Source organism: Microbacterium kunmingense, from assembly GCF_023155745.1.
In the GTDB taxonomy this organism is placed as follows: Bacteria; Actinomycetota; Actinomycetes; order Actinomycetales; family Microbacteriaceae; genus Microbacterium; species Microbacterium kunmingense.
Map to the genome: position 1 here is coordinate 1 of NZ_JAKNUS010000001.1, position 53198 is coordinate 53198.

Here is a 53198-nt window from a genome sequence, read left to right on the forward strand (position 1 = left end):
GACAACACGATGCGGATCTTCTTTTCCGCCGGGATCGTCGGTGGACGACTCATAATTCTCAGACCTTCCAATAGGGGCGCTGCCTCAGCAACTAACTACCCCTGCCACATAGTCTGACGCGCGACAAATGGGTGCTGATCCTCGACGACTGGCTCGACGGCGTCACCGCCACCCCGGACCAGGTCCTCACCGACCTCTCGAAGGGCATGGGAGACATGGGCGGGATGGGCGACATGTTCATGCGGATGGGGAACCTGCTGATGGGCGCCACCTCCGACCTGCTCGGCGGCGACGCCGGCGACGTCTACTACCCGCACTACCTCATCAACGGCAAACCCAAAGCCGACCCCGCCCAATTCACCGGCACTCCTGGTGCCCGGGTGCGGATCCGTGTCATCAACGCCGGCAGCGACACCGCGTTCCGGTTCGCGATCGGCGGCCACACCCTGACGATCACCCACACCGACGGGTTCCCGGTGGATCCTGTCGAGGTCGACAGTGTCCTGATCGGGATGGGCGAACGCTACGACCTGCAGGTCACCCTGGACGATGGGGTGTTCCCTGTCGTCGCCGACGCGGAAGGCAAGCAGGATCGCGCGTTCGCGCTCGTTCGCACCGCCGCTGGCACGGCTCCGGCCAGCGACGTCCCCGTCGCCGAGCTCGGCACCGGCAGGGTCGGCACCGCTGCCGGACTGAGCGCGACCGCCTCCGTCACCCTGCACCAGGCATCCCCCGACCGGGTCGTGCACCTCGCGCTGACCGGGGGGATGGAGGCGTACGACTGGGGGATCAATGGGCGCCGGTTCGACATGAACGACCCGTTGCGGGACGCGCACGCGATCAGTATGGGGGAGCGGGTGCAGTTGCGGATCCGCAATGACACCGAGATGTGGCATCCGTTCCACCTGCACGGCCACACCTACCAGCACGCGAACGGCGGCCCCCGGAAGGACACCTCCATCATCCTCCCGGGCCAGACCCTGACAGTCGACTTCGACGCCGACAACCCCGGCCAGTGGGTCGCGCACTGCCACAACATCTACCACGCCGAGACCGGCATGACCACGGTGCTCGGATACCAGTCATGAACCGCGCGTTCATCCCCAGCACGGGAGGATGATCGCGCGGGCGATCGGACGGCGGCGGATGTCAAGTCTAAGTGGACTTCCTACTCTTATGTAGGGATCTGCCATTTCGCGCGGAATCCTGCTGACGAAACTGCTGCCAATTAGCGTGGAATCCCCGAGTTCTCCGCCACCTTGACCGGGAACCTACAGCAGCTTCCCCCTCACGTCGTCCATTTCGCGCGACCTGATGCTGCAGCGGACCGATCCCACAGCGCATCAGCCGATTCGTGGCTGTGGCTCCGGCACTGTCGACCGGCCGCGTGAGCGCGCGGGGCGAAGGACGAGCGCGGCGATCGCGCCCCCGATCGCACCGAAGAGGTGCGCCTGCCAGGAGACGCCGCTTGCGGCGTTGAAGATACCGGCGAGCATGCTGCCGCCGTAGATGGCGACCACCGTCAGGGCTATCAACGCATAGAGGATGCCATGGCCCAGCGACTTCGCCACGAAAGCCCGGACCACCAGGTAGCCGAAATACCCGAAGACCAGGCCGGACGCTCCCACGGTGATGGTGCCCGGAGCGTTGAAAATCCACGTTCCCGAACCAGCGATCACCCCGACAATGGCGGTCACCGCCCAGAACCGCCCGACGCCGTCGAGGGCGACGAGCACCCCGAGAACGAGGAACGGGATCGTGTTCGCGAGCAGGTGCGGCCAGCCGCTGTGCAGGCCGTGAGCCAGAAGGATGCCGTCGAGGCCATCGGGTGCCCACGACTCGATGCCGAAGGCCTGAATCCACGTTCCGGGAAGCACCGCATCCAAGACCCTGATGATCCACATGATGACCAGCAGGATCACCGGCTGAAGGACGCGTGTCGTCCAGCGGCTGGTTGATCGCGGGGCGGTCGTGTCAGCGGTCATTGACACATCGTCGCATCCGCTCTTCCTTTCGGCCCGACCGGCACCGCAGACCCACGAGGATTTAGGTATGGGAGTGGACGTGACGGTGGTCGGCGGCGGTATCTCCGGGCTTGCCTGCGCCAGAGCGGTGCAGGCCGGCGGCTTGTCGGTTCGTGTTCTCGATCGCGGCCGTCGCGTCGGCGGGCGCCTCGCGAGCCGAACCCTCTGGGGACGCCCGGTCGATCTCGGTGCGTCCTATTTCGTCTCGGACGATTCGGACTTCGATGACGTTGTCGCCGGATGGGCGGATCGGGGCCTCGCCCGCCCGTGGACGGATACTTTCGCCGTCATCGACGCCGACGGTGAACAGACGATCAAGAAGGGACCGGTGCGCTGGGCCGCACCGCGGGGATTGCGATCACTCGCTGTCGATCTCGCGGAAGGTCTCGAGGTGCGCACCGAGCACACCGTCGAGCGCGTCGATCCGTATCGCGTGGACGGCCACGACGCAGGCGAGGTCGTTCTCGCCATGCCGGGCCCGCAGGCTGCGCGACTCCTCACCGCTGCTCCGGGAGGCGACATCGAGTGGGAGCCCGTCATCGCTCTGGCCCTGCGGTGGGACAGCCGGCACTGGCCGAGCGATCTGCACGGCGCGTTCGTCGACGCGGACCCGGACGTGTCGTTCATCGCCGATGATGGCGACCGTCGGGGCGACGGCGCGGCCGTGCTCGTCGTACACACGACAGCCGAGCGTGCCCGGAGGCACCTCGACGACCCCGCGACCGCGATCCCGCCCGTGCTGGACGCCGTGCGGCGACTGCTGCGGATCGACACCGACCCCGCTGAAACGTTCGCTCATCGCTGGACGTTCGCCCGCCCCGTGGGCACGACCGGTGCGCCGTTCCTCCGGACTCCGGGACTTTCAGCCTGCGGCGACGCGTGGGGTGATCGGGCCGCCGTCCGCACCGCGTGGGGGTCGGGACACGCACTCGGAAGAGCCCTCGCCGGCGCCTGAGAATGTGGGTCTCCATGCTCGTCGAGCGATGGATCAGCCGACGAACGCCCTGACAGGTCGAACGCGCTGAAACGAGGACCTGACACGATGAAGGCATGACGGCGACGATTCGAGCACCGCACCCGGGGGACGCGTCAGCGATCGCCGAGGTGCATGTCCAAGCCTGGCGGGAAACCTACTCTCATCTGCTCCCGGCGGACTTCTTCTCCGCCTCCTACATCGCCAGTCGACAGCGTCTCTGGAGACAGGTTCTCGCGGACCCACGGGACGACATGACGGTGCGGGTCGCGGAGGTCGACGGCGAGATCATCGGTTTCGCCTGGATGGGGCCGGGCGAAGGGCAGGGCGGAGAGTCACCGCCGCGCGACCGGCTCCTCTACGCGATCTACGTCCTCGCGCACCACCACGGAACCGGCACGGGGCAGGCGCTGCTCGATCAGACCGTCGGGGAGGGCCCGGCGATGCTGTGGGTGGCGAAGGAGAATCCCCGCGCGGTCGCCTTCTACCTGCGCAACGGGTTCCGCTTCGACGGCGTCGAGCAGACCGATCCCCACGCCGCGCTGATCACCGACGCGCGGATGGTGCGGTGAAGGTAGCCGCGCGGTCATCGGATCGTCCCGCTCGGCGCGGTTCGTTCGTCGAAAATGCACGTGTCCGATGGGCGCAGGCGTACATCTGCGACGAATGAGCTCGCGCCGGAGCGCGCATCCACCCCGCGGCCCGGGACGCGGCGCCTCTCCCGACGACGCCTGACGACAACCAGACGACGAAACCCCCGCCCAATGACATCGGGCGGGGGTTCGTTTTGGTACTTCAGCGTACGTAGGCTCTCATGATCGACATCCTTCCGTCGGGGAAGAACGACGGTACGCCGCCCGGTGCGTCAAGGCAAGGGTCATCCGACGCGGTCATCCTCTTGCTCGTCCGTCGCAGATGCACGCGCTGCGCCTCTCGAGGCGGGCATCTGTGACGGACGAAACGGCGTCGATGCCCCTCGGCCGGGCCTCATCCCGCGACCGGACGGGCGCGCCGGCGTGAAAAGGCGCGCCCCCCGCCGCCGGCGGATGATGAGCTCGGCGACGCCGAGGTTGATCAGCCATGCGCCGGTCATCCCGACGACCCGCACGACCTGATCATCGATGTCGACCACCACGCTCATCGCCGTGAGCAGGATCGCCTGCGTGCCGGCGGCCAGGCCGAGCGCGTAGGCCCGAGTCATCCATGCGCCATGGCTCCGGTGGTCCCGCCGCATGATCGCGCGGACCGCCAGCACGATGCTCGCGACCATGAGCGCGCCGAACACCAGCCGCACGTACACGAGTGCGACGCCGTCGTGGTCGGGGAGGTCGTAGGCGACAGCCATCCACATTCCGGAGAGCGCGGCGGCGATGCCCATCGGAACGAGCACGACGCCGGCCACCCGGTGCCAGCGGTTTCGTCGGCGCAACGACGGGACGAACTGGAACGCTCCGAGCAGACAGAACACGATCGACGCGACGATGTGGATGACCACGGGTGCGGGAGATGCGAAGAATCGGGCATTCCCCGACGTGACCGCGGCTCCTCCGGCCAGTTCGCTGAGCCGCAGCGCTCCGGCCAGCATCGGCACGAGCGCGAGCAGTATCAATCCGGTCGGCACGAGCCAGGCTGCGCGCGCCACGCGACGCGGTCGAGAGCGGGGTGGGCGAGGCGTGGTCTTGGCCATCATTCGGGTCTTCCATGCGGCGAGAAGGGCGAGGGGTGTACGGCGTATACCTTCGTGCCGAATCTAGGTGTACGCCGTAGACTTGTCAACACCGAGTGCCCGACCTTCAGAGGGGACGACCCATGACGCGCAACGCGCCGCCGCGACCACGCCTGAATCGCGACCGCGTGCTGCGGACGGCCGTGTCGTTCGCGGACGAGGTCGACATCGACGCGCTGAGCATGCGCCGGCTCGCACAGGAACTGGATGTCACACCGATGGCGCTCTACAAGCACGTCGCCGACAAGGAAGCGCTGCTGGACGGCATGATCGAGGTCATCGTGGGCGAGATCGACCCGCCCTTGACGGGCGCCGACTGGAGGGACACCGTCCGGCATCGCGTACTCTCCGCCCGGCGCGCTCTGCAGCGTCATCCCTGGGCGCGCGAGGTCATCGAGTCCCGCTCCCGGATGACCCCGCCGGTTCTGGGCTATCTCGACTCGGTCGCCCGCGGCTTCCTCGACGGCGGCTTCTCTCCGGATCTCACGCACCACGTCATGCATGCCCTCGGGGGGCGGGTGTGGGGATTCACGCAGGAACTGTTCGACGGCTCGCGTGCGTCGGCGTCGGCGCCGGCTCCGTCGCCCGAGCAGCAGGCGGCGATGTACGACCAGATGGCGGCGGCGTTCCCCAGCCTCGCCGTCGTCGCGTCGAGCGCAGCCCACTCGGGCGACGTCGTCGGACGGGGATGCGACGACGATTTCGAGTTCACAGTGACGCTCGACCTGATGCTCGACGGGTTCGAGCGCATGCGCGCGCACGGCTGGACCTCGGTCGCCGCCCTGTCATCCGTGGCGGCCGGCCGCCCCGCCGTCGGCGCAGCACTCTGAAGCCCGACCCTCAGCTCCCCGCGCGACGCCACTCGTCGGACGTCAGGTGCGACCCGGCCTGCGGGCCCATCTGCAGCATCCCGCCGTCGACGACCCAGCTCGCGCCTGTGACATAAGACGCCGCCGGAGAGGCGAGGAACGCCGCCACTGCCGCGATCTCCTCGGGCCGGCCCGGGCGACCGAGCGGGATGCCGGGGCGATGCGTCTTCTCGGCCTCGTCGGCGTCCATGTCGTTGAGCGGGGTCGCGATCTCCCCGGGACCGAGGGCGTTCACCGTGATGCCGTACTCGCCGAGCTCCTGCGCCATCGTCTTCACGAGGCCGCCCAGGCCGTGCTTGGAGGCGACGTAGGCGGCACTCCCGACCCGCGGCTGGTGCTCGTGCACACTCGTGATGGCGACGATCCGCCCACCTCGACCCGCCGCCACCATCCGTCGCGCCGCGGCCTGCATTCCGACGAACGCGCCGTCGAGGTTGAGCAGCACATCCTTCCGCCAGGCGTCGACGTCGAGATCGAGGAACGGACCTCCCGATCCACCGCCGGCGTTGTTGACGAACACGTCCACCCCGCCGAGCTCATCGGCGAGGGCGTCGATCACCTTCGCGGCGCCTTCGAGATCGGTGGCGTCGAACTGCGTCACCACCGCTCGCCCGCCGCGCGCCCGCACCGCTTCGGCGGTCTTCTGGGCCCCCTCCTCGTCGGAGTGCCAGGTGATTCCGACATCCAGCTCCGCCTCGGCGAGGGCGATGGCGGTTGCCGCGCCGATGCCGGAATCGGAGGCGGTGACGATGGCGTGCCGGGGAGCGAAGGTGTCGGTCATGCTCCGACGCTAGGCGCCGCACGCCTGAGCCGGAGGGGCCTTGCGCCCGGCGTGACCCCTCGCTACGAGGCCGTCACGCCGGGCTCTCGGCTCACTCCTTCGTCGAGCCCGACGAGTCGGATGCGTCGGCGCCGGACTTCCGAGACGCGGGCTTCCGCTCCCTCGTGGCGACCGGAGCCGCAGCGGGGGCACCCGCCCCGGCCATCCCCGCCCCGATGCCGCGCCCGACGGCCTGACCCTGGATGATGCCGGCGAGGTCGAGCCCGGTGGCCGACTCGACGCTGTCGAAGACCGAGCGCAGCGCCTTGGCGCTGTCGCCGCCGACCACGTCGGAAGCGCCGTCGTTGCCCGAGCTGCCGATGATCGACACGTTCCCGATCGTGGAGTAGCCCTTGGCGAACTCGGCCATGATCGAGGGCAGAATCTCGAGCGTGCGCTGCGACAGCAGGGCCTCCTGGTTCGAGGCGATGGCCTCGGCTTCGGCCTGCACGGCCGCGGCGCGCGCCTCACCCTCGGCTCGGATGGCGTCGGCCTCGGCCTGCGAGCGCAGGCGACGCGCGGTCGCCTCGGCGTCGGCCTGGGCGCGCAGCGCGTTGGCCTCACCGTTGGCCTTCGCCTCGGCGGCGGCGGCCTCACCGGCGGCGCGGGCGCGGTCGGCCTGCGCCTGCTGCTCGGCGATACGCGTGCGCGCCTCGGCCTGCTTGACCTGCTCGATGGCCGCCGCTTCGGCCGCCCGCTCGCGGGTGTACAGCTCGGCCTGCGCGCGGGTCTCGGCCTCGTACCGCTGCGCGTCGGCGACGCGCTTGACGTCGGCGTCGAGCTGGGCCTGCTTGTTCTCGGCCTGCTGCTGCAGAACGGCCTGCTCGGCCTGGGCGCGCGCGAGCTGCTCGGCCTGCTCGGCCTCGGCGCGCGCACGACCGACGCCGGCGGCGGCGTTCGCGGTGTTCGTGTCGAGCGCGGTCTGCTCGACGAGGTTCGCCTCCTGGTTGGTGATGATCTTCTGGTTGATCGCGCGGTCGGCGTTGGTCTGCGCGATCTCGGCCGCCTGGCGCTTGGCCTGGATCTCGGGGGCACCGAGCGACTGGATGTATCCGACGGAGTCGGTGATGCCCTTGATCTGGAACGAGTCAAGGATGAGTCCCTGCTCGGCGAGCTCGTGCGAGACGTCGGCGGCGATCTGGTCGGAGAACTTCTTGCGCTCGCGCATGAGCTCCACCACCGACAGGGTCGCGACGATGCCTCGCAGGGCACCCTCGAGCTGCTCGGTGGTGAACTGCTCGATCGCGGCGTCCTGCGACGCGAAGCGCTCCGCGGCGCGGCGGACGAACAGCGGGTCGGAGCCGATCTTCACGATCGCCACCCCGTCGACGTTCAGCGTGACGTTGTCGAGCGACTGCGCCTCGGCGTTCAGCGACACCTGGCGCGAGCGCAGCGAGATGATCTCGTGGCGCTGGGTGATCGGGTTCACCAGCGACTTGCCGTTGACGATCACCGTGACCGGCGACTCCGACATCTCCGACGAGCTGGTGCCGTCGGCGGCGAGCACCGTGCTCTGCACCTTCTGCTTGCGACCCGAGATGACCAGCGCCTCGTCTGCGCGAGCCACCTTGATCCAGCTGCGTGCGAACAGCAGCGCGATCAGGCCGATGACGATCGCGGCGACGACCGCGATGCCGACGATGATCAGGATGCCGACGACTCCGGCGATCTCCATGAATGATTCCCCTTGCGTGTATGAGTTCTGTCGTGCCGAGCGTCGGTCCCCCCGCGCCCCGCCCCAGCCTGCCAGAAAGCCATCAATCCTGGTTCTCGCCTGTGAAGACCGGCACGATGGCGGAAGGGTCGGCCGTCGTCATCCCTCGCCGCGAGCACCGCGCACCGACGGCGACGCGAGGAGGACGCACGTGCTGCACCGCCGGGCAACGCTTCGCGATGAACTGCTGGATGAGATCTTCGCTTCCCCGTACGCCGCGAGCACCCTGCCGGAGTACCGCATCCCCGACGACGAGCATCTGCCCGACCGCACGCACCAGCTCGTCGTCGACGAGCTGGTGCTCGACGGCAACTCGCGCCAGAACCTCGCGACCTTCTGCCAGACGTGGCTGGAGCCCCAGATCCAGGACATCATCGCGCGCTCGATCGACAAGAACATGGTCGATAAGGACGAGTACCCGCAGACGGCCGCGATCGAAGAGCGCTGCGTGCACATCATCGCCGACCTGTGGAACTCGCCCGAGGCGGCCGACACGATGGGCACCTCGACGACCGGGCCGAGTGAGGCGGCGATGCTCGGTGGGATGGCGCTGCTGTGGAAGTGGCGCGAGCGCCGGCGCGGGCGTCGTGCCGACGCTCGGGGTGATCGCCCACTTCGGCAGCCACCCGATCACCGTCCCGATGTCGGAGGAGGAGGCGGGGGGCTTCCACCACTAGGGGCGCCGCACGAGGGCGACCGAGCGCTCCTCGGCCACGAAGCCGAGGCCCTCGTAGAGCGTGTTCGCTCCGGTCGAGCTCGCCGTGTCGACGTCGAGGATCGCCTCGTCGATGTCGGCGTCGGCGATCGCCTGGAGCGCCTGGGCGATGACGAGCGGCGCGAGACCCTGCCGGCGCCGATCGCGCACGACGCCGATGAGGTCGATGTAGGCGTTGCTCCGCCCGCGGGCCTCCCAGTCGTCGTGGTTCACGGTGACGAGGCAGAAGGCGAGGATCCGCCCCTCGCCGTCGACCACGAGCCGGGAGAGGTCGCCCCTGAAGAACTCGCTGCCGACGAATTTCGCCCATCCTTCGGTCGTGGACGGCAGGCTTCCCCAATGGTCGCGGAACGCGTCGTTGCGCGCCTTGCGCGCATCCTCCTGCCGGTCGCTCGCGTACGCGACGACCTCGACGTCCTCGGGCGCCGCGACCGCGGGCACCTCGGATCCCGCGCGCACCATCGTCGCGAACCACCGCTCGGCCGTGAATCCGAACGCCGCGGCGAGCGCCTGATGCCCGACGTTCACGGCCTCGGCGTAGGTCTTCAGTTCGACCGGGAGCGTCTCGGCGCCGGCCGCGGCCTCCGCGACCTGCCGTTCGGCCCGGGCGTTCTGCCACGCGAACAGTTCCCGGCCGATGCCGCGCCGCCGCCAGGCGGGGTGGACCGATCCCGCCAGGTGAACGCTGAGCTTCTCGCTGCGCGACGGATGGAGGAACGAGCTGCCGGCAGCGGATGGCGCGGCCGTCCTCGGAGAACCCGATGAGGGTGTCGCGCGCATGGTCGATGTGGGGGAGGTCGAAGGTGTCGGCCACCTCCTCGCGCGGGGTGATCCAGGAGGGATGGTCGACGGCGTCCGCGGCGGCGAAGACGCCATGAATGGCATGGATGTCCTCGCGGGTGGCCGTCCGCCCCAGGGCGACATCCGGATGCTGCGGCAACGCCGGCTCGCCGTCGGCACCGGATCGGGGTCCGGCCGTGCTGTCCTCGCTCACGGGCCCACCCTACTCAGGGCCGCAGGAGCGGACCTGCCCGCGGCCGCGCGCCGCCGCGCGCGCCGCGCGCGCCGCGCGACAGAGCGCCTAGCGGTGCCCGCCCTCGTCGGTGTCGGTGTACTCGCCGGGGGCCTCGTCCGGATGCCGCGTGTGCGAGCCGCCGCGTCCCTCGGCGTCCTCGTACTCGCCGGGCACCTCGTCGGCACCGCCGGTCCGCGCGCCGCTGCGCGTCTCGGCGTCCTCGTACCGTCCCGGCACCTCGCCGTCGCGGTGCGTGAAGCGGCCGTCGCGCGTCTCTTCGTCGGTGTACTCGCCCTGATCGGAGTGCTTGTCGGTCACGATCGTCTCCTTCGTCGTCGTACCCTCACGCTACGCCCGGCGGGCGTGCCGCGGCATCCCGATTGACACGAATCCTCACCCGAGCTCCAGGCTGGTGATGCCGAACAGGCCGTCGGTGTCGATCCGCGGTGGCTCTCCCGTGTACATCCGGGCCGTCTCGAAGGACCGCGTCCATTTGTGCGCCTGTGCCCACGACACGGCGCGGGAGTTGACTCCGGGCACATCGACGGCGACCGAGGGCGCGCCGCGGTCCTCCGCGAGCGCGCTGACGAGCGCCGACGCGATCGCCTCGTCGTCGGCGAAGACCGGACCGAGCCGCGAGGCGGCAGCGGCGTCTCGGAGCACGGCGAACCCGACGATGTCCTCACCGCGCAGCGCCACCCGCGCGCTCCGCGCGGGGAGGCTCACCCACGCCGCGAGGAAGGCGTCGCGGGGAGCACCGAAGAAGCGCCGGTCGTACGCCGCGAGGCGATCGAAGGGGATGCCGCGGGCGTCGACGATCCGCACACCGGCGGGCGCGGGCGCCGGTCGCGGTGCCCCCTCGTACCGGGTGTTGGTCCACGCCGGGTGGAACCCCGAGCGCCGGTAGTTGTCCTGCTGCGCGACGACGCCGTCGAGGGCGACGACGCGTCCCGCCATCCGCTCCATCCCGGCCTGCCAGGTCTGAAGGCCGAACCCTCGCCCCCGTACGTCGGGCCGGGCGATGTACATGCCGAGGAACCCGAAGTCCTCGCCGTATCGGATGACCGAGATGGATGTCACGGGCTCGCCATCGAGCCGGCCGATGAGGAATCCGCGGGGATCGGCGACGGCGAAGGCCTGCGCGTCGGTGACACCGGGGTTCCACCCCTCGGCCACGGCCCACTCGGCCATCATGGTCACCTCGGCGGCGCTCGCCGTACCGATCTCGAAGGTCATGCTCAGACCGTAGCGCCGCACGTACCGGCGGTCACGGCCGCGCAGTCCGCGCTAGTGCCCGTGGCCCGGTCCTCAGTCGTTCTCGCCGAAGCCGTCCCGCACCAGCTCTCGCAGTGCCGCGACCGCCTGCTCCGCGTCGGGCCCCTCGGCCTCGATCCGGAGGACGTCGCCCTTCCCCGCTCCCAGGGAGAGGAGGCCGACCATGCTGTTGGCCTTCACCGGCCCCGCTCCCGAGGTGGCGTTGGAGATCCGGATGTCGGCGGTGAACGTCCTCACGGTGCGCACGAGCGTCGCCGCGGGCCGGGAGTGCAGGCCGACCTCGTTCACGAGCGGCTCCTCGGCCGCGACACTGCCGGTCGGCGACGCCGGCGAGTCTGCGGGAACCGGCGCCGGCGCCGCGCCCTCCGCCTCATCGGCGTCGTCGCGCCGCTTCGCGGCCAGTGCGCCCCGCGCCTCGGTCGCGACCTCATCGAGCGTGCCGCCCGACAGCGCGCGCACGATGCCCGCGGTCATGCCCTCGACGAACGGCCCGTCGCTGATGCGCACGGGCTGGGTCGACTCCCGCAGGTCGAGTGCGAGCTCGGCGCTCAGCACCGCCGACCCCAGGTCGGTCATGACGAGCACGCCGTCGGCGCCGGCGAGCTCGTCGATCGCCTCCGCGATCGCGGCCGCGTCGGTGCCGAACCCGCCCTGAGCGCCCGACGCGATCCGCACCGGAGGCGGCTCGTCGTGCACCATCTGCATCGCCAGGTCGAGCGCAGCCTCGGCGAGCGGTCGGCTGTGCGAGACGATGACGAAGCCGATCACCCCGCCGACTCCGTCAGCGCCTCACCGAGTGTCCGCAGGAGGATGGTCGCCGACACCGAACCGGGGTCGATGTGCCCGGCGCTGCGCTCGCCGAGGTACGACGCGCGGCCCTTGCGTGCGACGAGCGGCTCCGTGGCATCCGATCCCTTCTTCGCGGCCTCCGCGGCCGCGGTCACGGCCTCGGCCGCCGACCCGCCGGAGGCGACCGCCGCTGACAGCGCCTCGAGGGCAGGCTCGAAGGCGTCGATCATGGTCTTGTCGCCGGCCTCGGCGTGCCCGCGGGCGACGACCCCGGCGACACCCGCGCGCAGCGCCTTCTCGAGGTCGGCCGCGTTCATCTCCCCGTCTGCGGGGGAGTTCTTGCCCATCTCGAGGAACAGGGTGCCGTAGAGCGGCCCGCTCGCGCCGCCGACCGACGAGATCAGCGTCATCCCGACGGTCTTGAAGAGAGCAGGGATGTCGGCGGGCGCGCTCGCATCGAGCTTCGCCGTTACTGCGGTGAACCCCCGGTTCATGTTGGTGCCGTGGTCGGCGTCGCCGATCGCCGAGTCGAGCTGAGTGAGGTAGTCGGCGTTCTCGCTGAGCGCCTGGGCGGCGCGACGGAGCCAGTTCTGCAGCGTGGCGGTGGTGACGGCATCCGTCATCTCAGGCCCCCCACCGCAGGCCGCTGGTGTTCACGGGAGCGTCCCAGAGGCGCAGCGTCTCGTCGTCCGCCTGCGTGAGGGTCAGGGAGCACCCGGCCATGTCGAGGCTCGTGATGTAGTCGCCGACGAGCGAGCGGGCGACCTCGATGCCGCGCTGCTTCAGCGCCTCGGCGACCTCGGCGTAGACGACGTAGAGCTCGATGAGCGGCGTGCCGCCGAGGCCGGTGAGCAGGGCGATCACCGGACCGCCGGTGAAGTCGAGGTCGGCGGTGATCGAGGAGACGAGTTCCTCGGCGATGTCGTGCGCGCTTGCGAGCGGCACGCGCGTGCGACCGGGCTCGCCGTGGATTCCGACGCCCATCTCGATCTGGTCCTCCGGCAGGTCGAAGCTGGGCTTCCCGGCCGAGGGCACGGTGCAGCTGGTCAGCGCGACGCCCATCGACCGGCTCGCTTTGGAGACCTTCTCGGCCACGGCGGCCACCTCGGCGAGGGGCCGGCCTTCGGCGGCGGCGGCCCCGGCGACCTTCTCGACGATCACCGTGCCGCCGATGCCGCGGCGCCCGGCCGTCCAGGTCGAGTCCTCCACCGCGACGTCGTCGGCCACCAGAACCGACGCGGTCTCGATCCCCTCGTCCTTGGCGAGATCGGCGGCCATCTCGAAGTTCAGCACGTCGCCGGTGTAGTTCTTCACGATGAAGAGCACGCCGGCGCCGGTGTTCACCTTCTGGGCGGCGGCGAGCATCTGGTCGGGTGTGGGGGAGGTGAAGATCTCGCCCGCGCAGGCGGCGGCGAGCATGCCCGGGCCGACGAAGCCGCTGTGGAGCGGCTCGTGTCCCGAACCGCCGCCGGAGACGAGCGCGACCTGACCTTCTGCGCCGGCCGTCGGCCGCAGCACCAGACGGTTCGCATGGTCGACCTCGAGTTCAGGATGGGCGGCCTCCACCCCTCGCAGCGCGTCAGCGAGCACCGTTGCGGGGGCATTGATGAGCTTCTTCATGCGGGTCTCCTCTTCATTGAGCGCCTCGGTGGGCGGTGCGCGACCGGGACCTGCGCACCTGAGACGACAGTAGACACATCGGGTGGGGTTTCGGTATGGGTTTATTGCTGTCCGCCCCAGGAATACCGCTCCCCGCGCGGGGGTTGATGACCACATGGATGCTGCGGGCCCGACCTCTTCCCACCTCGCCGACGACACGGCGATGGGCCCGGTGACCCTCCTCGTCGGCGATCTCGACGGCATGACCCGCTTCTATCGCGATGTCGTCACCCTCGAGGTGCTGACGGCCGAGCGCGACACCGTCACCCTCGGGCGCGCGGGCCGGCCCATCGTCATCCTCGTCCACTCGCCCGAGCTTCGTCACGCGCCGCAGGGCGCTGCCGGGCTCTACCACACCGCCATCCTGTTCGAGTCGCAGGCGGCGCTCGCCGCCGCGGTGTACTCGGTGGCGCGGCAGGCTCCGCAGACTTTCACCGGGAGCGCCGATCACCTGGTCAGCCAGGCGTTCTACTTCACCGACCCCGAGGGCAACGGCATCGAGCTGTATTGGGACCGGGCCCGCACCGAGTGGTCGTGGACGCACGGGCGGGTCGAGATGGCCACCCTGTTCCTCGATCCGAACGCGTTCCTCCGCGAGCACCTGACCGAGGAGGCCGCGGCCGGCGCCACCGCTCATGACGCCGCGGGTGTGGGTCACGTGCACCTGTCGGTGGGTGACATCGCCACCGCCCGGGCGTTCTACGTCGACGGCCTCGGCTTCGATGTCACCGCCGACCTGCACGGGACGGCTCTCTTCGTCAGTGCGGGCGGCTACCACCATCACATGGCGATGAACGTCTGGAACTCCCGCGGCGCGGGGCCCCGCATGCCGGCGCTGGGGCTAGGCCGGGTCGATCTCGTGCTGCCCGACGCCGACGATCTCGGCGAGCTCGGCGAGCGGCTGCGCCACCACGGCGTCGCCGTGCGCGACGACGGCCGCGGGCTCGCGTTCGACGACCCCTGGCGGAACGCGGTCTTCGCGACGGCGGGGTGATCTCCACCCCCGCTTGACCTTGACACTGTCTTGACCTTGACCCTGGCTTGACCTTGACCCTGGCTTGACCTTGACACAGTGACAAGGTGTCGACTGGGGTGTGGAGGTCACACATGACACACACGACGTCACAGCAGAACGCTGCCGCACTGCGCGCGGCCCTCGAGACTCCCGATGCGTCGCATCGGCTGCAGGCGGCCCTCTCGGCGGGAACTCGCCCCGACCCGGAATTCATCGACGTGCTGGTCGCGCGCTGCGCGGTCGAGCCCGACTTCTTCGTCCGCGACATGCTGACCTGGGCTCTCGTGCGACAGGACCGCGCACCAACCCCGAGGCGCTCCTTCCGCGGCTCGCATCCGACGCGGCCCAGGCGCGCAGCCAGGCCCTGCACACCCTGTCGAAGATCGCCGACCCCGCCATCTGGGGCGCCATCACCCCGGCGCTGATCAGCGACGCCGACGACGAGGTCGCTGCGGCCGCCTGGCGGACCGCGGCAGCACTGGTTCCGCCGGGACGGGAGGCGGCACTGGCGGCGGCCCTCGCCGCAGAGCTGGGTCGTGGAGATCGCGAAACGCAACGCAGGCTCAGTCGCGCGTTCGCCGCGCTCGGGGCACCCGCCCGGGCGGCGGTTGAAAACGGGGCTCTGTCTCCGAATGAGGCGGTGAGCGCCCACGCTCTGGCAACCTTGGCCGTCATGGACAACCCCGACGAGTCTTTCGAATCCGCCGTCCACGAGGCCACGCGGATCGTGGCGCTCCGCGCCGTGCCCTCGACGGAGTAGACGTGCTGATCGGCGAGGTGGCGCGGCAGTCGGGGCTCAGCACCCGGATGCTGCGCCACTACGACCGCGTCGGGCTTCTGACTCCGACCGGCCGGACGACGGGCAACTACCGCGAGTACACCGAGGCCGACATCCAACGTCTGCTCCATATCGAGGCGCTGCGCTCGCTCGGGCTGACACTCGCGCAGGTCGCGGAGGTGCTCGACGATGCGTCGTTCGACCCGGCCGCGGTGATCGCGGAGGTGATCGCGCAGGCAGAGGAGAACATCGTGCGCACCCGCGAGCTCGTGGCACGACTGGAAGCGGTGCACGATACGCAGCCGCGGTCGTGGGCCGACGTCCTGCACACCGTCGGACTGCTCCGGGCGCTGGAGAGTCCGACACCGTCTCAGCGGCAGCGCAGCGCGCTGACCGGGGCGGCGACCGATCAGGATGCTGCGGTCCTGGTCGCCGCACTCCTGCGCGAACCGCACGCCGATGCGGCAGGAGCGCTGCAGTGGGCGCTCTCACGCACCGGTGACGCGGCGCTCCCCGCTCTCGTCGAAGCGCTGGACGCGCCGGATGAGCTTCCCCGACGACGCGCCCTTGATGCCCTGGAGAAGATCGGCAGCCCCGCCGCGCGGGAGGCGATCGCTGCCGCGGTGGACAGCGGCGACCCCCGAGTGCGCGCACGGGCCACCCTGACCCGCGGACAGCTCGGAGACGCGGCGGCCCTCCCGGGCCTGGTCGGCCTCATCCGCGGCGGGACGGAGGATGTCGCGGCCGCGGACGTCCTCGCCCGTCTCGTTCGGGACTCAGACCTCGCGGGGCCGGCCGTCGAGGCGCTCGTCGCCGCGCTCCACGACGCGGATGCCCACGCTCGGCGGCGGCTGGCGGCCGCGCTGGGCGAGGTCTCCGGACCGGAGGCGGCCGACGCGCTGGCATCCCTTCTCGACGACGACGACCCGGGAACAGCCCTGACAGCGCGTGCTCTGCTGTCCAGACGCCCGCCGCACCGGATGGACTGACACCCCCCGCTCGGCTCGGCTACTGTCGCGTGATGGAGGACGTCCTCGAGCTGGCCTACCCCTTCCGCGGTCTCTGGCGTGTCGGGAACAGCCCCGCCGATCGGGTGCCGAGTCATGGGACGCGCGCATTCGCGTCATCCTTCGCCTACGACTTCGTCCCGGTCGATGCTCGCGGTCGTTCAGCGCCGTTCACCCTCCGATCGCTTTTCCGAGACGAGGCCGCCGAGGTGTTCGCCGGATTCGGCCGCCCGATCCTCGCGCCGGTCGCCGGTACCGTCGTCGGCGTGCACGACGAGGAGCCGGATCATCCCGCCTACCGCGGTTTCCGGTCGATCGGGTATGCGATGACGCAGCGGCGACGCGTGGCCGGTGGGTGGCAGGGGCTGGCAGGCAACCACCTCCTGATTCGGGCGGGCGAGACGGTGGTCGCCCTCTGTCACCTGCGGGAGTCGAGCATCGTGGTCGCAGCGGGCTCCGAGGTGAGCGCCGGTGACACGGTGGCCGGCTGCGGTAATTCGGGCAACAGCACCGAGCCGCACCTGCACATCCAGGCGATGGACGACCCCGATCCTGCGCGGGCTCGCCCGCTCCCGATCAGGTTCGCGGGGTCGATGCCGCGGAGCGGCGAGATCGTCCGAGCCGGCGAGTAGGGTGGGCGCGTCCTCGGCCTGAAACGGCGGGCGATGTCACGTGAGGGGAGAAGACGACGTGGATGACAGGAGCGAACCGCCAGCCACCATCACTCCGGCGGCTTTCCACGCAAGGCCGGGTGTCGCGGATTGGCGGGTGACGAGCACCGGGCCACAGGCCGCATGGCGGTCCACGTCTCTACGGAGTGCCGCCTCGCTCGTCGACGACATCCTGTCCGCGGCCGAGACCTTCGGGATCCTGCCCGATGTCGACCTCCGGCCTGAGGCGGTCGTGGTTCGCGTGCCCTACCGCGATCTGGACGGCATCCCGGCGCGAACCCCGGCGTTCGCCGAGGCGGTTTCCGCGGCGGCGGTAGCGCGGGGTCTCATCGCCGACCCGTCCCTCGTGCAGACCGTGGGGATGTACGTGGCTCAGCACTCGAGCGTGGATGCCCGCCCGTTCTTCCTGGCGGCCCTCGGATACGAGCCGGTGGGCGACACCGACGCCGTCGATCCCCTCCGGACGGGGCCACCGCTGGCGTTCAACCCGATCACCGGCGACGCGCGAGGTCGCGGGCGAACGCATTTCGACGTGTTCGTGCCCGCCGATCAGGCGCGGGCGCGAGTGGATGCCGCGCTCGCGGCCGGCGGGCGACTGGCCGACGACTCTTACGCGCCGAAGTGGTGGTCGCTCGCGTCGCCCGACAATCACGGCGTCGACATCGCGTCCTGGACCGACACGTTCGACTGACGCGATATCTGGCTCGGCCAGGCGGGGTGTCGGCGGATCATGGCGGCCAACGCAACCCCCAGGACGGCGCCCAGCCCGTTCGCGACGAGGTCGCGCGGGTGGGAGATGCGGTCGAGAGGAATCTGAGCGAGCTCGATCCCGAGGGTGAGCAGCAGTGGGGGAGCCAGCGCCAGCACGCCGCGGAGCAGCAACCCGGTGGCGACCCCGATGGGCACGAACATGAGCACGTTCAGCAGGATCTCCAGGCTTCGCCCGTCGGTCCACGCCGCCTCATCCGTCCAGGCGGCGGGGTTGAGGATGCCCCAGCGCGCCTCCGAGCCCTCGGTCGCCCACGGCAGCGGGCGGAGGGTCACCCAGAGGACGAGGCTCGTGTAGAGCAGCCCCAGCACGAAGACGATGGCCCCGACGGTTCGTCGGGCGGCGGATGACGCAGGGCTGCCCATGAACCGATCGAACCCGTCGGCGCGGGCGCCGTCAACGCGATTCGGCAACCCCAGCGGCTCTGCTCCGCCGTTTCCCAGCCTCGCGTCGCCGCCGGCGCGCTCACCGGCGGGCGAGAGCCTCCCAGTCGGCGTCGATCATGCGGGGTTTCCGCCGCGAGATGCGTGCGCGCAGCGCCGTGCCGACCTCGGGCCAGTAGCGCTTGTCGAGCACCACTTCGGTCTGAAGGGTCTCGCCCTCGAGCTCGGGCGCTTCGAGAGCCACCTCCATCGTGCAGACCTGGTAGCGCCGGCGCTGCGTGGAAGGGGTGAGCGAGAGGATCCGGATGGCACCGACGTACGCATCCGCCATGCGCGAGCCGCTCAGCCGTTCGAGCGTCGCGGCGGCATCGTCCTCCCACTCCTCCATGGCTTGAGCGTACTGCGCGCGTCCGTGCTGTGATTCGATGAGCGGGTGAGACCAGAGTCGATCGTCACCGAGTACCTCAGCTCCCTCGAGGCCGGCGACACCACCCGCATCCTCCGACTTTTCGCGACGGACGCGATCATCCACTCGCCGCTGTACGGGGAGCGGTCGGCGGCGGACTTCTACCCTGCCCTGTTCGCCGACACGGAGCAGTCGCGGCTCACGCTCCGCAGCGTCATGACGGGGAAACGCGACGGCCGCGACATCCTCAGCTTCTGGTTCGACTTCGACTGGGTGCTCGCCAGCGGTGAGCCGGCACCGTTCACCGTCGTCGATGTCGCCGAACTCGACGATGCCGGGCTGATCGAGCGTCTTCACATCGTCTACGACACCGCACCCATCCGCGGTGCCTTCGACGCGCTCCGCTGAGCGATATCCACCGAGGGGAACACCATGAAGGCCACGATCATGTACGGCGCCGGTGACGTGCGCGTCGAAGAGGTCGCCGATCCAGTCATCCAGCAGCCGACCGACGCGATCGTCCGGACGGTCCGCACGTGCATCTGCGGATCCGATCTGCACCCGTACCACTCGATGAAGCCGTCCTCGCGGGGGCAGAGCATGGGCCACGAGCTGCTCGGCGTCGTCGAGGAGACCGGCGCCGCCGTCACGACGGTGAAGAAGGGCGACCTCGTCATCGCCCCGTTCGCCTGGTCGGACAACACCTGCCCGACGTGCCGCGACGGCTTCCAGACGGCGTGCCCGCACGGCGGGTTCTACGCCACACGTCAGACCGCGGGGCTGCAGGCCGAGTTCTCCCGCATCCCCCTCGCCGACGGCAGTCTCGTCGCGGTGCCGGGTGTGACCGAGGGGGACACGGCGCTGCTCCCCTCGCTCCTCACCCTGTCAGACGTCTACCTCACCGGGTATCACGCGGCCTTCATGGCGCGGGTGCGCCCCGGTCAGTCGGTCACGGTCGTCGGCGACGGGGCCGTCGGCCTCTCCGCCGTGCTCGCGGCCGCGCAGATGGGCGCCGAGACCATCATCCTGATGGGCCGCCATCGCGCCCGCACCGACCTCGGTGTGGAGTGGGGCGCGACCCACGTCGTGGCCGAGCGCGGCGACGAGGGCGTGCAGCGCGTTCTCGACATCACCGACGGCCTCGGCACCCACGCCGTGCTTGAGGCGGTCGGGCACATGCCCGCCTACGAGCAGTCCTTCCGGGTCGCCCGCACGGGCGGGGTGATCTCGCGGGTGGGCGTGCCGCAGTACGAGGAGGCCGGCGTCGGCTTCCGCTCCCTCTTCGGCCGGAACCTCACACTCACCGGTGGCCCCGCGCCCGTCCGCGCCTACATCGAGCAGACGATCCCCCAGGTGCTCGACGGGACGATCGAGCCCGGTCGCGTCTTCGACGTCACGATGCCGATCGACGATGTGCCCGCCGGCTACGCCGCGATGGATGCCCGCGAGGCGCTCAAAGTCCTCGTCACCGTGTGAGCGCGGTGCCCTCCACCGCCGCGCCCGCAGCCGCCCCCGCCGTCGGCACCCCCGCGGTGATGGCGGTGATCGAGCGGCGGATGGCCAGACCCGCGCCGCCGATCACATGGTCGAGCTGAAGTACAGCAGCCCGATCGGCACGAGCATCATGAGTCCGAGCACGATGCCTGCGATCGAGAGGCCGAAGCGGCGCTTGCGGGTGATCCCGACGATGAGCCCGATGATCGCCAGAAGCAGCACGAGCGCCCCGCCGATGCCCAGCATCGGGATGAGGGCGACGAGGAGCCACCAGATCGCGTTCATCTCGGGGATGAGTCCGATGAGGAAGACGAAGAGCGTCGGCATCAGGCCGATCATCGCGATGATGACGGCGATGAGTCCGAGGATGTCGAAGCCCTTCTTGCGCACCGGCTCCGGAGCCGGCATCGCGGCGTACCCCGGTCCATAGCCCTGGCCGTACCCCGGTCCGTACCCTGCCGTCATCGGCGTCCCCCTCCGTCGGAGCGATCCTAGGGGAGGGCGAGGTGCGGGTCGATCATCGTCATCCCCGCGGGCGCGGCGGTGTCGAAGCGGGGGAGGAGAGCGGATGCCTCGTCGAGGCCGATCACGCGCTCGATGAGCTCGTCGGGGCGCAGGCGTCCGGTGGCGACGAGGTCCATCATCGCCGGGTAGTCCGCCGCCGCCATCCCGTGGCTGCCGAGGATGTCGAGCTCCCATGCGATCGCGCGCGCCATGGGGACGGGGGAGCGCCCGTCGTCGGTCGGCAGAAGCCCGACCTGCACGTGCCGTCCGCGACGGCGAAGGCTCAGCACCGCGTCCGCAGCCGTCTGTGCGCTCCCGACGGCGTCGACCGAGACGTGCGCACCCCCGCCGGTCAGCTCATGGACGACGTCGGGAACAGCCGGGCGGTCCGGCCCCGCCACGACGACGTGGGTGGCGCCGAGGCGCTCGGCGACCTCGAGTGCACGCGGGTTGGTGTCGATGGCGATCACCCGCGCCCCGAGGGCCACGGCGATCATCACCGCGCTCAGACCCACCCCGCCGGCTCCGACGACGGCGACCCCCTCGTCGGGGGCGGTGCGGGCACGGGCGGTCAGCGCCCGGAAGGCGGTCGCGAATCGACAGCCCAGGGCCGCGGCAGCCTCGAACGACACCGCGTCGGGGAGGGCGACGAGGTTGGTGTCGGCGGCGTGGAGGGAGACCCTCTCGGCGAACGACCCCCAGTGGGTGAATCCGGGCTGCTGCTGCCGCGGGCAGACCTGGGCATCGCCGGTGCGGCACCACTCGCAGGTCCCGCACCCGCAGACGAAGGGCACGGTCACGCGGTCGCCGACGCGGAACCGACGGACACCCTTCCCGACCTCGGCGACGACGCCGGCTAGTTCGTGTCCGGGCACGTGCGGAAAGGCGATGTCATCGTGACCCGCCCACCCGTGCCAGTCGCTTCGGCACATGCCGGTGGCGCGCACCTCGACGACGACGCCCCCGTCCGGTGCCACGGGCTCGGGAACGTCGACCACGGTCGGCATGCCGCGGACAGCATGGAGGAGAACGGCGCGCACAGGGCGAATCTACCCGCGCGCTCGCCGTCTAGGGTGGGCTCGTGCCCGAGCCCGATGACACCCTCTCCACCCCCACAGGCCTGCCGGACGTCGACACCGTCGTGACCTACCCACCGGGCGCGACCTCGAGCGCGGGGCGGGTGCTGCACGTCGAAGACCTCGGCGACGGGCGCTCGGCCGTCCTCCTCGACGTCACCTGCGTCCACCCTGTGACCGCGGCCTGGCCCGACCAGCCGGCCGATCGCGCGGTTCTCCAGGGGGCGGGAATGACGTTCCCCGTCGTCGATGCGGTGGTCGGTGGCATCCAGGACGGACGACTGCTCCTCGGCTCCGACCTCCCCGTCCGGATCGGCACGGAGGGCTGGGTCTTCGTCGTGGCGCACATCGTCGAAGGCGACGGCCCCGCGGCGGGGACCGAGGTCCGCGCGATCGTCGACGCCGACCATCGCGCCGCTCTCTCGGCCGGGCACACCGTCTGCCATCTCGCCTCCCTCGCCCTGAACGCCGCGCTCGCGGGGGCGTGGAGCAAGGACGTCCTACCCGACGCCCTGGCGAACCCGAACTTCGATGCGCTGGCGATCGAGACGAGCCGCATCCATCCCGGCGGCTCGGTCGACGTCTACCGGATCGGAAAGTCGCTCCGGCGGAAGGGATTCGTCGCGACCGCGCTCGACGATCTCGACGCCGTCGCCTCGCGGGCGAACATGCTTCTCGCGGAATGGGTCGCCGCCGGCGCGGCGGTCCGCATCGAGCGGGAGGGCGACGGGCTCTCGTCCCGCCGCGCCTGGGTGTGCGAACTCCCGGCGGGGACCGTCCACATCCCGTGCGGCGGAACCCACGCCTCGCACCTCGGCGAGTTCTCGTCGGTGACGGTCGCCCTGGAGGCCCGCGATGTGGAGGGTGCCCGCGAGATCACGATGACGACGACGGGTCGACCGGCCCGCTGACCCTCTGATCCGCGGCACCATGGAGGTATGGGTCGCACACGGGGTCGGACGGATGCCGCCGAGCCGCGGCATCCGAAGACCTGCGCCTCCTGCGGACGCACCATGGAGTATCGGGCCAAGTGGGCGTCGAACTGGGATGCGGTGAAGTACTGCTCCGACGCCTGCCGGCGGCGGGGCGTGACTCCGGTCGATCGTGAACTGGAGGCGTCGATCCGGCAGACGCTCGCCGCGCGCGCCGCGACCGCGTCGATGTGCCCTTCCGAGGCGGCCAAGGCCGTCGGCGGCGAGGAGTGGCGCGAGCTGATGGAACCGGCCCGGCGGGCGGCGCGCCGCCTCGTGGCCGAGGGCGAGGTGGAGATCACCCAGGGCGGGCGGGTCGTCGATCCGTCCACGGCGAAGGGGCCGATCCGGATCCGTCGCCGTCGCGGACCCAGCGCCGGTCACAGCCACAGTGTCACGATGGAGCCATGAGCACCTCCATCTCCCCTCGCCGCATCGACTGGACCGAAGGGCGCTGGACGCACGATCCGGCGGCCGTCGCGCATCGCGGCGACGACCTCGTCGTCACCGCCGTCGAAGGCAGTGACGCGTGGCTCCGGACCGCCTACGGTTTCGAGCACGCCTCCGAGCACGGACTCATCGCCCCCCTCCCCGTCGGCGCGGCCATGGAGGTCGAATTCACCGCCGACTTCACCGAGCAGTTCGATCAGGCCGGCATCTACGTGCGGGTCGACGACGAGCGGTGGGTCAAGGGCGGCGTCGAGTACTGCGACGGCGAACTCGGCGCGGGCGCCGTCGTCACCGACCGACGCTCCGACTGGTCGGTCGGCGCGGTGCCCAAGTGGGGCGGCCAGCGGGTGGTCATCCGGGTCAGCCGCGGCGAGGACGCCATCACCGTGCGCGGCGGGGTGGTGGGTGAGCCGATGCGACTGCTGCGCCTCGCCCCGTTCGACGGTGCCGCCGAGGCGGCGGCGGGCCCGCTCGTCGCGGCGCCGTCGCGTGCCGGTCTCACCGTGGTGTTCCACGAGTGGCGCCTGAGCGCAGGGGACACGTCGATCCACTGATCCGGCCCGTGGGCGCGCGGGCGGGCGTACGCTCTCAGCATGGTCGAGCTGCTTGCACTCGGGGGCGTCGCCGCCGGTGTCGCCGCGGTGACCCTGTGGGTCACGCGGCCCCGGCGTCCGGCCGAGCCGGCTCCCCACGATGACACGCTCCGGGCCGGCAAGCAGGGTGTCGCCTCATCGTACGAGGCGGCCCGCCGCGCCGAGGGCAAGGCGTCGTGGACCCGCATCTCGGGTTCGTGACCGCACCGGGCTCGTGACGCGCGGGCCGTCAGACCGAGGCAGGTCGGATGTCGCAGGCGCCGGCGACGCGCAGCACCGCGCCGCGGTCGTCGCGCATGAGCGTCCACAGGGTGTGCGTGCACGCTCGGCATCGCACGATGAACGCGTCGCGGTCGGCCTCGACGCGCCATTCTGCGAGGGGCGCTGTGACGTGGCATCCGCCGCATTCCACCATCAGCATGCTGAGATCTCCGGCGAGGAGATCGGTGAGGGCGCCCACCACCGCGTTGCCGTCGACGACGTGCGCCGTATGGGGATTCTCCCGGCCGGGATGCGTGGCGCGAGGGACGGGAGCGGGGTCGTCGGACATCGTCATCCTCCGAATCGTTCGGTGCGGACGCGTGCCGGGTCGTGCCCGGCGGCGACCATGGCGTCGGCGGCGGCTTCGACGAAGCGCGTCGGTCCGCAGATGAAGGTGAGCGGATGCTGCGCGGGCGACCATGTCGCGGCCGCGACCCGTTCCGGTGTCAGGCGTCCGACGGGATCGGGCCACCCCTCCGGTGCGGACCGGGTGTAAGCCCACGTGAGATCGAGGGAGCGGCGTCCGAGGTCGAGGATCTCGTCGCGGTAGAGGGCGTCCGCCGCAGAGCGCACCGAGTAGAGGAGGCGGAACGGTGTGGTGCTTCCGGAACGGTCGTGCGCCCGCGCCATGGCCAGCAGCGGCACGATGCCCGAGCCGCCCGCGATCAGCTGGACGGGGTCGGGGTCGGTCTCATGCCAGACGAAGTATGCACCGAGCGGGCCCTTGACCTCGAGGGCGTCGCCGACCTCGGCGATCTCGACGAGAAAGGGCGAGACCTCTCCGTCGGGAACGGTGTCGACGGCGAGCTCGACCCTCTCGCCCGGACCCGAGGACGCGATGGAGTACGACCGCTCCGCCTGGTACCCGTCCTCGGCGGTGAGGCGGATGTCCAGGTGCTGGCCGGGGTCGTTGCCGGGCCAGCCGGGGACGTCGAGAGTGAGGATCCGCGCGTGGCTCGCGGTCGGTCGGACCGCGGCGATCCTCGCCGGCAGCCACCCCGTGGTCCTCACCAGTACCGCTCCTCCAGCCACGGGTCGCCGCGCAGGTGGTAGCCGTTCTGCTCCCAGAAGCCGGGATCGTCGTGCTGCTGCATCACCAGCCCGCGCACCCATTTCGCGCTCTTCCAGAAGTACAGGTGCGGCACGAGGAGCCGGGCCGGACCCCCGTGCTCGGGATCGAGCGGCTCACCGTCGAACTCGTAGGCGATCCACGCCTTGCCGTCGAGCAGATCGTTGAGCGGCACGTTCGTGGTGTAGCCGCCGTAGGAGTGGGCCATGACGTAGTCCACACTCGTCTCGACGTTCTCGAGGAGGGTGTCGAGGGCGACGCCCCGCCAGGAGGTGCCGAGCTTCGACCAGCGCGTCACGCAGTGGATGTCGGTCGTCACGTCCTCCGACGGCAGGGCGGTGAACTCCTCCCAATTCCACCGGGCGGTCTCCCCCGTCTCGGTGCGGATCGAGAACGACCATTCCGTCAGCGGTATGCGCGGCGTGGGACCGGCGGAGAGGACTGGGAAATCGGTGGTGAGGTACTGGCCGGGCGGAAGGTCCGGGTCGGCGTCACGCCGACGCGAGCCGAATCCGCGGGTGAAGGAGGCCATCGGAACCTGCTTTCGCGAGGGTGGTGCCGAACCGGGACGTCACGCTCTGCCGTGAGCCTAGAGCGCGCGCGGACGCCGCTCAACCGCTCCGTCTGCACAACTCCTCAGATTCGAGCCTTGACGCGGCGCGAAACCGATTCAGCACGCCGCTCGGGCGCACGTCTGAGGAGTTATGCAGACGAGCCCCCGAGCGCGGCCGCCTTCGCGCGCAGCACGCCGGCCTCGCGCTCATTGCCCGTCAGCGCCGCCGCGGCCAAGAGCTCCGCACGCGCCTCTTCGGCGCGGCCGACCTGTGCGAGCAGCTCGCCGCGCACACTCGGGATGAGGTGCGACCCGCGCAGCGCCCCGCCCGCGGCGATCCGGTCGACCATCGCCAGCGCCGTCCCCGGCCCCACGGCCATCGACACCGCGACGGCGTGATTGAGAGCGACGACGGGGCTCGGTGCGAGGCGCCCCAGCGCCTCGTAGAGCACGACGATCTCGTCCCAATCGGTGTCGGCGAACCGCGCGGCGATCGCGTGTTGCTCGGCGATGGCCGCCTGCAGTGCGTAGGCACCGCGCCCGTGCCCCACGGCATCGGCGCGCGCCAGCGCCGCGCGCCCCCGCTCGATCTGCGATCTGTCCCACCGCGCCCGGTCCTGGTCCGCGAGCAGCACCGGCGCACCCGTGTCGTCCGCGCGCGCCCCGAACCGCGACGCCTGCAGCTCCATCAGCGCGAGCAGTGCCCACGCGTCCGCCTCGCGCGGCAGCAGCGCGGCGATCATGCGCCCGAGCCGCAGGGCCTCCTCGGCCAGGTCGGCACGCACCCACCGGTCACCGCTCGTCGCGGCGTACCCCTCGGTGAAGATCAGGTAGACCACGCTCAGCACCGTCTGCAGCCGCGCCGGCCACTCGCCGGGATCGGGCGTCTCGAACGGCACCTTCGCCGCCTGCAGGGTCTTCTTGGCCCGGGTGATGCGGGCCTGCACCGTCGGCACGGGCGCCAGCAGCATCCGCCCGATCTCCACCGTCGTGAGCCCGCCGACGACCCGCAGGGTGAGGGCGACCTGCGACTCCCTCGACAGCGCCGGGTGGCACGCCGTGAACACCAGGCGCAGCACGTCGTCGTCGATCGGCTCCCACACGTCCTCCGTCGTCTCCGACAGGTCGCGAGCCATCGCCCGGTGCCGGTCGTCGAGCGCCGCGCGGCGGCGCCACGCGTCCACCGCCCGTCGTTTGGCGACGGCGGTGAGCCACGCGCCCGGGTTCTCGGGCACCCCGTGCTCGCGCCACGAGCCCAGAGCCTCGACCACGGCCTCCTGGGCGACATCCTCGGCGAGGACGATGTCGCTCGTGGCCCGCGCCACCGCCCCGACGATGCGCGCACCCTCCATACGCCACACGGCATCGAGGACGCGGCGCGGGTCTGCACTCATACGGTGCCGAGCTCCTCGCGCCAGCCCTTCTCCTTCTGCACGTACTCGTTGTCCGAGAAGTCCTCGAAGTCGGACTCGTCGGTCATCCGACGCACCTCGATCTTGTTGCCGGGGCCGAGCGGAGCCTTCTTCGCCCACTCGACCGCTTCCTCCTGCGAGCCGACCTGGATCGTCCAGAAACCGTTGAACAGCTCGTGCACCTCGCCGTAGGGGCCGTCGGTGACGATCGGCGCCTCGGCGGTGAACTCCACGACCGACCCCTGGGCGGCATCAGTCAGCCCGTCACCGCCGAGGAGGATCCCAGCCTTCATCATCGACTCGTTGTAGGCGCCCATCGCATTGATGATCGCCTCGAAGTCCATGTCCTCGTAGTTCTCGACCGACCCGCTGTTGCGCATGATGAGCATGTACTTGGGCATCTGATTCTCCGTTTCGTTCGGGGAGGAAGGGCCCTCCCACTATCGCGTCGAACCGGCGCGGACGAAATCGACATCGCCGCGAAAAAAGATTCCGGATGCCGCGACGCGGCGAGCCGCGGCATCCATTTCCCTTCCCCGGACCCGCCTGCGGGCACAATGCCATTCATGTGGCTCTACCAGCTGCCGGTCGGGGTCGCGTTGCCCGGTTTCGTCATCCTCTTCGTCGCCGCGTCGATGCTGATCGTCATCGCGCTGCGCCGCTGGGTACCGGGCGAGAAGAAGCAGATGCGCGAGTGGGACCGGATCCTCGCCTACGTGATGGCGACCTTTGGCGTGCTCTACGGCGTGACCCTCGCACTCATCGCGGCCGCCTCGGCCGCGCCGACTGATCGCCGGCGTCGGTCCTGCTCATCGCGGACTGTCGCGACCGCGCCGATCTGCGCCATGCTGACGTGATGAGCGACGATGCCCGGGAGCTGATCGACCGAGTCCGCTCCGCGCGCCATACCCTGCAGCGTCGCGCCAACGCCGAGGTGATCGGGCTGTACTGGCAGATCGGGGCGGCGATCCTCGAGCGGGAAGACTCCGGAACGGACGAGGATGCTGCGCTCGACGCGCTCGCGACCGAACTCCGTGCCGCCTACCCGACCATGACGAGCCTCACGGTGGAGAACCTTCGACGGATGCGGGATTTCGCGCGCTCGTGGCCTGCGCGCAGCGGCATCGTCCAGCAGCCGGTCGGTCAGCTGCCGTGGGGTCACGTCGTCGAGCTGCTCACCCGCCTCGACGACCAGGCGCTGCGCGAGTGGTACGCCGGCAAGGCGGTGCAGCACACCTGGAGCCACAGCGAGCTGGTGCGCCACATCGACGCCCACCGCCACGAGCACGACACCGAACCGGCGCAGAACTTCGCCGCGGCGCTCCGCCGGGCCGACTCCGCCCTCGCCGAGCAGCTGAACGCCGACCCCGACACGGTCGGGTTCCTCGCCGTCGGGGTGGTCCTCGATGGAGCGGTACGGTCCGGTAGCCCGACGCGGTGATCTTCGCGTCCACCGTCTTGCGTTTCCGAGGCCCTGCTAGGTTGTGGCGTTCGAGCGAAGGAGACGGATGAGCGAGAAGGACGATCTTGACCTGATGCGGCGGGTGGGAGCGTACCTCGAGCGGGTCAATCAGCTCCACCTCCTCGAGTTGACCGCCACCCGTACGCCTCTCGGCGACGAGATCAGCTCGCACCTCGGGGCGGATGCGAGTGTGCTTCCCGCCGTCCAGGAGGTCGTGGCCGACCACCGGCTGGTCGACGTCGACCTCGCGTTGGCCGAGCTCTCCCGCCGAGGTGGGGGGCGGCTCGTCGGCGTCACCGGCGGTGACCAGCGCCTCCACAGCGGAATGGCCGAGCTCATCAGTTCCCCGCACGCCCGCTTCGCGCCGGGGCCGGTGGACTATCTCGAGAGGGCGACGGGCCCCACCGGCAGTCGACGAGTGGTGTCGATGGGCGTTCACCTGTTCACTCATCGCGATCTCCCGGTGGCTGTCGTCCAACGGGCGGCAGCGCGCCAGTACGGTCGGGAGGCCGCGGGGCTCGAGGTCATGGGCACCGACCCGGAGGTGGTCTCCGACCTCATCGACGCCATCCGACGCCTGATGGTCGAGCTGAGTGTGCTGCGGGGGAAGGTGCTGTCTTTCGTGCCCACCGAGTACGGGCACGACGCGGGTGCGACCTTCCTGGAGCGTCCGCAGGTCGCCGAGTCCGACGTCATCCTTCCGAACGGACTTCTCGACGATGTGGTGCGTCACGCACTCGGCATCTCCGGCCACCGCCGAGAACTCGAAGCCGCCGGTCAGCACCTCAAGCGCGGCATCCTTCTCTACGGTCCGCCCGGGACGGGGAAGACCCTCACCATCCGCCACCTGCTGTCGCGCTCGGACGGGGTCACGGCGGTGCTGCTCACCGGGTCCAGCATCCGATTCATCGCTGCCGCCGCCGAGATCGCCCGCACCTTCCAGCCGTCGATCGTCGTGCTCGAAGACGTCGACCTCGTGGCGATGGAGCGACACAGCACGCCGCAGCCGCTCCTGTTCGAAGTCCTCGATGCGCTCGACGGCCTGGGCGGCGACGCGGACGTCGCATTCGTGATGACCACGAACCGGGTCGACGTGCTCGAGCGCGCGCTCGCCGAGCGACCGGGTCGTGTCGACCTCGCCGTGGAGATTCCGCTGCCGGGCCTCGGGGAACGACGCCGACTTCTCCGGCGGTACGCCGCCCAGCTCGCGTTCAGCGAGTCGGCGCTGGATGACGCTGCGGATCGGACCGCCGGAACGACGGGGTCGTTCGCGAAGGAGCTCATCCGTCGCAGCGTGCTCGAGGCGGCGATGCGCGAGGCGACGCCCGGTGACGAAGATCTGGCCGCGGCTCTGGAGGCGTTGATGGCTGATCGGGAGCACCTCACCCGGCGGATGCTCGGCGCGGCTGCCGAGGCTCCTGCGGTCGACGCATCGGGTGGCGACCCGCTCAGCGGCGAGGAAGGCGGCTTCGCCTGGCGCGCCCATCCGTGACAGTGGGTCCCGTCAGTCGCCCGTCCGCCCGGTGAAGGCGTCCATCGACGAGTAGACGCGGAACACCCGCCCCGCGATCGCGTCCCACGCGCGCGTCGGGAGCAGTCCGCGCAGCGCCATCGCGAGCTTGACCGTCCAGGGTCGCAGCACCATGGGTGTTCCCTGGAGCATCCCGCGCCAGGCTGCCGCGGTGGCCTGAACGGGCGTCATGACGGGGGTGAGGAGCGGGCCGCGCGCGCCGGCGAACATGCCGGTCGAGACGTAGCTCGGGCAGAACGTCGTCACGGCGATATGACGGTGGCCGGCAGCCGACAGCTCGAGTCGCACCGACTCGCTCCAGCCGATCATCGCCCACTTCGAGGCGGCGTAGACGCTCATCCGCGGGTTCGCGAGGGTGCCCGCCGCGGAGGCGATGTTGAGGATGCGCTTGGGACGTGACGGGTCGGCGATCATGTGGGGGAGCACCTCGCGGGTGAGCCACATGGCGGCGAGGGTGTTGACCCGGATGGTCGCCTCGATGTCGTTCACCGGGTCGTGCTCCCAGAACGACGCGCCGCGCACGATGCCGGCGTTGTTGATCAGGATGTCGGGTGCCCCGACCTCGTCGCGGACCCGCGCGACCCCCTCGCGGATCGACCCCGGCTGAGAGACGTCGACGACGTAGGCGCGCACATCGACACCCGAGCGGCCGAGATCGGCGACGAGACTCTTTGCCCGTTCCTCGTCGATGTCCCACAGCGCCACGGCTCGCGCGCCGCCGGCGACGGCACGCCGCGCGTAGAGCTCGCCCATCCCCCGGGCGCCGCCGGTGATGAGCACGACCGCGCCGCGCACCGGGTCGTCTTCGCTGGTTCGCTTCATCGCGTCCCCTCTCTCGTGGTCGTGACCAGGCACACATCCACGTCGCCGTCCAGACCTCGTGCGCCACGCGATCTGCGTGCCATCATCGCGCAACCCCAACGGTGAGGAGACATCATGGCCACGTATCAGGTCGGGTATTTCATCGGCAGCCTCTCGTCGACATCCATCAACCGGGTGCTGTCGAAGGCGCTCATCCGGCTTGCGCCCGACGATCTGGAATTCACCGAGATCCCCATCGGCGACCTGCCGCTGTACAGCCCCGACTTCGACAGCGACTTCCCGCCTCAGGCGCGGGCGCTGAAGGAGGCGATCGGCGCCTCCGAGGCGCTGATGTTCGTGACGCCCGAATACAACCGCAGCATCCCGGGCGCACTGAAGAATGCGATCGACTGGGCATCCAGACCCTGGGGCGAGAACTCGTTCGAGCACATCCCGGCGGCCGTCGTCGGCGCATCGGTCGGGCAGATCGGCACCGCCGTCGCCCAGCAGAGTCTCCGCGGGGTGCTGAGCTACTGCAACGCGCGGCAGATGACCGCCCCCGAGGCCTACATCCAGTTCTCCGACGAGGTGTTCGGCCCCGACGGCGAGGTGCGTGATGAGGGATCCGAGACCTTCCTCCGTGACTTCATGACCGAGTTCCGCGATCACGTCGAACGGGTGCTCACCGTCCTTCCCCGCTGAGGTGGTGCATCGGATTCTCGCGACTCGGCCGATCCGCGCGGTGCCCGCGCGGTGATCGGCCTTCGCTCGGCCCGTTGGCGGCGAAGCGACCGTGAGTGCGCAGATCTCCATGTCAGCGTCGGCAACCCACCCGCGTAGGGTGAGGGACATGCCCCACCCCGAGCCCCGCCCGCCCCGCAAACCGCTGCGCGAGCGGATGCGCGAGGAGGGCGGCTGGTTCAACTGGATGAACGCCGTGCTGATCCGCAAGGCCGGACCCGCGGCGGTCGGGCCCTACGACACCGAGCCCGAGCCCGAGCGTACGGAGCGCCCCTGCCCGCTCTGCGGTGCGCCGATGTCGCAGCACACGTTCGACCGCACCGGTCCGCGGCCCCGCATGTTCTGTCCGCAGGCGTGAGCCGCGGCATCCGCTTCTCTCGCCGGTGAAGCATCGCCGAATCCAGCCGGCGGCCACGGCCTACACTGGAAACGCCCCGATCCCCGTCTGAAACGCCGTCATGCCTGCTGCCGCCACTCCCCGCGCCTTCCGCGCGCGCGACCTGCAGCTCGCGCGTGCCCTCTTCGCGGCGATCGTCGCGGTGATGATCACGTTCTCGCCCGATCACTCGGCGTCGATCGGGCTGTCGGTCTTCAGCGGATTCGCGATCGCCACCGGTCTGGTCTTCCTCCTCGCCGCCTGGCTCGTCTACCCCGCCGGCGCCCGGTGGCAGGCGATCCTCCTCGGCATCCTCAACATCGTCGCGGGCATGGCCGGCGGCATCCCGGCGTGGCGGTCGGAGGTGACCTTCGTCGTCATCGTCGCCACCTGGGCGTTCGCGACCGGGCTCACCGAGGCCCTGGCATCGTGGCGCGAGGTGCGCCTCTCGCGCGGCGCGCCCGACCTCGCCGTCGCCGCGCGCGAAGCGCGCGACGGGCTCGCGGTCGGCCTCATCACGCTCGTGCTGAGCGTCGCCCTGGTCGCCGTGCCGGTGTCGTACGCGCTGGAGTACACCATCGACGAGGCGGGCACCTTCACCCTCACCGGCACGACGATCGGTGTCGGCATCCTGGGCGGCTATGCCGCCATCGTCGCGGTCTGGCTGGCGATCGCCGGCTTCTCGCCGCGCCCCGAGGCGGCCCCGCAGGTCGCCGAACCCATCGATGACGCCGCCACGGTGTCATCCCCGGAGGATTTCCGATGACCGACAAGCTCACCCGTCGCGATCTGCTCAAGCCCGTGCAGCTGCTGGGCCTCGCCTTCGGCGCGGCGCTCTTCGCGGGTTTCGTGACCCTCATGTCGATGGGGTTCTTCCAGCAGGGCGGCGGCGAGCAGGCCTCCCGGGCGATCGTGGTGGCCGGCATCGTCGCGGGGGTGACGTTCATCGTCACGCTGCTGATCCTGTCGCTGCTGCTCCTGGCCGTCGACCCCGCCACCGTGCAGAAGCCGATGGACCGCCCGGTGCTCTACGACGACCCCGCCGATGCGCCGGACGCAGCGGGCGGCGGGTCGAGCGGCGGGTCGTCGACGCCCTAGCGACTCAGATGCGGACGGCGCGGCTGAAGCGGGTGTGAAATCCCGGATGCTGCGCCGGCGTCGCCAGCACTGAATCCGGCGTGCGCGCGGCGAGGCCCGGGAATCCCGCGTCCGACACCAGGTCGTCGTCGAGCGCCCGCAGGCGCGCGTCGACGAGCGGCCACGGCGCGTGCTCGTTCGCGGCCCAGATCGTCTGCCCGAGATGCGTCTCGTGGAAGCCCCACCGCGCGGTGAGGAATCGCGACAGCGCGGTGTCGACCGGCTCGGTGTCGCGTTCGACGGCGATGCGGGTGCCGGGCCCGGTGGCGCGGCCGTCGGCGCGGCGACGCCGCGACCGGTACTCGATGAGCGGGCCGGTGTCGCGCATTCCGATCCGCGCCCACCGGTAGGGAAGCCCGAAGATCGCCCGCGCCGCGAGCACCGGCGCCACGTGCTCGGCCTCGAGGGTGCGGAAGACGACGCCGCGCCGCCCGGCGGCGTCGACGCCATAGGTGCGGACGTTGATCTCGCGGAACGTGCCGACGAACGGCACCGGAGGAAGCGGCAGGAATCGGAACTCGCTCAGAACGAACGGGACGAGCCCGACCCACGCCGATCCGTCGAAGACGTCGGGCTCGACCCCGCGGGGGAGGAGCGGGGCGACGGCGTCCGGCTCGACCCGCCAGTGCACGAACACCGCGTCGCTCCAGCGCTGCGCGATGGCCGCGCGCCGCGCCAGCGGCGGGGCGTCGCGCTCGAAGGTCACCCTCTGATTCTCGCGCCCCCGCGGCATCCCGGCTCTGCCCGTCCGCCCCGCGCGTGTACCCCGCGCGGCCTCAGCGCGCGGGCGGGACCAGCTCGGCGGCGAGACCCACGTACCCGGCCGGGGTGAGGGCGAGCAGCCGCTCCTTCGCCTGGTCGCCGATGTCGAGGCCGCGGACGAACTCCGCCAGCTCCGGCGCGCCGACACGGCGCCCGCGGGTGAGGTCCTTCAGCAGCGCGTACGGGTCGGTGATCTGCGACCGGCCCGCCGCGATCTCGGCGCGCACCACCGTCTGGATGGCCTCGGCGAGCACCTCCCAGTTCGCATCGAGGTCTGCCAGCAGCACGTCGCGGCGCAGCGAGATCTCGCCGAGCCCGCGCAGCAGGTTGTCGAGCGCGAGCAGGGAGTGCCCGAAAGCCACGCCGATGTTGCGCTGCGTGGTCGAGTCGGTGAGGTCGCGCTGCAGCCGCGAGGTCACGAGCGTCGAGGCGAGCGTGGCGAACAGTCCGCCCGAGATCTCCAGGTTCGCCTCGGCGTTCTCGAAGCGGATCGGGTTGATCTTGTGCGGCATCGTCGACGACCCGGTCGCACCGGCGACGGGGATCTGCGCGAAGTATCCGAGGGAGATGTAGGTCCAGATGTCGGTGGCGAGGTTGTGCAGGATGCCGCCGGCGTGACGCGCCCGGTCGTACAGCTCGACCTGCCAGTCGTGCGACTCGATCTGGGTGGTGAGGGGGTTGAAATCGAGCCCGAGGCGCTCGATGAACTCCCGCGTGATCAGCGGCCAGTTCACCTGCGGGTCGGCCGCGAGGTGCGCCGACCAGGTGCCGGTCGCTCCCGAGAACTTCGCGAGATATTCCGACGCCTGGATGCCGCGGACCACCCGCTCCAGACGCCCGGCGAACACCGCCAGCTCCTTCCCCATGGTCGTGGGGGTCGCCGGCTGCCCGTGCGTGCGGGCGAGCATCGCGGCATCCCGATGCTCGTCCGCCAGGCGCCCGAGCGCGGCGATGACCTCGCGGAGCTTCGGCAGCCACACGTCGTGCACCGCGCGCTTGACGGTGAGGGCGTAGGCGGTGGAGTTGATGTCCTCGCTCGTGCACGCGAAGTGGGTGAGCTCGGCGATACGGTCCAGTCCGAGCGCGGAGAGCCGATCGCGCACGAGGTACTCGACGGCCTTGACGTCGTGGCGGGTCACCGCCTCCTTCTCGGCGAGCCAGTCGATCTCGGCCTGCCCGAAGTCGAGGTAGAGCACGCGCAGACGGTCCTTGTCCTCGGGGGAGAGGGGCCGGGTACCGAAGAGGGAGGAGTCGGTGAGGGTGATCAGCCACTCGACCTCGACCTCGACGCGAGCGCGGTTCAGCCCCGCTTCGGAGAGGTAGTCGGCCAGCGGTGCGACCGCGGCCCGGTAGCGCCCGTCGAGCGGGCTGAGCGGCTGAGGGGGAAGAGAGGGCACGATGCTCCCGTGACGACGCGGCCCCGCGTCAGCACCTCACGAAGAGGTGGTCGCGGGACGGATGGCGGGTTCCAGCTGCCGGAAGAGCGCCCGGCTCGCGTTCTCGATCATACCGAGCACCTGGTCGAACATCGCGGGCCCGGCGTAGTAGGGGTCGGGCACGTCGAGCCCGTCCGCGCCGGCGTCGAACGAGCGCAGCAGCGCGATCTTGTCGGCGTCGCCGTCGGTGGGCGCCCAGCCCCGGAGGATCCGCTCGTGACTGCGGTCGAGCGCGACGATGAGGTCGGAGCGGTCGAACTCGGGCTGGGTGAATTGGCGCGCGCGGTGGCGCGACCCGTCGTAGCCGCGACGTTCGAGCGCGGCGAGCGTGCGTTCGTCGGCGCGTTCACCGACGTGCCAGTCGCCCGTGCCGGCGCTGGTGGAGATGACCCGCGGGGCGAGTCCCGCCTGCTCGGCCAGAGCCCGGAACACCACATCGGCCATGGGTGACCGGCAGATGTTCCCGGTGCACACGAACACCACGCGGAAGGGCGCTGCCGTCGAGGCGCTCGCGGTCATGGGTTCCATTCTGGGGGTGGAGGCGCGGCGTGCAAGAGGTGTCGACGGTTCCTGCACAGGCCGGGCTTTCGCGGGATCCGCTCACAGATCGCCGTACCCGTCCCCGCGGGGGACGGCCCGACCCCGATCATCGTCCCATGCTCTCCCCCACCGTCTGCTCTCCCGGCGCCGAGGCGAGCGCGGTCGCCCTGGCCGCCGTCGTCCGCGAGCTGCGTGCCCTCTCCCTCGCGCTCGGGGATGCGGCCCTCACCGCCCGATCGCTCGACCACGCGACGGGGTGGCGGGCCCGGGCGGCGGAGGCCTTCCACGACAAGGCGGCCCGGTGGGCGGGGGATGTGTCAGGGCTCACCTGTCAGTTGGAGACGGTCATCTTCGAGGCGCAGTGCGCCGGTGAGCGTGCCCTGCTGTGGGCGGAGGGATGCTGGTGAGCGACGGCCTGGAGATCCGCGGCGGGGGCGCCGTCTCGGTCGACACCGCGACGCTCCGCGAGGCGGCGGGGCGCTTCGATCGCCTGATCGACGATCTCGACGTGCTGCAGCGGCGCTTCGGTGCCGCGCGCGCCGAGCTCGCCGACGAGCGTCGGTTCGGGTGGGCTGCCGCGGGGGCCGCGACGGTCTTCGCGCGCGACCTCGACGGCGCGATCGTCCAGGCGGCGCAGATCGCCGGCGACCTCCGTCACGCGGCGGCGGTCTACGAGCTGGTCGAGCTCGACGCCGAGCACACCGCCCTGTCTGCGCGCGGCGACGGTGCGGGCCTGGCCGCCCTCGAACTCCGCCGGGCGGAGCTGCTCCGACTGTTCCCCGGTGCCGACGGCGAGGCGCTCGTGGCCCGGTTCGACCGGGCGGTGATGTGGCCGAGTTACCTGGTGCGCCAGGCGACCGAGACCGGCACCGACCTCGGCGGGATCATCAGCGAGCTGGGCGCCGTCGTCGGCGGTGTCGCACTGGGCGGCGCGACGCTCGGCACCGCCGCGGTGTTCGGCGTCGGCGGGTGGGGACGTCTCTCGCGCGATGCGCGCCTGGATGGCGAGCCTGCGGCGGTGGCGCTGCGGTCGACCGCTGCGCCGTTGCGGACGAACACGGCGCCCGCCGATCTGGCCGCTGCGGCCTCCCGGATGCCGGGGGCGGGGGAAGCGCGGGTGCGTGTGGAGAAGTACACGATGCCCGACGGCACCGAGCAGTTCGCGGTGTACATCGCCGGGACGCAGTCGCTCGGCGTCGGGGGTGAGGACCCCTGGGATTCGCAGTCCAACGCCGAGCTGTACACCGGCAACCGCTCGGCGTCGTACGAGGCCACCCTCGCCGCCCTCGAGGCCGCCGGGGCGAAGCCCGGCGACACCGTCCACGCCTTCGGCCATTCGCAGGGGGCGATGATCGCAGCCCACCTGGCGCTGGAGGGGCCGTACGACATGGCCACCGTGGTGTCGTTCGGCTCACCCGTCGAGGCCGATGTGGGGGCGGAGACGCTGGCCGTCGCCATCCGGCATTCCGACGATCCGGTCGCCATGCTGGCAGGGGGCGGCCACGAGACCGCGGTCGGCGCTCCCGGCAGCTTCACCGCCGAGCGCGAGGCGCACACCGACACGGGGCTGGTGGATGCCACGGCGCCCGCGCACTCGATGCGCAGCTACGCCGAGAGCGCGGCCCTCGTCGACGCCTCCGGCGACCCCCGGGTCGGGGCGGTGCACCGGGTGTTCGCGGGTCTCGGAGAGGCGCAGTCGGTCACCGTCACCGAATACGCGGCGACGCGTCCGCCTCCGCCCGTGGCGGCGCCTAGTCCTCGCGACGACGCGGGCGCAGGATGATCCCGGCGATCCAGTTGATCACCGTGATGATGAGCGCGGCGAGGATGCCACCCCACCAGAACTCCTCGACGCGCAGGCCGAAGCTCCACCACTGCGTGAACCACGCCGTCAGCCACAGCAGGAACCCGTTGATCAGGAGGCCGATGAGACCGAGGGTGAGGATGTACAGGGGGAAGGCGAGCACCTTGATCACGGTGCCGATGACGGTGTTGACGATCGCGAAGATCGCCGCCACGAGCAGCAGCGTGAGGACCAGCTGCAGCGTCTCTCCCGGCGCGAAGGGGATGACGAACACCTGGAGTGCGGGAATGAGGGTGACGACCCAGATCGCGAACGCGTTCACGACCACGCGGATGAGGAAGCCCATGCCGCGAGTGTGCCACGACCCCCCGGCGCCCGCGAGACCTTGACGCGCGTGCCGCGGCCTGTCCGGGTCGTTCAGTCGCGCGCCCGGGGAACCCGGTGCCGTGCGAGGCGACGCGTCGATTCGGCGAGATCGATCCGACCCTCGGCGACGCCGACGACGAGGTCGAACGCCTCGTCTTCGGAGAAGGTGTGGCGGAACCCGTTCAGCCACCAGAAGACGACCAGCAGCGTCCACCCGGTGCGTCTGTTCCCGTCGGCGAGCGCGTGATTGCGCAGCAGCGACTCCAGGAGCGCCGCGCCCTTGGCATCCAGGTCGCGGTAGGCCTCCTCCTCGAACATCGCGGCGGCCGGGCGGGCCAGAGCGGATGCCAGCAGTCCCGCGTCCCGAACGTAGAAGCCGAAGGCCTCGACGACCTGTCGGGCGTCATCGAGGCGGAGATACACCGTCACGCGTCGGCGAGACGGTCCAGGAGGTTCGCGTCATGGGTCCGCACGAAGTCGACGGCTGCCTGCACCTGCGCGGAACGGGCCCTCCGCTCCACCAGGGCCTCGGCCGCTTGAAGGATGAGCGCATGCTTCGACACGTGCTCGTCGCGCGCGATCTCCTCGAGGCGGCGGTCGAGGTCCTCCGGAAGGCGAACGGTCATGGCCATACCAGAATGGTACTCCCGTGGCCCCGTCGTCATCCCGCCGTAGACTCGGTGCCGTGAGCGACGCTGCAGACATCCCGGTTCGCGTGCGCCCCGGCATCGCCTCCCTGCCGCCGTACAAGCAGGGCACGCAGGCGGGGCCCGACGCCTTCAAGCTCTCGAGCAACGAGAACCCGTTCGATCCGCTGCCGGGGGTGCTCGAGGCCGTCCGGTCCGCCAGCGCTTTCAATCGATACCCGGATGCCACGGCCACGCGTCTGCGCGAGCGTCTCGCCGCCCGGTTCGGCGTCACCGTCGACGAGGTGCACGTCGGGGCGGGGAGCGTGTCGATCCTCGCCCAGCTCGTGTTGGCCACCTCGGGGCCCGGCGATGAGGTCGTCTACGCGTGGCGCTCATTCGAGGCCTACCCGTGGCTGGCCGTGCTCGCCGGCGCCACCCCGGTGCAGGTGCCGCTCACCGCCGACGCACGTCACGACCTCGATGCCATGGCCGACGCGATCACCGAGCGCACCCGGGCGATCCTCGTCTGCAGCCCCAACAATCCCACGGGGCCTGTGGTCGGTCAGGACGAGTTCGACGCCTTCATCCGGCGCGTGCCCTCCGACATCCTCGTGATCCTCGACGAGGCCTACGCCGAGTTCGTCACCGCGCCGGGCGCCGTCGACGGGCTCACCGTGCTCGGCAACCGCACGCGTGGCGGCGCCGAGCTCCCGAACGTCGTGGTGCTCCGCACCTTCTCGAAGGCCTTCGGGCTCGCCGCCCTCCGGGTCGGGTACGCCATCGGGCACCCGCGCATCCTCGACGCCGCCCGCACCACGGCGATCCCGCTGTCTGTCACCGCGCACGCCGAGGCCGCGGCCCTCGCGAGCCTCGACGCCGAGGAGGAGCTCCTCGAGCGCGTCCGTCACATCGCGGCCCGGCGCGACCGGCTCGCCGAGGCCCTCCGGGAGGCCGGCTGGGCCGTCCCCCAGGCGCAAGGGAACTTCGTCTGGCTCCCCGCGCACGAGAACACCCTCGCGATCGCCGAGACCTTCACCGCCGCCGGTCTCATCGTGCGCCCGTTCGCCGGTGACGGCATCCGCATCTCGGTCGGCGAGGAGGAGTCTGTCGACGAAGTCCTACGAATCGCCGCGTCCGTTGTGGAAGACCTCCCAGAAGCCCACCCGGGCCGGCGGCTAGCGTAGAACGGTGACTCTGCACGCAGGCCCCGCCTCGTCTGAACCCGCCGCTTCGGGGAGCTCCGGCCCCGACGCCCGATTCGTCCGCCTCCTCGACGCCGACGGCTCCCTGTCACCGACGCCCGCGGCCGAGCCCTACCTCGCCGTCATCGAGGCGTTGAGCGACGCCGAGCTCGAGGGTCTCTACCGCGACATGGCCGAGATCCGCGCGTTCGACGTGCAGGCGACGAACCTGCAGCGCCAGGGTCAGCTCGCGCTCTGGCCGCCGAGCTTCGGCCAGGAGGCCGCGCAGGTCGGGTCGGCCCGCGCCGCGCGCGCTCAGGACCACGTCTTCCCGTCCTACCGCGAGCACGTGGTCGCCCGCATCCGCGGCGTCGACCCGGTCGACATCATCCGCCTGATGCGCGGACTCACCCACGGCGGCTGGGACCCCACCGATCCCCGCAACGGAAACACCCACATCTACACCCTCGTGCTCGGGGCGCAGACCCTGCACGCCACCGGGCTCGCCATGGGCCTGGTGTTCGACGGTCGCAGCGGCACCGGCGACGTCGAGCGCGACGAGGCGGTCATCGTCTATTACGGCGACGGCGCCTCCAGCCAGGGCGATGTGCACGAGGCGATGGTGTTCGCCGCGAGCTATCAGACCCCCGAGGTGTTCTTCCTGCAGAACAACCAGTGGGCGATCTCGGTGCCGGTCGCGACGCAGTCGCGCTCGCCCCTGTACCGCCGCGGCGACGGGTACGGCATCCCCGCCGTCCCGATCGACGGCAACGACGTGCTCGCCAGCTACGCCGTGACCCGTGTCGCGCTCGACGAGGCGCGCACCGGGCACGGACCGCGGGCGATCGAGGCGATCACCTACCGGATGGGCGCCCACACCACCAGCGACGACCCGACGAAGTACCGCACCTCCGACGAGGAGCAGTCGTGGGCGCGCCGCGATCCGATCGCCCGGATGGCGACCTACCTGCGTTCGCGCGGCGCCTCCGATGCGTTCTTCGCCGACGTCGAGGCCTCGGCCACAGCCCTCGCCGACGACACCCGCGTGCGCACCAACGCCCTCGGCGGCATCGCGACAGACCTCATGTTCGACCACGTGTACTCCGAGCCGCACCCGCTGGTCGAGGAGCAGAAGCGCTGGCTCGCCGACTACGAGGCGTCGTTCGAGGAGGGGACGTCATGACCACCGCTGCGCAGACCTCCACGCCGGCGCCCGAGCCGGCCGGTGACGCCGACGCCGGCGTCATCCGCTCCCTTCCCCTCTCGAAGGCCCTCAATCTCGGCCTTCGTACCGCGCTCGCCGGAAGCGACCGCGTCCTGCTCATGGGGGAGGACATCGGTCGTCTCGGCGGCGTCTTCCGGGTGACCGAGGGGCTGCAGGCCGAGTTCGGCGACCGCCGGGTCATCGACACGCCGCTGGCGGAGTCGGGCATCGTCGGCACCGCGATCGGGCTCGCGATGGCGGGTTTCCGCCCGGTGCTCGAGATCCAGTTCGACGGATTCGTCTTCCCCGCCTTCGACCAGATCACCTCGCAGCTGGCCAAGATCACCAACCGCCACGAGGGCGCGGTGCGGATGCCCATCGTCATCCGCATCCCCTACGGCGGCCACATAGGCGCGGTCGAGCATCACCAGGAGAGCCCCGAGGCCTACTTCACCCACACCCCGGGCCTGCGGGTGGTGAGCCCGTCCACGCCGAACGACGCCTACTGGATGATGCAGGAGGCGATCGCGTCGGACGACCCGGTGATCTTCCTCGAGCCGAAGAGCCGGTACTGGCAGAAGGGCGAGGTCGACACCCGTGCACCGGCGCTGCCGTTGCACGCCTCGCGACTCGTCCGCCGGGGAACCGATGTCACGCTCGTCGGGCACGGCGCGATGGTCCACACCCTGCTGCAGGCCGCCGCGCTCGCCGAGTCGGAGGGCACGAGCTGCGAGGTCATCGACCTGCGCTCGCTGTCGCCCGTCGACTACGGACCGGTGCTCGACTCGGTGCGCCGCACCGGCCGGATGGTCTACGCACAGGAGGCGCCCGGCTTCACCTCGCTCGGGAGCGAAGTGGCCGCCACCGTCATGGAGAAGGCCTTCTTCGCGCTGGAGTCGCCGGTCCTCCGGGTGTCGGGCTTCGACACGCCCTTCCCGCCGGCCAAGCTCGAGGGCACCTACCTCCCCGACGCCGACCGCATCCTCGAGGCCGTCGACCGCGCCCTCGCCTACTGAGGAGTCCCATGAGCACGCAGACCTTCCTCCTCCCCGACGTCGGGGAGGGCCTGACCGAGGCCGAGATCGTGACGTGGCGCGTCGCGCCGGGTGACGCGGTGGCCGTCAACGATGTGATCGTCGAGATCGAGACGGCCAAGTCGCTCGTCGAGCTGCCCTCGCCGTTCGCGGGGCGGGTGGGCGAGCTCCTCGCCGTCGAGGGGGCGACGGTGAATGTCGGCGCGCCGATCATCACGATCGAACCCGCGGATGCCGCAGCTCCCGCCGCCACGCCCGTCACCGTCGGGCAGAGCGAGCACGGAGCCCCCCGCGAGCCGGAGGAGTCGGGCTCGGTCCTGGTCGGATACGGCTCGGCGGGCGCCGTGCAGTCGCGACGGCGGAAGCCCGCGGCGCGGCCGGTCACCCAGTCGGTGGGTGTCGTCGCCAAGCCCCCGATCCGCAAGCTCGCCCGCGACCTCGGTGTCGACCTCGCCGCGGTGACCCCGAGCGGGGCCGCAGGCGAGGTCACGCGCGACGACGTCATGCGTCACGCCTCGCAGGCGAGTGTCTTCCGCAACATCCAGACCCCGGAGTGGGGGGATGTCCGCGAGGAGACCATCCCGGTCGGCGCCGCGGGTTCGCGCGCTTCCGAGCCGGCCGCGCCGGCGGCATCCGGATCTTCCGCGCCCGCCCCCGATCAGGCGGCGGACGACGGACGCGAGGAGTCCATCCCGGTCCGCGGCGTCCGCAAGGCCGTGGCCAACAGCATGGTGCGCACCGCCTACTCGGCCCCGCACGTGTCGGTGTGGACCGACGTCGATGCGACCCGGACGATGGAGCTCGTCAAGCGGCTGAAGGCCTCGCCCGACTTCGCCGACATCAAGGTCTCGCCGCTGCTGATCATGGCCCGCGCGGTGATCTGGGCCGTGCGGCGGACGCCGATGGTCAACGCCTCGTGGATCGACGGCGAGGACGGCGCCCAGATCCGGCTGCATCACTACGTCAACCTCGGCATCGCCGCGGCGACCCCGCGGGGCCTTCTCGTGCCGAACATCAAGGATGCCCAGGACCTGTCGATGCGCGACCTCGCGCGGGCGCTCGAGCGGCTGACGCTCACGGCGCGGGACGGCAAGACCACCCCCGCGGATCAGCAGGGCGGCACGATCACGATCACCAACATCGGGGTGTTCGGGATGGATGCCGGCACCCCGATCATCAACGGCGGCGAGGCCGGCATCGTGGCGCTCGGGACGATCCGGCAAAAGCCGTGGGTGGTCGACGGCGAGGTGCGGCCCCGCTGGGTGACCACGGTCGCCGGGTCGTTCGATCACCGTGTGATCGACGGCGACGGGATGTCGCGGTTCATCGCCGATGTCGCCTCGATCCTCGAGGAGCCGGCGCTGCTGCTGGACTGAGGGCGCGGCGCGGGTCGGCGCCCGCGCCCGGCCGCGCCTCGTCGCGCCGCGTCGCGCCGCGTCGCTCCGCGCTTCCGCGCTCACGAGGAGATTCGCCGTCCTGAGGACGCAAACCCCGGTCGGCGTCCGCGCGTAGCGCGAAAATCCGCGCGAGCGCGGTCGAGCCCCCGCAGGCGAGGGGGGGGAAACCCCCCTCTACCTCCCGCCCGGGGTCGAGGTGGAGGTGGTGCTCCGCTTCGATCACGCCGACCCGCGGCATCCGCTCATGCTCCACTGCCACCTGCTCCGGCACGAAGATGCCGGGATGATGGCGCAGTTCCTCGTGGTCGAGCCGGGTTCGGACACCACCGTCACGACCCTCCCGCCGTCCGCGTCCGGCCACGAACACTGAGCCTCGGGCGGGCCGGTTCGCCGTCCGTCGAGAGTGCATCGGCGCGCCGAGGAAGCGGGCGAACCCCGCATCCTCGGCGGCCAGATGCACTCTCGCGTGCGTCACTCCTCTCCTCTCGGTGACCGTCGGGGAGGTGATCGCGCAGGGGGGTCGTCGCGGGGTCGTCGCGCGCGCTACTGATAACGATTATCAATTCGTTACACTGGCTCCATGCGTGCGACCCGACTCGTTCCCCTCTTCGCCGTGACCGCGGCATCCGCTCTCGCCCTCGCCGGCTGCGCCACCGCGGCCGGATCGTCATCGTCGGCGGGGAGTGCCGATGCGACGGGTGACGCTGTCCAGGTTGTGGCGTCGACGAACGTCTACGGGCAGATCGTCGAGGAGATCGGGGGCGACGCGGTCGCCGTCACCTCGATCGTGAGCTCCGCCGCGCAGGACCCGCACTCCTACGAGCCGAGCGCCCAGGACACCCTCGCGATCTCGAACGCCGAGCTCATCGTCGAGAACGGCGGTGGCTACGACTCGTTCATCGACGCGCTCATCGAGTCCAGCGGCAGCGCGGCCCACGTGATCACGGCCGTCGAGTTCTCCCACGACTACCCCGGTGCTGAAGCGCACTCCGATGACCACTCCGAGGAGGGTGCCGCGGACGCCGCGGCGGAGGAGGAGCATGCCCACGAGGAGGGCGAGCACGACCACGCCCACATCGAAGGCTTCAACGAGCACGTCTGGTACGACCCGCACACCATGGCCTATGTCGCCGAGGCGGTCGCCGACGAGCTGAGCGAGCTCCGACCCGAGGAGGCCGACACCTTCGCGGCGAACCTCGACGCGTTCACGGGTGAGATCGAGGGTGTCGAGGACTCCCTCGGCGCGATCGCCGCTGACCAGCAGGGTGCTCACGTCTTCGTCACCGAACCGGTGCCGGTCTACCTCGCCGCAGCGGCGGGACTGGAGAACGTGACCCCCGAAGCGTTCAGTGAGGCTGTCGAGGAGGGGCAGGATGTTCCGCCGGCGACGCTGCTGGAGTCGCTCGACCTGCTGCGCGCCGATGACGTGCGGGTGGTCATCACGAACACCCAGACCGGCGGGGCCGAGACCGAGCAGATCGTCTCGGAGGCCGATTCGCTGAGCATCCCGGTGATCGCGTTTTCGGAAACGCTCCCGGAGGGGGAGACTTACATCTCGTGGATGCAGGCGAACATCACCGCGCTCAGCGACGCTCTGGCGGAGTGACGACCTCCGCGCCTGCGCTGCAGATCCGGGATGCCGCGCTGCGGCGCTCCGGCCGCGAACTGTGGTCGGGACTGGACCTCTCCGTCGCACCCGGTGAGCTCATCGCCGTCCTCGGCCCGAGCGGCTCGGGCAAGACGACGCTCCTGCAGGCGATCCTGGGCCTGCAGTCCCTGAGCTCGGGCACCATCTCCGTCCTGGGAGAGCCGGTACGCGCGGGGGGCAATCGCCGCGTCGGCTACATCCCGCAGGCACGGCCGCTCCCGCGCGACGTCGCCCTCCGGGGTCGCGATGTCGTCGCGCTCGGGGTCAACGGTCACCGCTTCGGGCTCCCCATCCCGCGGCGCCGCGACGCGGCCCGCGTCGAGAAGCTCATCGACGAGGTGGGCGCCCGTGCGTTCGCCGATCGCCCGGTGGGGGTGCTCTCGGGCGGCGAGCAGCAGCGGTTGCGCATCGGCCAGGCCCTCGCCGATGACCCGAAGCTCCTGCTCTGCGACGAGCCGCTCACGAGCCTCGACCTCGCGAACCAGCGCGCCGTGGTCGACCTCATCGACCGCCATCGCCGCGACCGCGACGCCGCCGTCCTCCTGGTGACGCACGACGTCAACCCGCTGCTGGGCAAAGTCGACCGCATCCTCTACATCGCCGGTGGCCGGTTCACGCTGGGGCGTCCCGACGAGGTGCTCCGCTCCGACGTCCTCACCGAGCTCTACGGCACACCGGTCTTCGTGCTGCGCGCCGGCGACCGGCTCGTCGTGGTCGGTGCCCCCGACGCCGAAGAGACGCACCATCACCACCACGACGAGGACCACTCGTGAGCTGGGATGCCATCTGGGAGGCGATGTTCGGCGGCCTCCCGGTCTACGGCCAGCTGCTCGGACTCGTCTCGAACGCGGTGTGGGCCGGCGCTGCGCTCGGCCTCGTCGGCGGACTCGTGGGCGTCTTCGTCATGCAGCGGGACATGGCCTTCGCCGTCCACGGCATCAGCGAGCTGTCCTTCGCGGGGGCCGCGGCCGCCCTCCTCATCGGCGTCGACGTCGTGAGCGGCTCGATCTTCGGGTCCTTGATCGCCGCGGCACTCATCGGCTGGCTCGGCGCGCGTGCCCGCGACCGCAACTCGATCATCGGCGTCCTGATGCCGTTCGGCCTCGGCCTCGGCATCCTCTTCCTGTCTCTCTACGACGGGCGCTCGGCCAACCGGTTCAGCCTGCTGACCGGGCAGATCGTGTCGGTGCAGACCGGCCAGCTGGGCTGGCTGATCGGGATCAGCCTCATCGTGCTGCTCGGGATGCTGGTGATCTGGCGTCCGCTCCGCTTCGACTCGCTCGACCCGCAGTCCGCCGCTGCGCGCGGTGTGCCGACAACCGCGGTGTCGCTGATCTTCATGATCCTCCTCGGCCTCATCGTCGCCGTGGCCGTCCACATCATCGGCGCGCTGCTGGTGATGGCTCTCCTCGTGACGCCGGCCGCCGCCGCGATGCGGGTCGCCCACGGGCCGCTGTCGGTGCCGCTGCTAGCGGCCGCCTTCGGCTTCGTGTCCGCCGTCGGCGGCATCCTCCTCGCAATCGCCGGCACACTCCCGGTGAGCCCCTACATCACCACGATCTCGTTCGTGATCTACCTCGTCTGCCGCGTGATCGGCGGCCGGCAGGGGCGGGTCGTCCGGATGCGCGGGGGTGAGGGGCGTCCAGCGGCGGTTCAGGGCGCCTCGGTAAACTCCTGATCATGGCCCAGCGGAACACGTGGCAGCGCGAACGCGTGCGCGAAGCCCTCGCCGACGCCCGCGGCTTCGTCAGCGCCCAGTCGCTGCACGCCACGCTCCGCGACGAGAACACCGGCATCGGCTTGGCGACGGTGTACCGCGCGCTTGCCGGCCTCGCCGCCAACGGTGAGGCCGATTCTCTGCAGAGCCCCGAGGGGGAGAGCCTCTACCGCGCCTGCGTATCGGCCGGACACCACCATCACCTGATCTGCCGCAACTGCGGCAAGACCGTCGAGATCGAAGCGACGGATGTCGAGGACTGGGCGCGACGCACGGCGACCGCTCATGGGTTCAGTCAGGCCGAGCACATCGTCGACATCTTCGGATACTGCTCCGCCTGCACGGCCGGAGCCGGTGAGCGTGACACGGACTGACCCGGCCCCCCGCGTCGCTCCGCCGGAGCATCGCGCTCGGACCGTGACCCGCGACGGGTCGCGGCCCTCGGCGACCGCGCGGGCGCTGGTCGCGCTCGGTATCGGCGTCGCCGTCGTGGTCGGGCTCTTCCTCGTCGATGCGCTCGCGCCCGCAATCTTCCCCGATCCGCTGCCGACCCGTGCGCAGGACGGACTCACTCTCGCCGTCAGCGTGCTCATCGAGTCGCTGCCCTTCGTCGTGCTGGGCGTCGTGCTCTCGATCGCGGTGCAGGTGTGGGTGCCGCCGGGACTGATCGAGAGATGGATGCCGCGGCGAGCGTGGGCGCGCCGGGCCGTGCTGTCGCTGCTCGGCATGCTCATCCCGGTCTGCGAGTGCGGCAACGTGCCGTTCGCGCGCGGGCTGCTGATGCGCGGATTCAGCGTGTCCGAGACGATGACGTTCCTCATCGCCGCGCCGATCGTGAACCCGATCGTCATCATCACCACGCACGCCGCCTTCGGGTTCGACGACGGGATCCTCGTCGTCCGACTCATCGGCGGGTATCTCATCGCGAACCTCATCGGGTGGCTGTACAGCCGTCACCCGAGCCCGGACGCCCTCCTCACCGACCGGTTCCGTGACACGTGCGAGCTGGCACTCGTCCGCGTCCCGGTCGAGGCGGGCTCGGCCGGCGCCCTCGGTGAGCGTGGACGGCGCAGCCTCGCGCAGTTCGTCGTCGAGCTTCGCGCGGTCATGCCGGCGCTCATCATCGGTTCGGCGATCGCGGGGGCCGTGCAGGTTCTCATCCCCCGCGAGGTGCTGCTGGCGATCGGCTCGAACCCCGCGCTGTCGATCGTGGCGATGATCGCGCTGGCGATGGTGGTGTCGATCTGCTCGAACGTCGACTCGTTCTTCGCGCTGTCCTTCGCCTCGACGTTCACGCCCGGCTCGCTCGTGGCGTTCCTCCTCGTGGGGCCGCTCGTCGACGTCAAGATGCTCGCCCTCATGCGCACCACCTTCACCACCCGCGCGCTGGCCGGTGTCGTCGTGGTCGTGCTGCTGGCCGCCTTCGCGATCGGTACGGGGGTGAACCTCCTTGCCTGAGCGCTCCGCCCTCCTCACGCGCTGGCTCGGCGTCGGCCTTGCGGCGATCCTCGCCGTCATCACCGTCTCGCTCGCCCTCACCGGGCGGCTGGGGCTCTACATCAACCCCGAATCGTCGTGGTTCGCGGTGTCGATGTCGGTCCTCGTGCTGCTGGGCGCGGTGCTGAGCTTCCTCCTGCCGATGGGGGCGGAGGAGGACCACGGTCACGACCACGGCGACGGTGAGGCGCACGGGCACGGGCACGGCAATCACGGCTCGGGGCACGGGCACGGCGACGGTGAGGCGCACGGGCACGGGCACGGCGATCACGGCTCGGGGCGCGGGCACGGGGATAACGGCTCGGGGCACGGCGTTCTCGCCGACGACCCGACGCCCGTCGCCGCTCCCGTGCTCACCCGCGCGCAGGCGCGCGCCGCAGCATCCTCGAACCACCTGTCGCGCACCGAGCGCTCAGAACGTGCCTCGCGCGCCACGCGGTCCGAACCGCTCTCGCGCTCCCCGCGGCCTTCGCGGGTGCCGCGCGCCTCGCGCCGACGCTCGCTCGGACTGCTCGCGACCGGTACCGGGGCGGTCCTCGCCTCGGCGGTCGTGCTGCTGACACTCGTGCTCCCTCCTCGCTCGCTCTCCGCCGAACTGGCGATCTCACGCGACGTCGGGGCGCCGCCGCTGTTCGGCGGAACCGATGTGGTCACCCTGGCACGCACCGGGGACACCGCCTCGTTCGGCGTGGGCGAATGGTCGGCGGTCTTCGCCACGGCGACGAATCCCGAGGCGTTCGACGGAGATCCGGTGACGCTGACCGGCTTCGTCACCCCCGGCGAAGACGGCGGATTCGCGCTGTCGCGCCTGGTCATCACGCACTGCGTCATCGACGCGCAGTCGGCGAGCATCCCCGTCGCCGTCGGCGAGGACGAAGCATCCGCCGACGCCGAGACCGGCCAGTGGGTCACGGTCGAGGGCATGGTGCGGGCGAACTCCGACGGGCGCCTGTTCATCGATGCGGGGACGGTCGAGCTCATCGACGAGCCCGAGGATCCGTATGAGTACTGACCGCGCGCGCCCCGCGGGGTCGAGGCCGCCGGTTCGGCGGGCCTTCCTTCTGCCGTTCCTCGTCGTCGCAGCGCTCCTGGCCGTCCTGGGTCTCGCGGGCGCCGCGGTGAGCACTCTCCAGGGGCCTCGTGTGACAGCGGTGGATGTCGATCCGGAGGCCGCGGCGGCGGCATCAGGCGGTCGACTGATCGTCTCCACGTCGCTGCCGCTGGCCGAGGTGAGTGCCGACCAGGTCACCATCACGCCCGAAGTGCCGTTCGCGGTCGATACGTCGGGCCGGAGTCTCGGTGTGCGATTCGGTCTGCCGCTGCGCGATGACACGGAGTACACGATCACCATCGAGGGCCTCACCGCCGCCGGAGGGGGACCCGCCACCGAGGTGACCGAGTCGTTCCGAACCCCGCGGGCGGAGGTGTTCCTCCTCCAGCGCGGCGAGGGTGCCGACACCGTGTTCCGCACCGACCTCACGGGCGACGATGCCGAGGCGGTCTTCACGCACCCGCACATCGAGGACTTCCGCGCGACCTCACGCCATCTCGTCATGTCGGTGCTCGACGACGACGGCTCCGCGGAGCTGATCGTGACCGACCTCGCCGGTGAGGACGAGCGCAGCCTCCCGCTCCCGGGCGACGGGTTCGTCACCAATTTGCAGAGCGCCGATCGCGGCGAGGTGGTGGGGTATCTGTACACCGACGAGGATGTCAGCGCCGAGGGCGCCCGCGAGAGCCGTCTGTACACCGCGTCGCTCGCGCAGGGCGCGGCCGAAACCGAGCCGACCGAGATCGCGATCGACGGCGCCGACCCCCGCATCGCGGAGTGGCGCTTCGTGCCCGACACCGACAGCATCCTGCTCCTCTCGTTCGACGGTCAGCTTCTCCTCACGGGCGCAGACGGTGCCGACTCGACGGCGCTCGGGACGGCGCTGTCGATCAGCGGGATCGCTCGCGGGTCGTCCGAGGCGGTCGTCGAACGTGCCGACGGCCCCGCGGTCATCGATCTGACGGATGCTTCGGAGGAGCCGCTCGCCGTTCCCGCGACGGACCTCGGAACGGTGACGACGATCACCCCGATGCCCGATGGCGGAACGATCCGCTCGGCTGCGGTGTTCGGCGCCGACGGCACCCCGACCGGGTCGACCGCGGTCGTGCGCGTCGGAGCCGACGGCGCTACGAGCGCCCTCACCGAGATCGGGGCCGAGGACGCCGTCGTGCAGACCTGTGTGTCGCCGAGCGCACGCTACCTCGCCGTGCTCGTCGCTCCCGCCGCGGCCCAGAACTCCTACGACGACTACCGGCTCCCCCTCCCCGAGCGACTGCAGACCCGCATCGTCGAGATCGACGACGGCACCCAGGTCGTCTCGCTGCAAGGTTTCGACATCTCGTGGTGCCAGGTTCCCCCACGGTGAGCGTGACCTCGCGCCGACCCGTCGGGTCGCCCCCAGCGCTCCGTCCCGCGACGCGCGCCGATCTCGCGGGCCTGCCGGTCGACGTCGCGCCACGGCTGCTCGGGGGAGTCCTCGAGGTGAACGTGGGCGGCGAGCTCGTCGCCGTACGGCTCACCGAGGTCGAGGCATACCACGGGCGGGGCACGGGCCCGGTGCCCGATCCTGGTTCGCACGCCCGGATGGGCCCGACCGCCCGCAACGCCACGATGTGGGGCGAACCCGGTCACCTGTACGTCTACCTCAGTCACGGCATCCATTCGTGCGTCAACGTCGTCTGCGGCCCCGAGGGCACGGCGGGCGGAATCCTCCTCCGGGCCGGGGAGGTCGTGAGGGGGACGGATGTCGCGACGCGGCGCCGCGCGGGCACTCGGCTCCCGGGGCCCCGCCATCGCGACCTCGCCCGAGGGCCAGGTCGATTCGGCCAGGCGGTCGGCCTGCGGCATCCGCTGCACGACGGGATCGACGCGATCACGTCTCGGCCGCACGCAGGAGCGACGGCGGCGCTGCTCCTCCCGAGTGACCTCCTTGCCGGCGTCGTCTCCGGACCCAGAGTCGGAGTCGCCGGCGTAGCCGGGACGTCGGCCTTCCCGTGGCGTTTCTGGCTCGACGGCGACCCGACGGTCTCCGCCTTCCGATGGGGACGCGGCGCGCGCGAGGTGAGCAGCGAGGGCGGGGACGGCATCGGCTGAGCCTCGGGGTCTCAGAACCCGTCGGGTTTGGTCGCCACGCCGTCGAGCCAGAGACGGTCGCTCGGGTCGGCAGGTGCGCCGCCCGACCCGACGTGCGCGGGGTTGATCCGGTCGCCCTTGGTGATGACATGGACCATCGCCATCGCGTGGCCGCGTCCCAGGTCGTAGTCGGATTTCAACCACTCGATGATCTCGGTCGCCTTCACGCCCGGTGCGTCGAGCCCGCGTTCGTGGGCGATGTCCCCGAGTTGTCGGGGGGTGAGTCCAGTCTTGCGTTCGACGGCGTCGAGATAAGCCTGGAAGGACATGTCGTGCCTCCTTCGACGGTGACCGGGCGGAGGGTCTTCCGCCGCCCTCCTCGATAACTATATCGAAGAAACATTCCCATACAAGTCTTGTACAAATAGAACATCAGTACTAAACTGCCGACATGACATCACAGCTCGCGGGCATCGCAGAAGCGCTCGACGCGCTGGTGCGCGCGGGCGGAGACCGGATGCCGGCGGCACTCTCGTCCGCCGAGCTGGTAGCGGTGACGAACGCCTTCGGGTCGCTGAAGCGGCACGTGGACGCGGCATACTCTGCGGTCGCGGGAGAGGTTGCGCGACAGTCGCGGGGGGAGCTGGGCCGGGACTCGTTGGCGAAGAAGCAGGGTTTCGCGACACCCGCGGTGCTCATCTCGACGATGACCGGCACCACGGTCGGCGAGTCCGCGCGGATGATCCAGGTCGGCGAGGCGTGCGCGCTGCGCACGGCGCTCAGTGGCGAACCGCTTCCGGCCAAGCATCCGCACGTCGCCGGCGCGGTATCCGAGGGGCGAATGGGGATGACGGCGGCCGCATCGATCGTGACGTTGCTGACCAGGCTCGCCCTGCGTGTCGATGCCGCGCGGCTCGATGACGCCGAGCGACAGCTGTGCGAACTCGCTCCGGGGCTGCGAGCCGACGAGCTGACGAAGCTGATCGCACGCGTCGAGGCGCATCTCGATCCCGACGGGGTCGCCCCGCGGCACGAGGAGCTGCGGGGTGCGCGCACGCTGGTGATCCAGGAGCGCGACGGCATGCTGGTCATCTCGGCCAAGCTCGATGTCGAGACGGGGGCGCCGGTGAAGGCCGCGATCGAGTCGCTCGTCGGCGCTCACCTTCGTCGCAACGAGCATGCCGACGACGCGACGCGGGATGCCCGCTCGGTCAGGCAGATGAACGCCGACGCTCTCGCCGACATCTGCCGGCATGCCATAGGATGCGACGAGGTTCCGACCGCGCCGTCGGCGACGGTGGTGATCCGCATGGACCTCGAGGCGCTCGAAAGCGGCCTCGGCATCGCGACGATCGACGGACTCGCGCAGCCGGTGCCCGCCGGGGCGATCCGTCGGATGGCCGCCGACCGGCAGGTCATCCCCTGTGTACTCGGGGGCGAGAGCGAGATCCTCGACTGGGGCCGCGCTCGTCGACTCTTCACCGTGGCTCAGAAGCTGGCCATCGGAGAGCGGGACGGCGGATGCATCGACTGCGGCGCACCCCCCGCGTGGTGTCACGTGCATCACATCTCGTGGTGGAACAGGGACGGCGGCAGGACCGACCTCGCGAACGGCGTTCTCCTGTGCACCGGATGTCATCATCGTCTTCATTCCGACGGGTGGGAGATCGTCGTCGACGGTCCCGGGATCGACGCGCGTGTGTACCTTGTGCCACCACCCTGGATCGATCCACAGCGAAAGCCGCGTTTGGCTGGGCAAGCCCGCTATCGCCTGACCGCGTGATCCTCGACCGGCAGTCCGCGCGTCAGCAGGACGGTGG

The 53198-nt window shown here is 70.9% G+C and carries 65 protein-coding genes and 1 pseudogene; 39 read left to right on the forward strand and 27 right to left on the reverse strand.

Features of this window, described 5'->3' with window-relative positions; genetic code table 11:
• Positions 1-131 precede the first annotated feature (131 nt).
• Positions 132-1088: a multicopper oxidase family protein gene (locus MA875_RS00005; RefSeq protein WP_248239421.1), complete on the forward strand. Its 957-nt coding sequence runs from the start codon at positions 132-134 to the stop codon at positions 1086-1088.
• A gap of 255 nt (positions 1089-1343) precedes the next feature.
• Here the strand turns inward: MA875_RS00005 and MA875_RS00010 are convergent, their stop codons facing one another.
• Positions 1344-1985: a rhomboid family intramembrane serine protease gene (locus MA875_RS00010; protein WP_248239422.1), complete on the reverse strand. Its 642-nt coding sequence runs from the start codon at positions 1983-1985 to the stop codon at positions 1344-1346.
• Between the two features lie 67 nt (positions 1986-2052).
• Between MA875_RS00010 and MA875_RS00015 the strand changes: the two genes are divergently transcribed.
• Both MA875_RS00015 and MA875_RS00020 read left to right on the forward strand, forming a co-directional pair.
• Positions 2053-2979, forward strand: coding sequence for an NAD(P)/FAD-dependent oxidoreductase (locus MA875_RS00015; RefSeq protein ID WP_248239423.1), 927 nt, complete (start codon positions 2053-2055; stop codon positions 2977-2979).
• Positions 2980-3074: 95 nt separating this feature from the next.
• Positions 3075-3569, forward strand: coding sequence for a GNAT family N-acetyltransferase (locus tag MA875_RS00020; protein ID WP_248239425.1), 495 nt, complete (start codon positions 3075-3077; stop codon positions 3567-3569).
• A gap of 305 nt (positions 3570-3874) precedes the next feature.
• Here MA875_RS00020 and MA875_RS00025 read toward each other — a convergent pair whose 3' ends face one another.
• On the reverse strand, positions 3875-4639 hold the full coding sequence (locus MA875_RS00025) for a DUF2306 domain-containing protein (RefSeq protein WP_248239427.1): 765 nt from the start codon (positions 4637-4639) through the stop codon (positions 3875-3877).
• A gap of 167 nt (positions 4640-4806) precedes the next feature.
• Here MA875_RS00025 and MA875_RS00030 point away from each other — a divergent pair, with 167 nt between their 5' ends.
• Positions 4807-5553 carry a TetR/AcrR family transcriptional regulator C-terminal domain-containing protein gene (locus tag MA875_RS00030; RefSeq protein WP_248239428.1) on the forward strand — a complete coding sequence of 249 codons (747 nt, stop codon included), beginning with the start codon at positions 4807-4809 and terminating at the stop codon, positions 5551-5553.
• A gap of 10 nt (positions 5554-5563) precedes the next feature.
• Here the strand turns inward: MA875_RS00030 and MA875_RS00035 are convergent, their stop codons facing one another.
• Both MA875_RS00035 and MA875_RS00040 read right to left on the reverse strand, forming a co-directional pair.
• Positions 5564-6373, reverse strand: coding sequence for an SDR family oxidoreductase (locus MA875_RS00035; protein WP_248239430.1), 810 nt, complete (start codon positions 6371-6373; stop codon positions 5564-5566).
• A 91-nt stretch (positions 6374-6464) separates the two neighbouring features.
• The gene (locus MA875_RS00040) at positions 6465-8087 is read right to left on the reverse strand and encodes an SPFH domain-containing protein (protein ID WP_248239431.1); all 1623 of its coding nucleotides are present in this window, start codon (positions 8085-8087) and stop codon (positions 6465-6467) included.
• Here MA875_RS00040 and MA875_RS00045 point away from each other — a divergent pair.
• Positions 8086-8652, forward strand: a pseudogene (locus tag MA875_RS00045) (pyridoxal-dependent decarboxylase); the annotation flags it as partial. The gene MA875_RS00040 and the pseudogene MA875_RS00045 overlap by 2 nt on opposite strands.
• A gap of 147 nt (positions 8653-8799) precedes the next feature.
• Here the strand turns inward: MA875_RS00045 and MA875_RS00050 are convergent.
• The 6 genes from MA875_RS00050 to dhaK all read right to left on the reverse strand — a co-directional run bounded on the left by MA875_RS00050 (position 8800) and on the right by dhaK (position 13540).
• On the reverse strand, positions 8800-9621 hold the full coding sequence (locus MA875_RS00050; protein WP_248239434.1) for a GNAT family N-acetyltransferase: 822 nt from the start codon (positions 9619-9621) through the stop codon (positions 8800-8802).
• A gap of 301 nt (positions 9622-9922) precedes the next feature.
• Positions 9923-10174 carry a hypothetical protein gene (locus tag MA875_RS00055; protein ID WP_248239435.1) on the reverse strand — a complete coding sequence of 84 codons (252 nt, stop codon included), beginning with the start codon at positions 10172-10174 and terminating at the stop codon, positions 9923-9925.
• A gap of 75 nt (positions 10175-10249) precedes the next feature.
• Positions 10250-11092 (reverse strand): GNAT family N-acetyltransferase, encoded by an 843-nt coding sequence (locus MA875_RS00060; RefSeq protein ID WP_248239437.1) that lies wholly within the window; start codon positions 11090-11092, stop codon positions 10250-10252.
• A 72-nt stretch (positions 11093-11164) separates the two neighbouring features.
• Positions 11165-11899: an HPr family phosphocarrier protein gene (locus MA875_RS17680; RefSeq protein ID WP_248239438.1), complete on the reverse strand. Its 735-nt coding sequence runs from the start codon at positions 11897-11899 to the stop codon at positions 11165-11167.
• Positions 11896-12543 carry a dihydroxyacetone kinase subunit DhaL gene (dhaL, locus tag MA875_RS00070; protein ID WP_248239440.1) on the reverse strand — a complete coding sequence of 216 codons (648 nt, stop codon included), beginning with the start codon at positions 12541-12543 and terminating at the stop codon, positions 11896-11898. Before dhaL ends, MA875_RS17680 begins: the two co-directional genes overlap by 4 nt.
• Before the next feature lies 1 nt (position 12544).
• Positions 12545-13540: a dihydroxyacetone kinase subunit DhaK gene (gene dhaK, locus MA875_RS00075; RefSeq protein WP_248239443.1), complete on the reverse strand. Its 996-nt coding sequence runs from the start codon at positions 13538-13540 to the stop codon at positions 12545-12547.
• Positions 13541-13694: 154 nt separating this feature from the next.
• Here dhaK and MA875_RS00080 point away from each other — a divergent pair, with 154 nt between their 5' ends.
• From MA875_RS00080 to MA875_RS17690, 5 genes are all read left to right on the forward strand, one after another.
• Entirely contained in the window at positions 13695-14573 is an 879-nt protein-coding gene (locus tag MA875_RS00080; RefSeq protein ID WP_248239444.1) for a VOC family protein, read from the forward strand.
• Positions 14574-14686: 113 nt separating this feature from the next.
• Positions 14687-15019 (forward strand): HEAT repeat domain-containing protein, encoded by a 333-nt coding sequence (locus MA875_RS17685; protein WP_308221483.1) that lies wholly within the window; start codon positions 14687-14689, stop codon positions 15017-15019.
• Between the two features lie 337 nt (positions 15020-15356).
• Positions 15357-16361: a MerR family transcriptional regulator gene (locus MA875_RS00090; RefSeq protein ID WP_248239446.1), complete on the forward strand. Its 1005-nt coding sequence runs from the start codon at positions 15357-15359 to the stop codon at positions 16359-16361.
• A gap of 32 nt (positions 16362-16393) precedes the next feature.
• Positions 16394-17011 carry a M23 family metallopeptidase gene (locus tag MA875_RS00095; protein WP_248239448.1) on the forward strand — a complete coding sequence of 206 codons (618 nt, stop codon included), beginning with the start codon at positions 16394-16396 and terminating at the stop codon, positions 17009-17011.
• A gap of 136 nt (positions 17012-17147) precedes the next feature.
• The gene (locus tag MA875_RS17690) at positions 17148-17741 is read left to right on the forward strand and encodes a VOC family protein (RefSeq protein ID WP_248239450.1); all 594 of its coding nucleotides are present in this window, start codon (positions 17148-17150) and stop codon (positions 17739-17741) included.
• On the opposite strand, the gene MA875_RS00105 is transcribed toward MA875_RS17690, so the two are convergent.
• Both MA875_RS00105 and MA875_RS00110 read right to left on the reverse strand, forming a co-directional pair.
• Positions 17699-18184: a VanZ family protein gene (locus MA875_RS00105; RefSeq protein ID WP_248239453.1), complete on the reverse strand. Its 486-nt coding sequence runs from the start codon at positions 18182-18184 to the stop codon at positions 17699-17701. The two genes, MA875_RS17690 and MA875_RS00105, sit on opposite strands and share 43 nt — an antisense overlap.
• Positions 18185-18284: 100 nt before the next feature.
• On the reverse strand, positions 18285-18590 hold the full coding sequence (locus MA875_RS00110; RefSeq protein WP_248239455.1) for a hypothetical protein: 306 nt from the start codon (positions 18588-18590) through the stop codon (positions 18285-18287).
• Positions 18591-18635: 45 nt separating this feature from the next.
• Between MA875_RS00110 and MA875_RS00115 the strand changes: the two genes are divergently transcribed.
• Positions 18636-19016: a nuclear transport factor 2 family protein gene (locus MA875_RS00115; RefSeq protein WP_248239456.1), complete on the forward strand. Its 381-nt coding sequence runs from the start codon at positions 18636-18638 to the stop codon at positions 19014-19016.
• Between the two features lie 24 nt (positions 19017-19040).
• A complete protein-coding gene (locus MA875_RS00120) occupies positions 19041-20084 on the forward strand; it encodes a zinc-binding dehydrogenase (RefSeq protein WP_248239457.1) in 1044 nt (347 codons plus the stop codon).
• Between the two features lie 102 nt (positions 20085-20186).
• Here MA875_RS00120 and MA875_RS00125 read toward each other — a convergent pair whose 3' ends face one another.
• Positions 20187-20567, reverse strand: a complete 381-nt coding sequence (locus MA875_RS00125) for a hypothetical protein (protein ID WP_248239458.1) — start codon at positions 20565-20567, stop codon at positions 20187-20189.
• Positions 20568-20593: 26 nt separating this feature from the next.
• Positions 20594-21646 carry a zinc-dependent alcohol dehydrogenase family protein gene (locus tag MA875_RS00130; protein WP_248239459.1) on the reverse strand — a complete coding sequence of 351 codons (1053 nt, stop codon included), beginning with the start codon at positions 21644-21646 and terminating at the stop codon, positions 20594-20596.
• Positions 21647-21687: 41 nt separating this feature from the next.
• Between MA875_RS00130 and MA875_RS00135 the strand changes: the two genes are divergently transcribed.
• From MA875_RS00135 to MA875_RS00150, 4 genes are read left to right on the forward strand one after another with little or no spacing between them, the layout of a single operon-like run.
• Entirely contained in the window at positions 21688-22593 is a 906-nt protein-coding gene (locus tag MA875_RS00135; RefSeq protein WP_248239460.1) for an alanyl-tRNA editing protein, read from the forward strand.
• 27 nt (positions 22594-22620) lie between these two features.
• A complete protein-coding gene (locus MA875_RS00140) occupies positions 22621-23064 on the forward strand; it encodes a DUF2256 and DUF3253 domain-containing protein (protein WP_248239462.1) in 444 nt (147 codons plus the stop codon).
• A complete protein-coding gene (locus tag MA875_RS00145) occupies positions 23061-23657 on the forward strand; it encodes a DUF1349 domain-containing protein (protein ID WP_248239464.1) in 597 nt (198 codons plus the stop codon). The genes MA875_RS00140 and MA875_RS00145 overlap by 4 nt, the downstream gene beginning before the upstream one ends.
• Positions 23658-23696: 39 nt before the next feature.
• A complete protein-coding gene (locus tag MA875_RS00150) occupies positions 23697-23897 on the forward strand; it encodes a hypothetical protein (protein ID WP_248239465.1) in 201 nt (66 codons plus the stop codon).
• 28 nt (positions 23898-23925) lie between these two features.
• On the opposite strand, the gene MA875_RS00155 is transcribed toward MA875_RS00150, so the two are convergent.
• The 5 genes from MA875_RS00155 to MA875_RS00175 all read right to left on the reverse strand — a co-directional run bounded on the left by MA875_RS00155 (position 23926) and on the right by MA875_RS00175 (position 27392).
• Positions 23926-24252 (reverse strand): DUF6510 family protein, encoded by a 327-nt coding sequence (locus MA875_RS00155; protein WP_248239466.1) that lies wholly within the window; start codon positions 24250-24252, stop codon positions 23926-23928.
• Complete coding sequence (locus MA875_RS00160; protein WP_248239467.1) at positions 24249-24968, reverse strand: FAD-binding oxidoreductase; 720 nt, start codon at positions 24966-24968, stop codon at positions 24249-24251. Before MA875_RS00160 ends, MA875_RS00155 begins: the two co-directional genes overlap by 4 nt.
• Positions 24965-25558, reverse strand: coding sequence for a sulfite oxidase-like oxidoreductase (locus tag MA875_RS00165; protein WP_248239468.1), 594 nt, complete (start codon positions 25556-25558; stop codon positions 24965-24967). The genes MA875_RS00160 and MA875_RS00165 overlap by 4 nt, the downstream gene beginning before the upstream one ends.
• A gap of 170 nt (positions 25559-25728) precedes the next feature.
• Positions 25729-26973 carry an RNA polymerase sigma factor gene (locus MA875_RS00170; RefSeq protein ID WP_248239469.1) on the reverse strand — a complete coding sequence of 415 codons (1245 nt, stop codon included), beginning with the start codon at positions 26971-26973 and terminating at the stop codon, positions 25729-25731.
• A complete protein-coding gene (locus MA875_RS00175; protein ID WP_248239471.1) occupies positions 26970-27392 on the reverse strand; it encodes a YciI family protein in 423 nt (140 codons plus the stop codon). The genes MA875_RS00170 and MA875_RS00175 overlap by 4 nt, the downstream gene beginning before the upstream one ends.
• Before the next feature lie 165 nt (positions 27393-27557).
• Between MA875_RS00175 and MA875_RS00180 the strand changes: the two genes are divergently transcribed.
• The 3 genes from MA875_RS00180 (at position 27558) to MA875_RS00190 (ending at position 29945) form a co-directional block, all read left to right on the forward strand.
• The gene (locus MA875_RS00180; protein WP_248239473.1) at positions 27558-27848 is read left to right on the forward strand and encodes a hypothetical protein; all 291 of its coding nucleotides are present in this window, start codon (positions 27558-27560) and stop codon (positions 27846-27848) included.
• On the forward strand, positions 27848-28432 hold the full coding sequence (locus MA875_RS00185; protein WP_248239475.1) for a DUF1016 N-terminal domain-containing protein: 585 nt from the start codon (positions 27848-27850) through the stop codon (positions 28430-28432). The genes MA875_RS00180 and MA875_RS00185 overlap by 1 nt, the downstream gene beginning before the upstream one ends.
• A gap of 67 nt (positions 28433-28499) precedes the next feature.
• Positions 28500-29945, forward strand: coding sequence for an AAA family ATPase (locus MA875_RS00190; protein WP_248239477.1), 1446 nt, complete (start codon positions 28500-28502; stop codon positions 29943-29945).
• A gap of 12 nt (positions 29946-29957) precedes the next feature.
• On the opposite strand, the gene MA875_RS00195 is transcribed toward MA875_RS00190, so the two are convergent.
• Positions 29958-30806 (reverse strand): SDR family NAD(P)-dependent oxidoreductase, encoded by an 849-nt coding sequence (locus MA875_RS00195; RefSeq protein WP_248239480.1) that lies wholly within the window; start codon positions 30804-30806, stop codon positions 29958-29960.
• A 114-nt stretch (positions 30807-30920) separates the two neighbouring features.
• On the opposite strand from MA875_RS00195, the gene MA875_RS00200 reads away from it, so the two are divergent.
• From MA875_RS00200 to MA875_RS00215, 4 genes are all read left to right on the forward strand, one after another.
• Positions 30921-31487 carry an NADPH-dependent FMN reductase gene (locus tag MA875_RS00200; RefSeq protein WP_248239481.1) on the forward strand — a complete coding sequence of 189 codons (567 nt, stop codon included), beginning with the start codon at positions 30921-30923 and terminating at the stop codon, positions 31485-31487.
• Positions 31488-31635: 148 nt separating this feature from the next.
• Complete coding sequence (locus MA875_RS00205) at positions 31636-31884, forward strand: hypothetical protein (protein WP_248239482.1); 249 nt, start codon at positions 31636-31638, stop codon at positions 31882-31884.
• 100 nt (positions 31885-31984) lie between these two features.
• On the forward strand, positions 31985-32668 hold the full coding sequence (locus tag MA875_RS00210; protein WP_248239483.1) for an acyl-CoA synthetase: 684 nt from the start codon (positions 31985-31987) through the stop codon (positions 32666-32668).
• Complete coding sequence (locus MA875_RS00215; protein WP_248239484.1) at positions 32665-33000, forward strand: amino acid transporter; 336 nt, start codon at positions 32665-32667, stop codon at positions 32998-33000. Before MA875_RS00210 ends, MA875_RS00215 begins: the two co-directional genes overlap by 4 nt.
• Positions 33001-33004: 4 nt before the next feature.
• On the opposite strand, the gene MA875_RS00220 is transcribed toward MA875_RS00215, so the two are convergent.
• From MA875_RS00220 to MA875_RS00230, 3 genes are all read right to left on the reverse strand, one after another.
• Positions 33005-33745: a YqjF family protein gene (locus MA875_RS00220; protein ID WP_248239485.1), complete on the reverse strand. Its 741-nt coding sequence runs from the start codon at positions 33743-33745 to the stop codon at positions 33005-33007.
• Positions 33746-33815: 70 nt separating this feature from the next.
• Positions 33816-35198 carry an adenylosuccinate lyase gene (purB, locus tag MA875_RS00225; RefSeq protein ID WP_248239486.1) on the reverse strand — a complete coding sequence of 461 codons (1383 nt, stop codon included), beginning with the start codon at positions 35196-35198 and terminating at the stop codon, positions 33816-33818.
• Positions 35199-35234: 36 nt separating this feature from the next.
• Positions 35235-35756 (reverse strand): low molecular weight protein-tyrosine-phosphatase, encoded by a 522-nt coding sequence (locus MA875_RS00230; protein WP_248239487.1) that lies wholly within the window; start codon positions 35754-35756, stop codon positions 35235-35237.
• Between the two features lie 137 nt (positions 35757-35893).
• Between MA875_RS00230 and MA875_RS00235 the strand changes: the two genes are divergently transcribed.
• Positions 35894-36184 (forward strand): hypothetical protein, encoded by a 291-nt coding sequence (locus tag MA875_RS00235; protein WP_248239489.1) that lies wholly within the window; start codon positions 35894-35896, stop codon positions 36182-36184.
• Positions 36181-37560, forward strand: coding sequence for an alpha/beta hydrolase family protein (locus MA875_RS00240; protein ID WP_248239491.1), 1380 nt, complete (start codon positions 36181-36183; stop codon positions 37558-37560). Before MA875_RS00235 ends, MA875_RS00240 begins: the two co-directional genes overlap by 4 nt.
• Here MA875_RS00240 and MA875_RS00245 read toward each other — a convergent pair.
• The 3 genes from MA875_RS00245 to MA875_RS00255 form a co-directional block, all read right to left on the reverse strand.
• Positions 37529-37927 (reverse strand): phage holin family protein, encoded by a 399-nt coding sequence (locus tag MA875_RS00245; protein ID WP_248239493.1) that lies wholly within the window; start codon positions 37925-37927, stop codon positions 37529-37531. The genes MA875_RS00240 and MA875_RS00245 overlap by 32 nt on opposite strands.
• A gap of 71 nt (positions 37928-37998) precedes the next feature.
• On the reverse strand, positions 37999-38376 hold the full coding sequence (locus tag MA875_RS00250; RefSeq protein ID WP_248239495.1) for a type II toxin-antitoxin system death-on-curing family toxin: 378 nt from the start codon (positions 38374-38376) through the stop codon (positions 37999-38001).
• Positions 38373-38579, reverse strand: coding sequence for a ribbon-helix-helix protein, CopG family (locus MA875_RS00255; protein WP_248239497.1), 207 nt, complete (start codon positions 38577-38579; stop codon positions 38373-38375). Before MA875_RS00255 ends, MA875_RS00250 begins: the two co-directional genes overlap by 4 nt.
• 53 nt (positions 38580-38632) lie before the next feature.
• On the opposite strand from MA875_RS00255, the gene MA875_RS00260 reads away from it, so the two are divergent.
• From MA875_RS00260 to MA875_RS00320, 13 genes are all read left to right on the forward strand, one after another.
• Positions 38633-39760, forward strand: a complete 1128-nt coding sequence (locus MA875_RS00260; RefSeq protein WP_248239500.1) for a histidinol-phosphate transaminase — start codon at positions 38633-38635, stop codon at positions 39758-39760.
• Between the two features lie 103 nt (positions 39761-39863).
• On the forward strand, positions 39864-40940 hold the full coding sequence (locus MA875_RS00265; RefSeq protein WP_248240095.1) for a thiamine pyrophosphate-dependent dehydrogenase E1 component subunit alpha: 1077 nt from the start codon (positions 39864-39866) through the stop codon (positions 40938-40940).
• Positions 40937-41977, forward strand: coding sequence for an alpha-ketoacid dehydrogenase subunit beta (locus tag MA875_RS00270; protein WP_248239502.1), 1041 nt, complete (start codon positions 40937-40939; stop codon positions 41975-41977). The genes MA875_RS00265 and MA875_RS00270 overlap by 4 nt, the downstream gene beginning before the upstream one ends.
• An 8-nt stretch (positions 41978-41985) precedes the next feature.
• Positions 41986-43371 (forward strand): dihydrolipoamide acetyltransferase family protein, encoded by a 1386-nt coding sequence (locus tag MA875_RS00275; RefSeq protein WP_248239503.1) that lies wholly within the window; start codon positions 41986-41988, stop codon positions 43369-43371.
• A gap of 226 nt (positions 43372-43597) precedes the next feature.
• Complete coding sequence (locus MA875_RS00280) at positions 43598-43762, forward strand: multicopper oxidase domain-containing protein (RefSeq protein ID WP_248239506.1); 165 nt, start codon at positions 43598-43600, stop codon at positions 43760-43762.
• Between the two features lie 210 nt (positions 43763-43972).
• Entirely contained in the window at positions 43973-44998 is a 1026-nt protein-coding gene (locus tag MA875_RS00285; protein ID WP_248239509.1) for a metal ABC transporter substrate-binding protein, read from the forward strand.
• Positions 44995-45813 (forward strand): metal ABC transporter ATP-binding protein, encoded by an 819-nt coding sequence (locus tag MA875_RS00290; RefSeq protein ID WP_248239510.1) that lies wholly within the window; start codon positions 44995-44997, stop codon positions 45811-45813. The genes MA875_RS00285 and MA875_RS00290 overlap by 4 nt, the downstream gene beginning before the upstream one ends.
• Positions 45814-45836: 23 nt before the next feature.
• On the forward strand, positions 45837-46718 hold the full coding sequence (locus MA875_RS00295) for a metal ABC transporter permease (protein ID WP_282448571.1): 882 nt from the start codon (positions 45837-45839) through the stop codon (positions 46716-46718).
• A gap of 2 nt (positions 46719-46720) precedes the next feature.
• Positions 46721-47131, forward strand: coding sequence for a Fur family transcriptional regulator (locus tag MA875_RS00300; protein WP_248239514.1), 411 nt, complete (start codon positions 46721-46723; stop codon positions 47129-47131).
• A 43-nt stretch (positions 47132-47174) separates the two neighbouring features.
• Positions 47175-48215, forward strand: coding sequence for a permease (locus tag MA875_RS00305; RefSeq protein ID WP_248239516.1), 1041 nt, complete (start codon positions 47175-47177; stop codon positions 48213-48215).
• Positions 48208-49266, forward strand: a complete 1059-nt coding sequence (locus MA875_RS00310) for a TIGR03943 family putative permease subunit (RefSeq protein WP_248239518.1) — start codon at positions 48208-48210, stop codon at positions 49264-49266. Before MA875_RS00305 ends, MA875_RS00310 begins: the two co-directional genes overlap by 8 nt.
• Positions 49256-50671 carry a hypothetical protein gene (locus MA875_RS00315; protein ID WP_248239520.1) on the forward strand — a complete coding sequence of 472 codons (1416 nt, stop codon included), beginning with the start codon at positions 49256-49258 and terminating at the stop codon, positions 50669-50671. Before MA875_RS00310 ends, MA875_RS00315 begins: the two co-directional genes overlap by 11 nt.
• Positions 50668-51399, forward strand: a complete 732-nt coding sequence (locus tag MA875_RS00320) for a DNA-3-methyladenine glycosylase (RefSeq protein ID WP_248239522.1) — start codon at positions 50668-50670, stop codon at positions 51397-51399. The genes MA875_RS00315 and MA875_RS00320 overlap by 4 nt, the downstream gene beginning before the upstream one ends.
• A gap of 11 nt (positions 51400-51410) precedes the next feature.
• On the opposite strand, the gene MA875_RS00325 is transcribed toward MA875_RS00320, so the two are convergent.
• Complete coding sequence (locus tag MA875_RS00325) at positions 51411-51707, reverse strand: DUF4287 domain-containing protein (RefSeq protein WP_248239525.1); 297 nt, start codon at positions 51705-51707, stop codon at positions 51411-51413.
• Between the two features lie 122 nt (positions 51708-51829).
• On the opposite strand from MA875_RS00325, the gene MA875_RS00330 reads away from it, so the two are divergent.
• Complete coding sequence (locus tag MA875_RS00330) at positions 51830-53161, forward strand: HNH endonuclease (protein WP_248239529.1); 1332 nt, start codon at positions 51830-51832, stop codon at positions 53159-53161.
• The last annotated feature ends 37 nt before the right edge of the window (positions 53162-53198 follow it).

Bases quoted from the DNA above. Each gene is read 5' to 3' on its own strand.
- MA875_RS00010 (WP_248239422.1), bottom strand. From the start codon at position 1,985: ATGACCGCTGACACGACCGCCCCGCGATCAACCAGCCGCTGGACGACA.
- MA875_RS00015 (WP_248239423.1), top strand. From the start codon at position 2,053: ATGGGAGTGGACGTGACGGTGGTCGGCGGCGGTATCTCCGGGCTTGCC.
- MA875_RS00020 (WP_248239425.1), top strand. From the start codon at position 3,075: ATGACGGCGACGATTCGAGCACCGCACCCGGGGGACGCGTCAGCGATC.
- MA875_RS00030 (WP_248239428.1), top strand. From the start codon at position 4,807: ATGACGCGCAACGCGCCGCCGCGACCACGCCTGAATCGCGACCGCGTG.
- MA875_RS00035 (WP_248239430.1), bottom strand. From the start codon at position 6,373: ATGACCGACACCTTCGCTCCCCGGCACGCCATCGTCACCGCCTCCGAT.
- MA875_RS00040 (WP_248239431.1), bottom strand. From the start codon at position 8,087: ATGGAGATCGCCGGAGTCGTCGGCATCCTGATCATCGTCGGCATCGCG.
- MA875_RS00050 (WP_248239434.1), bottom strand. From the start codon at position 9,621: ATGCGCGCGACACCCTCATCGGGTTCTCCGAGGACGGCCGCGCCATCC.
- MA875_RS00060 (WP_248239437.1), bottom strand. From the start codon at position 11,092: ATGACCTTCGAGATCGGTACGGCGAGCGCCGCCGAGGTGACCATGATG.
- dhaL (WP_248239440.1), bottom strand. From the start codon at position 12,543: ATGACGGATGCCGTCACCACCGCCACGCTGCAGAACTGGCTCCGTCGC.
- dhaK (WP_248239443.1), bottom strand. From the start codon at position 13,540: ATGAAGAAGCTCATCAATGCCCCCGCAACGGTGCTCGCTGACGCGCTG.
- MA875_RS00080 (WP_248239444.1), top strand. From the start codon at position 13,695: ATGGATGCTGCGGGCCCGACCTCTTCCCACCTCGCCGACGACACGGCG.
- MA875_RS17685 (WP_308221483.1), top strand. From the start codon at position 14,687: ATGACACACACGACGTCACAGCAGAACGCTGCCGCACTGCGCGCGGCC.
- MA875_RS00095 (WP_248239448.1), top strand. From the start codon at position 16,394: ATGGAGGACGTCCTCGAGCTGGCCTACCCCTTCCGCGGTCTCTGGCGT.
- MA875_RS00105 (WP_248239453.1), bottom strand. From the start codon at position 18,184: ATGGGCAGCCCTGCGTCATCCGCCGCCCGACGAACCGTCGGGGCCATC.
- MA875_RS00110 (WP_248239455.1), bottom strand. From the start codon at position 18,590: ATGGAGGAGTGGGAGGACGATGCCGCCGCGACGCTCGAACGGCTGAGC.
- MA875_RS00120 (WP_248239457.1), top strand. From the start codon at position 19,041: ATGAAGGCCACGATCATGTACGGCGCCGGTGACGTGCGCGTCGAAGAG.
- MA875_RS00125 (WP_248239458.1), bottom strand. From the start codon at position 20,567: ATGACGGCAGGGTACGGACCGGGGTACGGCCAGGGCTATGGACCGGGG.
- MA875_RS00140 (WP_248239462.1), top strand. From the start codon at position 22,621: ATGGGTCGCACACGGGGTCGGACGGATGCCGCCGAGCCGCGGCATCCG.
- MA875_RS00145 (WP_248239464.1), top strand. From the start codon at position 23,061: ATGAGCACCTCCATCTCCCCTCGCCGCATCGACTGGACCGAAGGGCGC.
- MA875_RS00150 (WP_248239465.1), top strand. From the start codon at position 23,697: ATGGTCGAGCTGCTTGCACTCGGGGGCGTCGCCGCCGGTGTCGCCGCG.
- MA875_RS00155 (WP_248239466.1), bottom strand. From the start codon at position 24,252: ATGACGATGTCCGACGACCCCGCTCCCGTCCCTCGCGCCACGCATCCC.
- MA875_RS00165 (WP_248239468.1), bottom strand. From the start codon at position 25,558: ATGGCCTCCTTCACCCGCGGATTCGGCTCGCGTCGGCGTGACGCCGAC.
- MA875_RS00170 (WP_248239469.1), bottom strand. From the start codon at position 26,973: ATGAGTGCAGACCCGCGCCGCGTCCTCGATGCCGTGTGGCGTATGGAG.
- MA875_RS00175 (WP_248239471.1), bottom strand. From the start codon at position 27,392: ATGCCCAAGTACATGCTCATCATGCGCAACAGCGGGTCGGTCGAGAAC.
- MA875_RS00180 (WP_248239473.1), top strand. From the start codon at position 27,558: ATGTGGCTCTACCAGCTGCCGGTCGGGGTCGCGTTGCCCGGTTTCGTC.
- MA875_RS00185 (WP_248239475.1), top strand. From the start codon at position 27,848: ATGAGCGACGATGCCCGGGAGCTGATCGACCGAGTCCGCTCCGCGCGC.
- MA875_RS00190 (WP_248239477.1), top strand. From the start codon at position 28,500: ATGAGCGAGAAGGACGATCTTGACCTGATGCGGCGGGTGGGAGCGTAC.
- MA875_RS00195 (WP_248239480.1), bottom strand. From the start codon at position 30,806: ATGAAGCGAACCAGCGAAGACGACCCGGTGCGCGGCGCGGTCGTGCTC.
- MA875_RS00200 (WP_248239481.1), top strand. From the start codon at position 30,921: ATGGCCACGTATCAGGTCGGGTATTTCATCGGCAGCCTCTCGTCGACA.
- MA875_RS00205 (WP_248239482.1), top strand. From the start codon at position 31,636: ATGCCCCACCCCGAGCCCCGCCCGCCCCGCAAACCGCTGCGCGAGCGG.
- MA875_RS00210 (WP_248239483.1), top strand. From the start codon at position 31,985: ATGCCTGCTGCCGCCACTCCCCGCGCCTTCCGCGCGCGCGACCTGCAG.
- MA875_RS00215 (WP_248239484.1), top strand. From the start codon at position 32,665: ATGACCGACAAGCTCACCCGTCGCGATCTGCTCAAGCCCGTGCAGCTG.
- MA875_RS00230 (WP_248239487.1), bottom strand. From the start codon at position 35,756: ATGACCGCGAGCGCCTCGACGGCAGCGCCCTTCCGCGTGGTGTTCGTG.
- MA875_RS00235 (WP_248239489.1), top strand. From the start codon at position 35,894: ATGCTCTCCCCCACCGTCTGCTCTCCCGGCGCCGAGGCGAGCGCGGTC.
- MA875_RS00245 (WP_248239493.1), bottom strand. From the start codon at position 37,927: ATGGGCTTCCTCATCCGCGTGGTCGTGAACGCGTTCGCGATCTGGGTC.
- MA875_RS00255 (WP_248239497.1), bottom strand. From the start codon at position 38,579: ATGGCCATGACCGTTCGCCTTCCGGAGGACCTCGACCGCCGCCTCGAG.
- MA875_RS00270 (WP_248239502.1), top strand. From the start codon at position 40,937: ATGACCACCGCTGCGCAGACCTCCACGCCGGCGCCCGAGCCGGCCGGT.
- MA875_RS00275 (WP_248239503.1), top strand. From the start codon at position 41,986: ATGAGCACGCAGACCTTCCTCCTCCCCGACGTCGGGGAGGGCCTGACC.
- MA875_RS00285 (WP_248239509.1), top strand. From the start codon at position 43,973: ATGCGTGCGACCCGACTCGTTCCCCTCTTCGCCGTGACCGCGGCATCC.
- MA875_RS00295 (WP_282448571.1), top strand. From the start codon at position 45,837: ATGTTCGGCGGCCTCCCGGTCTACGGCCAGCTGCTCGGACTCGTCTCG.
- MA875_RS00300 (WP_248239514.1), top strand. From the start codon at position 46,721: ATGGCCCAGCGGAACACGTGGCAGCGCGAACGCGTGCGCGAAGCCCTC.
- MA875_RS00315 (WP_248239520.1), top strand. From the start codon at position 49,256: ATGAGTACTGACCGCGCGCGCCCCGCGGGGTCGAGGCCGCCGGTTCGG.
- MA875_RS00325 (WP_248239525.1), bottom strand. From the start codon at position 51,707: ATGTCCTTCCAGGCTTATCTCGACGCCGTCGAACGCAAGACTGGACTC.
- MA875_RS00330 (WP_248239529.1), top strand. From the start codon at position 51,830: ATGACATCACAGCTCGCGGGCATCGCAGAAGCGCTCGACGCGCTGGTG.